This is a genomic window from Sorangiineae bacterium MSr11367, from assembly GCA_037157805.1.
Lineage (GTDB): Bacteria > Myxococcota_A > Polyangia > Polyangiales > Polyangiaceae > Pendulispora > Pendulispora rubella.
This window is the reverse complement of record CP089983.1, coordinates 1,440,871-1,498,541: the sequence shown is the minus strand read 5'-3', so window position 1 is coordinate 1,498,541 and position 57,671 is coordinate 1,440,871. Positions and strand designations below refer to the sequence as shown.

Below are 57,671 nucleotides of genomic sequence, written 5' to 3'. Positions count from 1 at the left end.
TGTTCAAGCGCTTCCCCGAAATGAAGCCCCTCGGCGAACCGGAATTCGAACCGCACCCCTTGATGCGCTCGATGAAGAAATACGAAGTCGCCATTCGCTAACTCCCTATGGCTCCGCCGGCGAGTGGACGAAGCCGTGACCGTCCCAGACGTAGGTGCCCGCGCTGGCGCAGATGTTCGCCACGTGCAACGCCTCACCCTTGCACGTACCGGCCGCCATGCACGCTCGCTTGCACCCTCCGGGTGACCAGACACGACCGAATTCACGGGAACGGCTCCGCACGACCTCGAGCCCCATGTCGGTCAGGCGAACCAACAGCCAGACGATTTCCGAATCGGGGTGGGACATCGAGCCGTGAACCTTGCGATCGAGCGCAAGCGTCAGGATCGGCTCGTTTTCCATGGTGCGCGTGACGGTCAGCGTTCGTTCCGTGTACGGCCCGACCGTGTGATGGTTGACCGTCGACCTCGTCGCGACGCAGACCGAAATACCCGCAGCGGGCTGACAGCATTGTTTGTCCACCGTGGATTCGGGCGGACGCACTCGCCGAAATGCGCACCCCGTTGCGTCCCACCGTGGCGTTGGGCCGTCCGCGTCGACCGGCGCGGCCTCCTCCGAGATCGCGCCCGCATCGCCGCTGCCCGCATCGCGGGTGCCCGAATCGGCCGTTGGTGCAGCGACGGCATCCCCAGGTACCTCTCGTTGCGGAGCGCGAACGACCTCTCCGGAGCACGCCGCCACGGCCACCGCCGTGGCGAGACAGTATGTAAAACGCGATTTACAATCCGAATCAAACTCAATTGCCATAATTACCGTATCAATACCATCTACCTGCGATTCGCACGAGGCGATGGCCTACACGTCGGCCGTCACGATCCAGGCGGCGCCGGAAAGGGTCACGCCTCGACCGGTGGCCCGCGCGGCCAATGACGCGCGGATCGAGGACAATCCCCGCTGGCGCATGTCCTCCGATTGCTCCGCCAACATGCCCGCGAACGGCCCGACACGCAGCGTTTGGTCCAGCGATTCGTCGGCATCGGCGGCCACGTACAAGGGGGCGTCGAACGGCGTCATGGCAATATTCGCAAACCCTCCCGCGCGCAAAGTGCGCTCGACGCGATGCCGGTCGCCGAAGGCAAATGGCCCCGGTGCAGACGGATCCGCGGGCGCGAGATGCGGGAGGACATCCTGCAGCGCCCGAAATGGCACACGGAACCAATCGTTCTCCATGGCCGTTCGCCAGCAAACGAACGCAACTCGCCCATCCGGCCGCAGCGCCGCGCGGAGGTGCGCGAAAGCCCTCTCAGGCTCGTCGAAGAACATAACGCCGAAGCGGGAGAACAGCACATCGAACGCCCCCGGCTCGAAGGGGTGGAGGCTGGCGTCGGCCAGCTCGAATGCCACGTTCGTGCCCTGCACGAGCTCACGGGCGCGCTGGACCAGCGGCGCCGAGACATCGACGCCCACGACGCGCCCGCCCGGGGCCACCCGCTGGGCAATCTCATGGGTCGTCGCCCCCGGGCCGCAGCCCACGTCCAGCACGATTTCCCCCGCGCGCAGGTTTGCGGCCCTGAGCGCCGCCTCGCTGAAGGCCGTGAAACTTCGGTCGAGCCATGCGTGGTGCGCGAGCCATCGAGCCCCGCGCGGTCCGTTCCAATCCTCGATTTGCCGCTGATTCATTTCGCCCATCGCTCCTCCCATCGTGCACCCAATGTAGTTCCCACCGCGGCCGCGTTCGAGGGCGCGCCTTTCGGCTGCATCGGCGGATCTTTCGCTTTTCATCCGGCGAGAGGGAGGCTCTCGATCTCGAGCACTACCGAGAGCGCGAAGGCCCGTCTACCTTCTCTCTCGAAGGGAAAATCTCATGAGCACGCCCACCATGGCCGCATCGACGCCGGAAACCATCGCGGAAATCGGACGAACATTCTACGAATCGCTCGTGGCGCGCGATTGGAGTGCATTGCGACGTTTCGTACGAGACGACGCAACGTGGACACTTCCCGGCGACAACCTCATTTCCGGATGCATCGTCGGGGGCGACGCCGTCGTCGAGCACCTACGGACGATCGCAGGCTTCGGCGTCCACTTCAAGCTGGACCACATCGTGGTCAGTCGCCAAAACGTCGCGCTGTTGCTTCACAACACGGGCCGGCGTGGCGATGTGGTGCTCGACGAGCACGTCGCCACCGTGTGCCGGCTCGAGGGCGGCAGAATCGCCGCCATCGAGACCTATCTATCCGACGTACCCGGCATGAATGCATTCTTCGTGCGGGCTGCGTGATAAGCTGAAAGCCGCGTGCAAGCACGGCGGGTCGCTCAACATTGGCTCACCCTCGATGGAGACGGCGCTCTTCAGACGCAGATCGTGCGGGCATTGCGCACAGCCATCCTGCGGGGCGAGCTTCCGCCGGGCCACCGGCTGCCGTCGACACGCACGCTCGCGCGCGAGCTCGAGGTTTCACGCACGACATCGCAACATGCGTACGAGCAGCTGCTAACCGAAGGATACCTGGAAGCGCGCCGAGGCTCGGCGACGCGGGTCGCCTCCACACTCGACCCGGTGGCCTCCACGCCCGACGAGGCCGCGCCGCCTTCGTCGCCGGCCCTCTCGGCGTACGGGCAGCGCCTTTCCGAAGGAGCCTTCGGCTATCCGTACCGAGCATTCGCCGAACAAGAGCTGGCGCGCTTCGAGTTGCTCTACGGGCTGCCTGATCATCGCGCATTTCCGCTCGACGCATGGCGAAAGGCCCTGACGGATGCCGCGCGCCACGCCACACCACGCGCCCTTTCCTACGGCGAGCCCGAGGGAACGGAGTCGCTTCGACAGGCCATCGCACGGCACATCTTGTCCGCCCGTGGGGTGCGCTGCCACCCGGATCAAATCATCGTGGTCGCAGGCGTGCAGCAAGCGCTCGCCCTCGTCGCGCGCCTGCTGCTCGATCCGGGAGATCGCGTGGTCCTCGAGGAGCCGGGGTACCTCGGCGCACGCGCCGCGTTCGCATCGGCGGGTGCACGCCTCGTTCCCGCCCCCGTCGACGAGCAGGGCATCGATGTCACCGCGGTGCCGAGGCGGACCCGGTGCAGGCTCGTGTACGTCACGCCATCGCATCAATTCCCCACGGGCCGAATCATGTCCCTCTCACGCCGCCAGATGCTTCTATCGTGGGCCGCGGGGCAGGACGCCTGCATCTTCGAGGACGACTACGACGGGGAACTCCGTTACGAAGGTCGCCCGATCGAGACCTTGTACGCGCTCGACGGCGGCCACCGGGTCATCTTCGCCGGCACCTTCTCGAAGACGCTCTTTCCGTCGCTTCGGATCGGCTACATCGTGGTACCTCCGTCGCTGGTCGACGTCGTGCGCGCCGCCAAGTGGACCAGCGATTGGTCCTGCCCCAACCTCGAGCAGGTCGCGCTGACGAGCTTCATCGAGTCGGGCGATTTCGCCCGTCACCTTCGTCGCTCGCGCCTTCGGTATGCGAGCAAGCGCCGCGCACTTCTCGAGGAGCTCACCCTGGCCCTCGGCGGGCTTTCCCATCAAGTCGATTGGCAGGTTGGCGGGGGTGCGGCCGGCCTTCACATCGTGCTTTGGCTCCCGAAAACCTCGCCCCGGGAGCTCGCCCGCATCGTGGTTCGCGCGCGCGCATTGGACGTCGGGATATATTCCATTGCGCCGTATTACCTCGGCGAGCCGCGCTCCGGGTTGCTCATCGGCTATGGCCTGCTCGACGAGGCCTCGCTCCGCGAAGCTATTCGCCGCCTCGGCCGCGCGATTCGCGCGGATGGAACGCCGCGCGCAGCAGAGCGCCGCCCACGGTGAGCGGATGATTGAGCGCGGCGCCGATCCGCCCGGAGACGGACGTCGGATCGCGCGCGATGCCCAGCTGTTTGAGCGGCGTGAGCAAATCGAAATACATCTCTTCGCAGACCAACCTGTCTTCTTCGAAAAGAAACACATTGAGCATCGGATACTCGACACGCCGGCCGGTCGCCGGCAATCCACGCCACGCGCCGAGGTGGGTGCCGCGAAAGATGACCGTATGAAAGACGGCATCGTCGGCGTATTGGATACGCCGGGTGACCAGTTGAAAGTCCGGAAATGCGGTATCGGACTCGCGGTAAAAAGCACTCACGGCGTCGGCACCGTCGTGCACCTCGGAGGTCGCCGCGATTTCATACCGGGGACGCGCAAACGTCGCGAGGGCTCGCGCGAAATCGTGGTCGACCTCGGCGGCGAGGTGATCCTCGACGATCCGCTCGCGTGCGGCGCGGAGCTGGCCTTGGTTCATCCCGCTCATCGCGCACCGAGTTGGTGTTCGACCCGAAGCGCGCGAAGTACGTGGCGCGGATACAACAGGGCGAAGCGCACGCGGCTCGCCGCCGCGCCGTATTCCACCACGCGGCCGAAACTCAAGACTTGATGGCGTGCGATGGCCCCGGCCGCGTCGAGCCAGAATAGGTCGAACCCGCGCGCGCATCCGGTTCCGTCCATCTGTCCTTGCCATTCATTGACGATGGCGCCTTCCGGATCGGCCGAAATGAGCTTCTTCGTGACCGTGAATCGGGGGAACGTTCCGAAAACCAACTGCCATATGCGCCGGATCTGGTCCGGGCCTACCCCGACCGTGGAGATGCCGTCCGCCAGAATCTCGACCTCGGCATCCTTCGTGTAGCAAGAGAGAATGGCTTCGAGGTTGCGCGTATTGAACCAACGTTCGGCATCGGCGACGATCTGCTCGGCGGAATTCATGCTCGTACCTCCATGGTGCGTGACGTTTCGACGGCGAGACGGCCCTGAACCTCCCCTGCCGCGCGCTTTCCCGATTCGACGGCACCATCGACCCCGGGCCACTCCAACGCCGTCTCACATCCCGCCCAATGGATGCGTCCGCACGAAGCGCGCAACGCATCGCCGAACGACGTGAGGGTGCCGGGCCCCGGGACGGCGCAATAGCAGCCGCCGGTCCATGGATCGTCCACCCACACCTTCTCCTCGAACCGCACGGGATGAGCGGCCTTGGGGCCGAAAAGATGCGTCAATTCGGCGAGCGCGGCGCGCTTTCGCTCCTCCGGCGGGCGCTTCGCCCAGTAGCGCCCTTGCTTTCCCAGGGAAAAGGCGACGAGCGCCGCGACGCTCCCATTCGCCGCCGTGGCGTCCATGGTCATGAGAATGATCCCTCGGTCGCTGGCGGCTTCTCCGCTCAGCCCCGCTTGGCGCCAAAAAGGTGTTTCGTATTGCACGACGAACTTGATGACCGATCCCATCGGCAATCGATCCATGAGGCGCTCGCGGTCTCTTCCGAGGGAGACGCCATATCGGATGCGCGCCGCGATGGCGGGCGGAACGCTCACCACCACGAATCGGCCGGTATGCGTCTCGCGGTCGGTGATCACCTCCACCCATCGATCGCGTTGGTGAATGGCCCGCACGGGCTCGCCGAGATGCACGGCCTCGCCAAGGGCGGAGGCCATGCGCTCGGAGACACTTTGCATACCTTCGACGATGCGCGTTTCCTGCGCACCGCCCGGGATTCCTACGGTTTCGTCGAGCGAGCCTCCCCGCCGGAGGAAATCGAGGAAGAACAAGAACGATATTTCCTCGGGTTCCGCGGCCACCACCGCCCGCACGACGTTCGAGAGTAGAAATCGCGCGCCCTGGGTGCGGATGTTCTTGTTCATCCACGCCTCGAAGGTCAGCGCGTCCCAAGCGCGCGCGTCCCGCGATGCCCAGGGTCGCTCGGGCTCGAGTTCGGCGAGGCTGCGCGCGAGGCGCCGCCGCGCGAGGAGCAGATCGATCATCGCCCAGGGCGACATCCGCGGAAATGCGAATACGCCTCCGTAGCGTACCGTGTCCTCACCGCGCGCCAGCAATTTGCTGCCGGCGTGGTGCTGCGGAAACGTGGCCAGACCGAGCTCCCGAACCAATTCGGCAATGTGTCGCTGACGGGGCCCTATCCATTGACCGCCTACATCGAGTCGAGCTCCCCCGAACGAAGGGCTCAAGGTGCGACCACCGACGCGGTCTCGCGCTTCCAACACGGTGACGGAGCGACCGCGCCGCTCGAGCTCCCGCGCGGTGACCAGCCCGGATACGCCGGCGCCCACGACGATGCAGTCCTTCATTCCATCTCCTCGAGAAGTTATGGTGAACCAAAAGTGGCCGTTTCGTTACAGCCACTTTTGACGCATCGTAAGATGCCACTTATTCGCAGGCGTCGCGTGCGGACGGTTCGCAAGCGCGGGCGCGGAGATGCCGGCACGACGACGGAGAACCACGAGCTCATTTTGCTGACGACCGTCCGTCATGGCTCGAAACGATTCAATATCGCGAGGGTCAACCAATATCCGTCATTGATAGCGCATATGCGCAATCCGTCCTATTTGACTCTTGGCCAATAGCGCGCAGCCGAACCAAGAATGGCAATTGACAAAATGAACAATAATCATGCGCGCGCCAGCGCACTCATGAAAACCGTTGCACGACGTAACGGCGTGGAGCATGACGTTGACATGATTTGGCAAGATGGGTGGGCACACGGCTGGAACGAAGCGAGAGCACACGACGTACTTCTTTCGCTCGATCTTCGGCGAATCGCAATTTCAGACGCACTGCGTAGACGCATCCGCGCATGCACGAACGCCAGACAAATCGAAACATGGTTCATTCGCGCGCTGACCGCCCGCACGGCAGCCGATGTAACGAGCGGTGAGGAGGGCCTACTGGCCGTGGGTCACCTGCTCCCACGCCCCGCGACGCACATTGGTTCCGACGGCGATCGACACACTCCGTCGAACGAGTGAGTCGACGATATTCATATTTGCGCAACTTAATGTTAGGCAGTTCGAATCATGAAGTATTCGATGTGGGCAACGCAGAGCGTAGCCCTTTTCCTGCTCGCGTCCCCACGTCCATGTCCGGCACAAGATAGCAAAGCCGCGTGCCGCGAGGCCTACGAGGAGTCGCAGGTGGCACGCAAGAATGGGGAACTGCTTTCCGCGCGCACCAAACTGCGTGTTTGCGCGGGAGAGACGTGTCCCGGCCTCGTGCGAACCGACTGCGTCGAATGGCTGGGGCAGGTCGAGCGAGCCATCCCGTCCATCCTCGTCGAGGCAAAGTCCGACGAAGGCGACGTTTTCGACGTCGCGGTGACACTCGATGGAAAGCTGGTCGCCAGCACCCTGGACGGCCGCCCCATCGAGCTCGACCCTGGTCTGCATACCGTGCGATTCGCCAAGCACGGAAAGCCCTCGCTCGAACAAAAGGTGCTCGCGCGGGAGGGCGAACGGGGCAAATCCGTCACGGCAAGTTGGCTCACGCCCGCCACGGTTCCGAGTGTATCTCGCCCGCCGAACGAAGGGAATACGAGCCGGCCCGTCCCGACGTCCGTCTTCGTGCTCGGCGGCATCGGGCTCGCCGGAATGGGCGGCTTTGCCGTCTTCGCAGCCCTCGGTGCGCAAAAGAGGAACGAACTCGAGACGGGCTGCGCCCCTTTCTGCAACGCCGACCAGGTCCGCCCCGCCAAAACGGACTATCTCGTGGCGGACATCTCCCTCGCAATCGGCGCGGGCGCGCTCCTGGGGGCGGCCATAGCGTTCTTCGCGCGGCCGGACGTGCCATTGGGCGAATCGGAGCAAAATCGAACCCAACGGGCCAAAGGAAATACGAAGGCCGGCCATTCGAAGGTGCGGGTGGGCTTCGGATTCGATCATATCGAATTGAACGGCCGCTTCTGAGGAAGCTGACCGGTCGAAGGGGGCACGCCCGGAGGAGTAGACAGGATGATTGTCGCGCGAACACGTTTTACGAAGCTCGCGATCGTAGCGCTGCTGCTGGGCATGGGCGCGGTGAGCTGCGCAGAACACGATGACGGCCCCCGGACACGACGTCGCGGTCAGGTCGAGATCTTTTCCAACTGGACCGCGGGCGGCGAAGAGGAAGCGCTCGAAGTCATCATCGACACGTACGAACGAGCGTTTCCCGATGTCACGGTCGTCAACGCGGCCGTCGCCGGCGGAACGAAAACGCGCGAGGACGAGCTGAAGAAACGAATGACCGAGAATCTACCACCGGACGTCTTCCAGGTTCATGGCGGGCGCGAGCTGATCGGCGCGTGGGTGCGACCAAAGGGCATCCTCGACGACTCGGCCAACAAAATGGAGGATGTCACCTTTCTCTTCGACCAAGAGGGGTGGAGATCGGCCTTTCCGGCGCAGCTTCTCGATATCGTCAGCTTCCATGAAAAGGTTTACTCCGTTCCCATCAATGTCCATCGCGGCAATGCGGTCTTTTACAACGTTCGCGTCTTTGCGGAGCATGGGGTCGCCGTTCCGAAGACACTCGACGACCTGAAGGACGCGGCCGCCTCATTGCGGGCGCAGAAGGTCACGCCCATTGCGCTGGGGACGAAATACCCTTGGCCCATCGTCATGATGTTCGAGGACCTTTTGCTCGCCCGAGGCGGAAGCGCGTTCTTCCGGGACTATTTCGCCGGAAAGAAGGCGGGCGACGGCCCCATCGTGCGCGCGGCCCTGGAAGATCTGAAATCCCTTTTCGCCTTCGTGAACAGCGACTCCGCGACGCTCTCCTGGGACCAGGCAGCCAACAAAGTAGGCACCGGCGAGGCCGCGATGACCTTCATGGGCGATTGGGCCAAAGGATTCTTCATCTCCGAGAAGGGCGGCAACATGAAGCCCGCGGTGGACTTCGACGCCTTTCCGGCGCCGGGTACGGACGGCAGCTTCATCGTGATCACGGACACCTTCGGCCTGCCGAAGGGCGCGACGTCCCGTGCGAACGCCGTCGAGCTCCTTCGATTGTCGGGAGGGAAAGAGCTCCAATCGGCCTTCAGCCTCAAGAAAGGATCGATTCCCGCGCGCAAGGACATCGACGTATCGCAGTTCGATCCGATGGCGCGCACCACGATTCACGATTTCTCGACCGGAGAGCTCGTTCCGAGCCTTGCCCACGGATCGGCGGCGGACGAGGAATACGCGACCTCCATTGGAGTAGCCCTCGCGACCTTTTTCATCGACCGAAACGTGGACAAAGTCCTTGGCATCCTGCGTGCGACGTACGCCCGTCTCCAATGAGTTCGATGAACCGACTCGTCGTCATCGTCGTCGCCTGCGCCATCGTCGCCTGCAGCTTTACAGCCGAGTTGGACCCTCTACAGAATGGCCAATGCGGCTCGGGCCAAAAGAGCTGCAACGAGCATTGCGTCGGCTTGGCCGATCCGCAAACGGGATGCTCACTCGACACCTGTGCGCCTTGCGCCCTCACGAATGCCACGTCACGCTGCGCACCGAACGGCTCTTGCAGCATTTCGACGTGCCGCCCCGGATTCGAGAATTGCGATGACAATGCGCTAACGGGATGCGAGACCGACATCAACTTCGACCCTGGCAACTGCGGGGCCTGTGGACAGAAGTGCGTTTTGGCCAACGCGGTTCCCGGATGCTCCAATGGTGTCTGCGTCGTCGTGGCCTGCAATTCCGATTGGGGCGATTGCGACGATAGACCGGAGAACGGCTGCGAAACGCGCACGAACGCGAACGACCTGCATTGTGGAGAATGCGGAAAGAGCTGCGGGCCGAATCAACATTGCACGGCGTCCCGTTGCGTTCTTGGCGAGGGCGGCTGAAACCATGGACGAGCCTTTCGATTCGGATCGCGAGCCGCCGATGGATGGCCGGCACCTCGTCATCGGGGAGCTCGGTCGCGGGGGAATGGCGCGCGTCCATCTGGCGGCGTTGCGAGGCCCATCCGGCTTCCACAAGCTCGTCGTGTTGAAGTCCCTTCGTCGTTACCTGTCCAGCGATCCCGAGTTTCAAGCGATGTTCCTGAACGAGGCGCGCCTGGCGGCCCGCCTCAATCATCCCAACGTCGTCCAGACGTACGAGGTCAACGAAGAGGGCGGCGTCCCCATCATCATCATGGAGTACCTCGACGGACAGCCGCTCTCGCAGATTCTATCGCGGGCGCGGAAGCGCGGTGTGCGCATGCCGGTTGCCATGCATCTCCAGGTGCTGGCCGATACCCTCGCGGGCCTTCACCACGCACATGAACTCGAGGATTTCGACGGGCAGAAGCTCGATCTCGTCCATCGCGATGTTTCGCCTCAAAATGTTTTCATCACCTTCGATGGCTGCGTAAAAATTCTCGACTTCGGCATCGCCAAAGCCATGGCGGCGCAAGGCATGGAGACGCAGGCGGGCAAACTCAAGGGCAAGATCCGGTACATGGCGCCCGAGCAAGTGTTGGGGAAGGTCGACCGGCGCGCGGACATCTTCTCGGTGGGCGTCATGTTGTGGGAAGCGTGCACCGGCGAGCCCCTCTGGAAGGGCGAATCGGACGTGCGCATCATGCACAAGCTCGTGGATGGCACCATTCCACCCCCGCATACGCAAAAAGCGAATATTTCACAAAGCCTCGAGCGCATCTGCATGAAGGCGCTGGCCCCCCACCCGGACGATCGCTATGCGACGGCCGCCGATTGCGCGAACGCGCTCGACGACGAGCTACGCCGCACCAACGCGCACATTCGACCCTGCGAAATCGGCGCGTTCGTCTCGGAGCTCTTCTCCGACGTGCGCGCCGCGCGAAAGGCAGCCATCGAGGCGCAACTGGGGAAATTGGCGACACTCTCGTCGGGGCATTACCGACTTCTCCAACCGATACCGCTGTCGCCCTCCGGTGGTTCGACACCGATGATGCATGTCGAGTCCACCTCCGTGACGAGGCCACCGAAGCGCCGCGCCTTGATCGGATTTGCGTTGCTTGGAGCGGCGGCGGCCGCCACCCTCGCGGCTCCGCGCCTCGTGCACCTCGCGCAGCATTTGGAGCCCGTGGAGGCGCATGCCCGCGCTGCGCCGAGTGCGACGAATGTGCCCGATTCTCCCGCCCCTGCGCCCCCCATCGAAGTCACCATCGAGCTCGCGTCACCGACCCCGGGGGTCGCACTCTTTCTCGACAATGAGCGGCTGCCGACGAATCCATTCGTCCGCAAGGTGACGGCGGACGGTGCCGTCCACGAGTTTCGCGCGCGGGCCCGCGGCTATCATCCGGATGCCGTGCAAATCACCTTCGACGCCAATGCCAAAGTGACGCTGGCGTTGGAGAAAATGCCGCTATCCACCCCCGTGCGACCTCCATCGGCGCCCCCACCGGCCGCGGCCCCGAACTCTGCGGCATCGGCATCCAAACCTCCGAGCTGCGGGGCGCCATATTATGTCGACGATCGCGGGATCAAACGCATACGCCCCGAGTGCCTATGAGCGTGCCTCGGGTACGATTCGCACCACCACCGCCCCATCGACGGTATCGACCTCCACACGGGCGACGAGCGCACGGGCGGTAACGTCGTTGCCCCATGACTCGGGGCAGGTCGTGGTATCGATGGCCCGAAGAAACAAGGTCTCCAATTCTTCGGGCTCGTGGCACGTGAGCAGGCGCTCCCGCAATTCTCGCGAAACGGGAATGTGTCGCACCTTGAGCGCGAGCAGAATATTGTGCACTTGAGCGTCGGTCCACCCCTCGACGTACCCTTGTGCGCGACGAAGCTCCGATGCCGTTTCTTCTTTCCAGTCCATTCGAGCGATCCTATGGCCGATCGAACGCAGCCCATTGTTCGAAAATCCGAAATCATTCGATTTCGAATGAAGCCTCGCTCCGTCCCCAGCCATTACCTTCGAGAGGCGAGGGATCGTCATGATGCAACGCATAAATCGATATCCCGTCGAGGCGCTCGCCGTCCTCGCACGCGGGATCGACGAGGCACTCTTCCGTGCGATCGCGCAGGTGGCGCTCTTGGACGACGCGCGCTCCCGGTGCGACTTGCCCGACGACGCCTTTTTGGCCCGTTCGAGCCGCTTTTTCCGCGACGAGATGCAATGGCTCGCCGCCCGCAAGCGGTACCTATCGTGCCGTCTGGAGGCGGCTTCGAGCTGGCGGGAGAGAAGGACGATCCATCGATTGTGCCGCGAACTCGAACAATTGAACGTGGTATTGACCTTGGGTGAACGGCTCGTCGATGCCCTGACGGAGCGGACCTCCAAGAATTGGTGCGTGGTCCGCGCACGCCCGGGCCAAGACCTCGAGTGAGGGCGGCGACAATTCATTCATTCAGGAGCGAGTTCGGTCACTTCGTTTCACGGAGGCGCGTTCGACCAGCCATAGCACTTCGAAGCACGTTGCAACCGGCACCCCGACCCGAGGAGGTTTTCATGATTCGATGTGATATCAAGTGTGTTTCCTTCGTTCTCTGCAGCGCAGCCTTCATCGCTTGCGGCGGCGGGCGCGATGGCGCTGTCCAGGAAGAAGAAAGCACGGGTTGGTCCCAAGCCCCCATCATCCGCGGGAGCGCCGACAATCACGACGAAGTCGTTTCCCTGTACGATCCCGAAGGTGGCGGTCTTTGTACGGGAACCATCGTCGCAACCAAACAAACGACGGGTTACGTGCTTACGGCGGCGCATTGTTGCAAGCCGGGCTCGCTCCCCACGCTCGTCGGGATTGGCGCGGCCCTTCGAACGGCGACGCAATATCCAATCACCGCCATCAAAGCGCACGCTTCGTACGAAGGAACGGGAACCCCTTACGACTTCTGCATGGTCTCCTTCACGGATCCCGACGGGAACATGAAGGTCATCCCCCCGCTACCTCCCGAGCTCGATACGATCCAGGTCGGCGCTGCGTTGGATGCCATCGGATTCGGCCGCACCGACACGAACCCGCGCGTGCCGTTGACCGATCCCAAGCGACTGCACGTGACGTACAGCACGGTCGATTTCTCCAGCAACCATCTGCTCGCGCAGTTCGACGCGCGCGAGGGCGGAACCTGCCAGGGTGACAGCGGTGGCCCCGATCTGGTCACCGTGGGCGGGAAAACGTACGTCTATGGCGTTCATTCGACGGTCAGCGGAATCACCTGCAATGGCACCGCGGAGAGCGGCGTCGTTTCCAAGGTGCATTCGTGGATTCGGGCCTACATCGACGGCGCGCCCTGACGTCGCTCGTCCGGACGCACGAGGCCATGCGTGCACCCTGAAAGGCCGTGAATTCAGAATCGGCCTTTCAAGGTGAGACCCGCCACGCTTGGCCCCAGCGTGGGGACGACGGACATCTCGACGGGTTCGAGTGGCCCCGGTGCACGCGGGCCCTGCTCGCCGAGATGGGCACGCGGGGGTGGCGGGGTCCGCGGGTCGAAGGCATGGAGCACGAGCCCACCCACGAGCGCCGCCCCGCCCACGGAGAATGCGCCAATGGCCGCCATCCGCCACCGGTCGCGTCCCTCCAGCGCGTCGCGGTAGTCCCCTTCGTCGCTTGGCCCGCGGAGGCGCGTTTTCTGCGCTTCCTGCACGTCGAGTGCCTCCTGTTGCTGCTTCAGCGCGAGGACGACGAAGGCGCCACTCGCCGCGATCAAGGCGCCGCCCCCGATCATCAACCAGCGCGCCAAGATACGCTGCCCCGTCGGGTGCAGCTCCACGGACAGCGTTCGTGCTTCGTTGCGGCGGAAGGAGATCTCCCGCGAGAACGTTTGGTAGCCATTCTTGGTGACGGTCACTTCATGCCGCCCCGAGACGACCTGGAATGGCTCGGACCGAGGCGCTATGCCCACCGTCTGCCCATCGATGGCAATCACACCCCCTTTCGGCGCCCAAATCGTGAGCCGCGCTGGGCGCTCTCGCAGCTCCAGCGGCACGGGCACGAGGACGTGGTCGACCGCGAGGACTTCGCGATCCTCCTCGAAGTACCCGTCGAGGGTCACGTGAACGCGATGCTTGCCCGGGGTCACCTCCGCGGCATAGGGCGACGTCCAAGCCCGCTTGCCGTCGATGGATACCTGCGCGCCACTCGGCTGTGTCGTGATCATGAGCCGCGCCGGTTCCTCGTTCCCCCGTGAGGGGCCCGCTTTCGGGCCTGCACGCCACGGCGGCTCGTCCATGCGTGCGACGAGCGGCTCGAGCTCGGAGAGTGCCTGCACGGCGTCGGCGCGCCGGCCGCCATTGGCGACGTGCTCGATGTACCCGTGGAAATTCGCAATGGCCTTTTGAAGATGATCCGGATTGCGATCGATGAAATATTGCCGGCGGTGCGCCTGCGCCAAGGAATAGACGATGGCGGGAGTCGGCATCACACGATTCGCCTCGGCAAAGGCCTGAATGGCCGCGGCGAATTGCCCCGAGGCATACGCTTGTGCGCCCGAGCTGAAGAGCGTCTTGGCCCGCTCGTCCTCGGAAGGCTTCACCCCTTCGCCCGCACGGGCAAGGTCACCGGAAACGAGCATCGCCAGCAAGAGCGATGCGGCCACGCGCGCCTTCATCGCTCCCTCCGCGGCGTGTCGGAAAGCGAGGGCGTCCCTTTCAGCAACGTCGCGCTATTTCCAATCGAATAAACGATGTCATCGACTCCATCGCCATCGATGTCGCCGGCGGCAATGCTTCCGCGAAAGCTACGCGACGAACGGGCCGTGATCGGCCGCAATGCGAGCGCGGAGGACGAGACCAACAGCGAGCGCGCCGGAGCGAATGCTTTGTTCGTCGTATCGGTGGTCAGCAAGAAAACGTCCGCCTCGGCGTCCCGATCGTCCGAGGGTCGGGTCAGAACGACGATGTCCCGCTTGTCCCTCTCCGTCGAATTCGGGTCCGCATGGAGCCATGCACCATCGACGATGTCTTGATCCGGCACGGAGATGGTCACGGGCTCCTTCAGCGTCCCAGTTCGGTCGTTGAAGTAGACATCGAGCTTCACACGCGTGCGTCCGTCCCCCTCCTTTCCGTCTTGGAACAGCGCGACCAGGTCCTTGTGGCCATCGCCGTCGATGTCGACGGCTTGCACCTTCCACGGCAGCCCTGGATCGAACATTTCCCCGAGCGGGCGAATGGATTCGACGATCCACGTGCCCTCGCGGAACTTCGCGACGACGAGGGCTCCCTTCGCCGGCTCGGGACCCGCGGCCGGAGGGACGGCGAGCACGAGCTCGTCGAGCGGCGGCACGGAATCCGGGTCGAGGTCCAGCGCGGCCAGCGAGGCCTTGTCCCACTGCAGCCGCGCGGGGTACGTCAATAGTTGCTTCGGCAATGGATCGTGCGTCGTCGCCCCCGGAACGACCTGCGCATCGCGGGTCAGAAGGAGTTGCCAGAGGCCGTAGGCTGGCGGCTTTCCCGCGGACCGCCCCAGCGCCGCGATGCTCGGATGGTCCGGGTCATGGAACTTCCCCACGGCCAGCGCCAGCGATTCGACCCCGCCATCCTGCCCGCCGTTCTTCCTTTCGATGAGACGATCGAGCTCGAGCGGAGAAAGCATCCTTCGTGATCCCGACCCTTGGAGCAGCGAAAGGTACCGCGCATCGGGGTCACTCGCCCGTCCCACCACGACGATGTCCGCGAGCCCGTCGGCGGTGCCGGGCTGAGAAGGTTCCGCCATGGCAAAATAGCCGGAGGCCATTCGCTCGATGCTCGAAAAATGCCCGGTGCGCACGAACTCGTCATCCTTTTCGGTGCGCGCATCTTCGGGGTGCCCCAGGTCGTACAGGATCCGAAGTTCCGAACCGTTCCCGCCCGAAACGGAACATGCGGCATCCGGGCGCAGGTCGCCGTCGAAATCGCCGACGATCATCCCCGTGATGTTGCTCACGGCGTGTTCGGAGCGACTCATCACCATGGGCTTTCCCGTCCCGTGGTAGAACACGAGCGCTCCGTTCGAGCGGGCCACCACATCGGGCGAGCCATCGTGATCGAAATCGTCGATTTTTGCCTCCTGCCACGTGTGCCGCGAACGTTTCTCGACCAAGCTCGGCCCCGTCCCGGCGTCGATTCGAAATAGGATTTTGTCGGGCAAAACGAAATCGCAAAACGGGTCCGACTCGAGGCCAAAGTTCGTCAGTTGCCCCGCGGCCAATGGAAGGGTGGATCCCAGCCCCGCGAGCAAGTCCGCGCTCAAGTTCGACGTATGTCCGTCGGGGACGCCGGCGGAGGGAAGGCCGGGAGACGAGTGAAATGTTCCCTTGCCCGTGCCATAGGCCACGACGACGCTGGACGTCGATTCGCCCTCCGCGCGGGCTTCGCGTTGAATGTGTATCAGAATGTCGAGCTTGCCGTCCCCGTCGAGGTCCTCGACGAGAATCCCTTTCGGACCAACGGCGTAGCCGCTCGGTACGCGCACGGCCGGATCGGGTGCGGGGGCCGCGGAACCGGGGCATGGCGCCGCCGGCGGAATCATCTTTTTGGGGAAGAAGACATCGACCCCCGTGTTCCCCTCGAACGCGTAAAGGAGCTCGGGAAGTCCGTCCCCATCCACGTCACGGACTTGCACGTCGCCGGCCAATCGCGCCGGAGATTCGCGGAGCCGTTGAACCGGCGTGACCACGTGCCCCTGCAACAACGCGATATGATGCCCAACGGCCCCGAACCCCGGCCTGAATGCATACAGCTCGTCGCCGGTCGAGGGAGCCCCGGCAACGGTCGTGTGGGTATCCGCAAACACCACGTGGAGGCCCTCGGCGTGCTCGAACATGACGCTCGGATACTGCACGGCCTCCAAGGTGTGCGATACCGCATCCGCGAGCCACACCGAGATCTGGCCCGCGGAAAAGAGCAAAGCGTCGCCTCCTTGACCGAGCAGCGATGTGACGACCGGCCTGACGGAGTCGAGGCTTGGATTCCAATTCGGAATCCTCGAGAGCGGCTTGAACAGCGCTTCGTTTGGACTGAACGCGCGCCGGTCGTTCCATGCAAAAACTTGAGTGAGCGACGATGACGTTGCCACCAGTTCTTTTCGTCCGTCTCCATCGACATCGGCTACATCGAGGTAGTCTCTGAAGGCCATTTGAAGCGGCATCGCCTCGAACGCGCCAGATGGGGCACGGCATAGGTGCGGACCTTTGCCGCGGGCCCCGTCCCGCCACCTCCGTTCGGCCTTGGGTGCACAGAAGTAGCCACCCGGGCAATCGTTGCGCTCCGTTGCGTTCGTGTCCCACTGCGTGCACACGAAACGACACTGATCGCAGACCGTGCCGGGAATCGTAGCGGATCCGTCGCAATCCTCCCCTGCCTCGGCAATATCATTCCCACACCGGCCTGCACTGGGTAGGGCGCGACAAGAAAATACGCACGCCATGGTCGCAACCAGGCCCCCTCCGAATCGTAGAATGTTCATTCGCCTTCCTGTCGCATGCTTCTCGCCGCCCTCACTGCTCGTGGATGTCCGTTGGAATTTCGCCTCGTTGGCGCGGGGGCCGGGCGGGGATCTTGGCGCCCTCCACCGGCCGGACAGGCCATTTGGTGAGCGCGATCAAGACGCTCACGTTGCTGCTGGTATCGACGATGATATCGGACGGCTTGTACCCATCGGCCTTGACCGTGAGTCGCGTCGTTCCCAGCGTGCGCGGAAGTCGGAACGGGCCTGGCGCATTCCCAAGATTGTCCCGCTCTTGCCAGACCGTCGCGTGCAGCGGGGTGGCGTGCACGATGACGGAGACCTCCTTCGCAGGCACATCGGCCGGCGCAGATGCAGGAGGAGGAAGCGCAGCCACGTACGACGACGGCGATGGCCACGCGACCTCCCGCTTCGCCTGACCTATCAGCCCGGCTCCCATCAGCAGAAGGACGATGGTCAGGAGTGCCCCCGCACCTCCAAAGGCTGCCCTGGTGAGTCGAATGGCCGAGCGCCTCGCCGGCGGCATGTCGACCACCGCGTGACCGACGGTCATCGTTTCCGCCATCTCGAGCGTCGCGACCTCACGACCTCGCGGTGTGGGCGGAGCATGGCGCTTCTGCGAAATGGGAAGATCGGGCGCGAGGGCGCCTGCCGTGCTCACGCGAAATCCTGCGACCTTGGCGGCGGTGGCCAGCAACTCGAGCGCGTCACCCGCCGAGTCGGGCCGAGAGGCGGGGTCCTTTTCCAACATTTGCAATACGGGAGCATCGAGCGCCGGAGGAACCGCGCGGCAGACCGACGACATGGGCGGTGGAGTCTCGTTCGTCTGTTTCAAAAGGAGGTCCACCACGTCGCTGCCGAAAAACGGCAGTTTGCCCGTCAAAAGCTCGTGGGTGAGCACACCGAACGAATAGATGTCCGTGCGATGATCCACGGCCTTCCCCCGGCTTTGCTCCGGCGACATATAGCACGGTGTGCCGATGGGGATGCCGGTTCGCGTCTTGTCCCCCAGCACACCCTCTGTGTTCCTCAACTTGGCCACGCCGAAATCCAGCAGCTTCGGTAAAGGGCGGCCGTCCTCGTCGAACGAGAGGAAGACGTTGTCCGGCTTCAGATCGCGATGAATGATCCCCGCCGCATGGGCGGCGTCGAGCGCACGCGCCACACCGCGCAAAATTGGAATCGCTTCTTCGGGGGTGAGACGCCCCTTCTCGATTCTCAAATATTTTTCCAGCGTCGTTCCCTCCAAAAGCTCCATGACGAGGTACGGCCGGCCGTCGTCCAAGGCCCCGAAGGAAAAGATATCCACGATGTTGCGGTGGCGGATCTGATTGACGGCTCGGGCCTCGGCAATGAACCGAGTGACCACTCGGGGATTGGCGGAACTCTGACGATTCAACACTTTGATGGCCGCCGCTTTTCCGATGAGCGGATGGATCGCTCGATAAACGGTGCCGAATCCCCCTTCGCCGATCTTCTCCTCGATCCGATACTCTCCCACGGCGAGACCGGGCTCGATGGCGCGCTCGACCCCCGTGAAGGCAGCATCCGGCAAGAGAATGCCGCCATCCTGCGCACATAAACTCACGCCATCCGGGTAATGCCCCCGACAATTCGGACACGTTGCCATGCGATTCTCGGTTTCTGGCTCTACATGGCCGAGCTTCTCCCCTCGCATCACCCCATATGCACGTCGACGAGCTGAATCGATTTCGTGTTCACGCAATCGCCACGAAGCACTGGCGTCGGCCAATCGCTTGGCGGGGCGTCACCGATAGGTGGAACTCACGGTCTTGGAGCGCTTCGCTTGCCTGCGAAGGTGACCAAGTTGCGCACGGCGCTCAAGAGCTCCTCGTGATTGACGGGCTTGGCCAGATGGTAGTTGAACCCTGCTTCGAGTGCGCGACGGCGATCTTCGTTGTACGCGTAGGCGGTCAACGCAAGCGCGGGCGTCATTCCGCCTTCTTCCATGGTTCGCGTCCTCACGCTGCGAAGAAACTGGTATCCGTCCTCGCCGGGCATGGCGATATCACTGACGATGACATGTGGATCCGACGTGCCGAGCAAACGGCGCCCTTCTTCGGCGGACCCCGCGGCCACGACGGACGCACCGCGATTTCGAAGGAGCAAACACAAGATATCCCGCGCGTCGGCATCGTCGTCGACGACCAGCACGCAGACGCCATCGAGATGCACGTTTTCCCGATGACCTTCCCTGGCCGCACCGGAGGAGGCGGGCACCTTGCGCGGGGCTTTGTCTTCCTGCGGAACGACGGCGCGAATGGGCATCTTCACGAGGAAGGTCGTCCCCTTCCCAAGCCCCTCGCTCGTGACCGACACACTGCCGCCATGGAGCTCGACGATGTGCTTTGCGATGGCGAGCCCGAGCCCGACGCCACCGGTCTTGCGTGTTGCGCCCGTATCCGCCTGGCGAAACGGCTCGAAGACATAGGGCAAGAACGCGGGCTCGATTCCCCTTCCCTGATCGCTCACGGCGAGTTCGATCGTCGAGCCCTCCTGCTGCAAGGTCACCGTGATGACGGTGTTGCGGCCGGAGAATTTGACGGAGTTCGAGAGAAGATTCCATATGGTCTGCTGGAGGCGCAAGGCGTCCCCGACCACGATCATCTTCCGATCGGCACCGACCACCACCAGCGAAATTTCCTTGGCATCGGCCGCCGGCCGCACGACCTCCAGCGCATCGCGAACGATCTCTTGAAGCTCCACCGGGGCGACATCGAGGCGCATCTTGCCGGTAACGATGCGCGAAATATCGAGCAAGTCGTCGACGATACGCATCTGCGCATTGGCATTGCGTTGTATGGTTTCTGCGGCCTTGGTGACCTCGGACAGGTTGTCCGACTGCATCAGGAGCGTTGCCCACCCGAAAATGGCATTGAGGGGTGTGCGCAGTTCATGTGAAAGGGTCGCGAGGAATTGATCTTTGATGCGATTCACCTCTTGTGACTTCGCGAACTCGGCGCGCTCTCGTTCCGCCCGATGGCGCTCCTCCTCGGCCTTCCGACGCTCCGTCAAATCGCGTGTCACCTTCGCAAAGCCAACGAGCTTTCCCGAGTCGTCGAACAATGCGGTGATGATGACGTTCGCCCAAAACCGGGCACCGTCTTTTCGAACGCGCCAGCCTTCGTCTTCGAAGCGACCATCGCGTGCAGCGCCCTCGAGCTCGAGCTCACACTTGCCCGCGTCGATGTCCTCTTGCGGGTAAAATCGGGAGAAGTGTTGTCCTACGATCTCGTGCGCCGCGTAACCCTTGATTCTCTGGGCGCCCGCATTCCACGTTTGGACCTTCCCTCCGGGATCCAACACGAAAATGGCGTAGTCTTTCACACTCTCGACCAGGAGCCGGAACATGTCGGAGTGTTTGGCCCGTTCGATCTCGGCCTCCAGCACCCGCGCACGCTGCTGCAGGTCGGCCACCGCACGCAGCCGTGCGTGCGTCCTGCTCTCTCGGGGGCTTGGAAACGCGTGGGTATGCACTTCGCAAACGCGCGCATACAGCTCGGGATCCGAGCCGGAAAAGCTGTCCATGATATACGCACAGAAGAGGGAGAACGAATGCCGATTGGCCAGTTCGGTCCAGAGCTCCTCGAGCCGAATGGCGGCTTCACCCTGGCCTTCGCGGCAGAGTAGATCCACCATCTCGCCATAGGCACGAAGGCGTCCCCTCGGGAATCGTTCGCGAAGCTCGCCAATCTCCCGGTCGAGAACCGTGGCGAAACGTGCACCATCCGGCATTCCGTCGACCATGAACGAGGCGAGCGTCTCTTCGGCATCCAGCAGCTTCAAGCGACCAGCCGCCATCGCGTCCGCGACATCGATCGAATCGGCCTGAAGGACCGCTCGAAACTGCTCGCAATGAGCGGCGGTGGCAATCACGATGACCGGTTCGCGCTCGGAGATACCGTCACGTAGAAACGTTGCGACCGACTTGGTGAGCAGATCCTCATCGTCGTAAAACAGGACGAAGTGACTGCCGTGCGTGGGACGCGCGAGCAACTGTTGATGCAGATCGCCCGTACTCGTGCTCATGCGCGGGAGCCTACCTCGAAGTCTGCAGGCACGCTCGTTAAGTCATGAAGCGTAAAGTTAGCGCGCTCGTGACAATTTGCCACGAGCGACCGAAGTCGCAGAGACAGCGTGAGGTTGCGGCCATGAGCGGCTGGCGAGCAGCTGCCAGCTGCTGACAGCCGCCGATCGGCCTCCGCGATGCGCGATGGTCATGTGCGCGGTGGACGGGCGGCGCTGACCTCGTTCATGCCGAAGAGCAGCTTGTCGACCTTGCACTCGACGCTGTCGAGCGCTCGAACGATGAGCATGCGGGCCACATCCGTGCGCGAAACTTCGAGGCCGGAGTCGCGAAGTTGCTGCGCACATTGGTCGACACGCGCGGTCAATTTTGCCGAGAGGCGAAGGGAAAAGGGCTTTTTTTCTTTCATGGGTCTCCTAGCTGCAACCAGTTTTGGGAACCAGACACCTCAAGGGTCTACGTGCTGCGCGCGCGTTGGCTGGCCGCATACGCGGCGATACGCAGATGGTGCACGAAGCCAACGGGCTCGAGCCCGCGGCCGGATCGGAATGGGGAAAAGCGCAACGCCGATTGGTCGATGTCGATAGGCTGCTCCAGTCGCAATTCGGCAATGGGCTCCCAGCGGCGCCGCCACACCGGTAAATCGAGCTTGCGTACTTCCAGAGTGTACACGGCCTGCCGAGAGGCCACCGCCCATGCAAGGTGGTCCTCTCGTGACACGTTGCGATCGTTCCGCAAGCGCGGGGAGCGCGCCCGGATCTTCACGCGCCCCGCGAAGTCGCCTTCGAAGGGCGATACGCCGTGAAAGTGATTCCAGAGATAGCTCTTTACGTTGGTGGCCAATGGCGCAAAGGGCAACGTGAGCGGAAAGCGGATGGTCGCCAAGAGCAAGTCCTGATCATCGCCCCTTGGCTCGGTGGTCACCCGTGGTTCGCGCACGAAGCGTACCGCCATACCCAGTGCATCGCGCCACGGTTTTTCTCCCCGCCACCACGCACTCGACAAGCGAACGATGGCGGAGCCACCGAGGCGCTCCGCGATCCGGCGAAGCTCGGGACTGTCCGTGCACGGGCTCACGCTGGCTCGGTACATCCGGCCATCGGGATGAAACATGCGCGCATGGCGAATACGGCTGATGGTGGCCGTTAGCGGCGCGAGCAGCATTCCCCCCACGTCGCCGGCACGTTCGGCCCATCGAATCTTACGAGAAAAGGTCATGCCCGTACGGCAGCACACGATATGCCAACCTTCGCATTGCCCGTGCTCGGTTCGAGGCTTGTGCTCCGTCGACGGTCGATGACATCATCGCCACCATGGCCTCCCCTAACCCGCCGCACAAAGCCGACAGCCACGACTTGATCCGCGTCCAGGGTGCGCGAGAGAACAACTTGAAGGACATCAGCGTGGAGATCCCCAAGCGGCGGCTGACCGTGTTCACCGGCGTCTCGGGGTCGGGCAAGTCGTCGCTGGTGTTCGGCACCATTGCGGCGGAATCGCAGCGGCTGATCAACGAGACCTACAGCACCTTCGTCCAAGGATTCATGCCGACCTTGGGCCGGCCCGAGGTCGACGTGCTCGAAGGGCTGACCACCGCGATCAGCGTCGACCAGGAGCGCATGGGCGGCAACCCGCGCTCCACGGTCGGCACGGCGACCGACGCCAGTGCGATGCTGCGGGTGCTGTGGAGCCGCCTTGGCAAACCACATATCGGCTCGTCCAATGCTTTCTCCTTCAACGTCCCATCGGTCCGCGCGGCGGGGTCGATCACCGTCGAAAAGGCGGGAGGAAAGACCGAGAAGGTCATCTTCAACCGCGCCGGTGGCATGTGCCCGCGATGCGAGGGCATGGGATCGGTGAGCGATATCGACCTTTCGCAACTGTACGATGACAAGAAGTCGCTCAACGAGGGGGCGCTCACGATTCCCGGCTACAGCATGGAGGGCTGGTATGGCCGCATCTTCCGCGGCTGTGGCTTCTTCGACCCCGACAAGCCGATTCGCAAGTTCACCAAGAAAGAGCTCCACGATCTGCTGCACAAGGAGCCGACCAAGATCAAGGTCGACGGCATCAACCTGACGTACGCAGGCCTGATCCCGCAGATCCAGAAATCGTTCCTGTCCAAGGACGTCGACGCGCTGCAGCCGCACATCCGCGCATTCGTGGAGCGAGCGATCACCTTCGCCACGTGCCCCGAGTGCAAAGGCACCCGGCTCAACGAGGCGGCCCGGTCGTCGAAGATCAAGGGGATCAACATTGCCGACGCCTGTGCGATGCAGATCAACGAGCTGGCCGAGTGGGTGCGCGGTCTGAAGGAGCCCTCCGTCGCGCCCCTGGTGGCGACGCTGCGGCACACGCTCGACTCGTTCGTGGAGATCGGGCTTGGTTACCTCAGCCTCGATCGACCGTCGGGCACCCTGTCGGGCGGTGAAGCCCAGCGCACGAAGATGATCGGCCACCTCGGCTCGTCACTCACCGACGTGACCTACGTGTTCGACGAGCCGACGATCGGGCTGCACCCCCACGACATCCAGCGGATGAACGATCTGCTGCTACGGCTGCGCGACAAGGGCAATACCGTCCTCGTCGTCGAGCACAAGCCGGAGACCATCGCGATTGCCGACCACGTCATCGACCTCGGCCCCGGCGCAGGCACCGCCGGTGGCGAAGTGGTCTTCCAGGGAACCCTCGAGGGGCTGCGGGCCAGCGGCACACTCACCGGGCGGCACCTGAGCGATCGCGCCTCGTTGAAGCCGTCGGTGCGCAAGCCGTCGGGGGTGATGAAGGTGCGCGGCGCCAAGACGCACAACTTGAAGGGCGTCGACGTCGACATCCCGCTCGGTGTGCTGGTGGTGGTGACCGGCGTGGCGGGATCGGGCAAGAGCTCCCTCATCCACGGTTCGGTGTCCGACCGCGACGGTGTGGTGTCGGTCGACCAGACGCCGATTCGTGGCTCGCGGAGGAGCAACCCGGCCACGTACACCGATCTGCTGGAGCCAATCCGCAAAGCATTCGCCAAGGCCAACGGCGTCAAGCCGGCCTTGTTCAGCGCCAACTCCGAGGGCGCCTGTCCAACGTGCAACGGTGCCGGCGTGATCTACACGGACCTGGCGATGATGGCCGGTGTCACCACGGTGTGCGAAGATTGCCAGGGCCGGCGGTTCCAGGCGGCGGTGCTCGAATACCGACTTGGAAAGCTGAACATCGCCGAGGTGCTGGATCTTTCGGTCCAAGATGCGGTCGGCTTCTTCGGCAATGGCAAGGCGCATACGCCGGCTGCGCATGCCATTCTGCAGCGCATGGCCGACGTGGGGCTCGGCTACCTGCGGCTCGGCCAACCGCTCACCACGCTGTCGGGCGGCGAGCGGCAGCGTCTCAAGCTCGCCACGCACATGGGGGCCGACGGCGGTGTTTACGTGCTCGACGAGCCGACCACCGGCCTGCACTTGGCCGATCTCGAGCAGCTGCTCGGGCTCTTGGATCGGCTGGTCGACTCCGGGAAGTCGGTCATCGTGATCGAGCACCACCAGGCGGTGATGGCGCACGCCGATTGGATCATCGACCTCGGCCCAGGCGCAGGCCACGACGGCGGACGCGTCGTGTTCGAGGGCCCTCCCGCCGACCTGGTGGCGGCGAAGTCGACGCTGACCGGCGAGCACCTGGCGGCCTTCGTGGGCAGCTCCGCCCGTGCCCATCGCCGCGCCGAACGCGACACCCGGACGGATCGAGAAGGAAAGCGCGCATTGCGCTAAAGGCTGAGCAACCGCACGCCCATGTGGCACTTTTGCTGTGTCGCGCGGCGAAGAGCGTCGGCGGATACCTTGAGATGTCGGGCGTTTCGCCGGCGTTTCTGCGGGAGCGTGCGCGACCACGGATTGGCTTGCTTTGTGCTGAGGTCTTCGACCGGTGCTTCGACGAATGAGCTGTGTCGCAGAAGTGAAAATTTGGACCGCGTGAGCAAACTTTCGAAAACCGTTCTTCCGTGAAAGATGGTCGCAATGCAAAAGGCGGGTGAAGTGTCCTCGACGCGGAGGGGCGGCGTTGCACAGAAGAGCGAGCAGCAACTGCAGGACGCGCCCAACGGTCGACGCTCCGAGGGAAAGTTCGCGGGCATCCGAGTGCTCGTGATCGACGACGAACGCGATAGCCGTCTCGTCATGGAAATGTTCTTTCGCCTCCGCGGTGCAACGGTCCGCACGGCGCCATCCGCCAGCGAAGGAAGGCGCATGCTGGAGATTTTCAAACCGCACTTGATCGTGAGCGATATCGCCATGCCGGGCGAGGACGGGAATCAATTCCTCCAAAGCATCCGAGCATTGCCGATCGATCGCGGAGGCCGTACGCCGGCCATTGCCATGACCGCGTTCGCGTACCCGGAAGACCGGCGAAGGGCTCTCGAATCCGGATTCAACGTTCACCTGGCAAAGCCCGCAAACTTCGAAGAACTCTTCCAAGCCGTGCACGACCTGACCGCCACCGCCGAATCCTAGCTCGCATTAAACGCCGAAGGCCCCTGCTCGAGGAAGCGGGGACCTTCGTGGTAACACTGGGTGGGCGTTCGATCAGTCGATGGTGAATTTGAAGTACGTCTTGGGGAACGGCTCGTTCCGCAGGGTGAAGTGCCACCACTCTTCGACGAGGCCCTTGAACCCGTACTTGTCCATCATGCTTCGAAGCAACATGCGCGTCGCGCGCTGAGGGCCCGTGAGAGCCGGATTCTCGGGGTGAGCAAGCAGATCGAAGCAGTCGAACCCGGTACCGAAGTCGAGGCTATTGTCCTTGAACCTCTGGTCGGCGGGAAGCGTGCATTCGCGGAGAGCATCTCCGCTCTTGTAGACTTCTTGCTCGCCAGCCGGCAACGCGACGATGGTCACGTCCAGCGTGCTCCCGCGCGTGTGTCCGGACTTTTCGGCAATGTAGCCATCGCGGAACAAGTTCGCCTTGTCCACGGTGGGGTAAAACTCTTGCCGCATCTTCGTGTCGTTGAGATCCTTCGCCCATTCGACGAAGTGATCCACCGCACCCTGCGGGCGATAACAATCGTAAACCTTGAGCGAAAGGCCCAAGGGCCGCAGCTCGGTCTGCACCTTCGCCAATGCGGTTGCGGCCGGCCGGGTGAGGAGGCATTTGGCGGCGTTGTAGCCGCGCACCGGCGTGCCCAAGAAGTTGTGATCGGTGATGTATCGCATCTCCACGATGATCGTGGGGTCGACTTCGGCGATGGATACGAATGCCCAGGAAGGAAAAATGCTGGCGTCTTGGATTTGGCTATCCATCGCGCCGTCGGTGGGCCCCGCGTTTTCGCTTTCCTCGTCACTCCCGCAAGCAGGCAAAAAGGCCGCGGCGGCAAGACCCGTCAAGACGATCGAAGCAAGATGGAGACGAAAGCTGCGGCGCGTCCTTTCCATGGACACCCTCCTTGTGATGTTTCGAGTAATACTTTGGCTTTAATTATCAGGCTGGACCGATTCGCGCGAATGAAATACGCATCAGCGCATTGGCGTGATTCGAAGTTCGGTGTGTTCTTTCGGGCAGTGTAGGGCAATCGTGCTCTTGGGAGCCGTTGCGCCGCGTCATCTCCACCACGCCGAGCGCTTCAAAAGTGCCCGATGATCGTCACGCCGCCCGGCGTTAGTCGCGCCGTCGTTTCCGAAGCCGACTTTTCGGACTTGTGAAGCGTCAAATAGAGGGCAAGGCCACCGGCGAGCAGCGCCGATGCGGCAATCACGTCGGTCGCAATGGATAACGTGCGCGTTTTGCTGCGCGCATCGTCGACCTCCGAGCGGGTAATCCCGTGTCGATCGAGGGTGTCTTTCTCGTCGGAGCGCGCTTTGAGCGCGAGATAACCCGTCACACCAGCTCCAATCGCGAGTGCGCCGGTCGCGCCCCACGCGATGTACGCGGGTAAGTTAGCACTTTCTTTGCCGGAGTCCGATGCGTGCGGCGGCTCGATCAACTCCAGACGCACCTGGGAACTCTCGCTTCCCACGAAGACAATGGACTTGGTCGCAGGGAACATTCCCGCCTTCGTGGCGGAGACTTTGTGACGGCCTGGATTGACGAGAATCTTGTCGGCCAGCGGTGCCTGCCCAATGGCGACGTCATCGATGGTGATGGCCGCACCGGGCACATTGGTCGTGATGGTCACCGTCGCGATGTTGGGCTTGAGATCGGCAATCTGCGCGGTCACCGCGGTGCGCCGCTCCTCGGCGATTTCGTCGCCGCCCTCCAACAGATAGCGCTGAAAATTGCGAAGCGCCTCGGCGTAGTCGTGTGTTGCCTCGTAGCATAGTCCAATGTTGTAGAGGAGGCGGTAGCTAGGTGCGAGCTCGTAGGCGCGTTCGAACTCGGCGCGCGCCGCCGGGGCGTTGCCCTCTTCATAGAGCTTCATCCCGCGGTTGTATCGGACGCGCGCCTCCTCCATCTTCGTCCCTTGCCAATTGCGCGGAGCTTGTTGACCGGGAGGCTCCTGGGCGAAGCCCACACCCGGGGCGGCAGTCATGACCAGGGCGACGGCGAAGGCAATCCGGCGTGAATACGTTTTCATGACGATATCGACCTTCCTCGTTACTTGAGACAAGACGCCGTGGCGCCCCCTGGAAATGTCCGCTGGGTGCGATCCCAGGTCATGCTGCTGAATTTCCACTCGAGACCGGTCGCAGCCGACGTGGACTTCTCGAGGCAGACCACCGACGTCTCTGTGGGCGAGTCGCCCGAGCTCATGTCGAAGTCGAGAAGCGAGTAGACGCCCTGGAGATTGACGTTCTGCCCGCTTGCCAGGCGCTGCTTGACTTGGGGAGTGTCCGTTTGCCCCACGTAGAATGGATCGCCGGAGGTGAGTCGCGAGATCCCCTCGGCAATCGACTTGCCGGTGAGGGTGGGATTCTTCTGCGCGGCCGCGAACATCGCGTAAATCATCGTGTAAATGCCGTCGTACTCGACGGCGTAGTTGTTGAGGCCCGAGGCCACCGGGTCTTCCTTGGGGTTCTTGTAGATGGCCTGGTAATTGATGATGAAGTTCGAATACGTCGTCGCATTGGGGGGCGACTGATCGACGGCCACGATGCGCTGCCGGAGATCCTCACGCCGCACGGAATCGGTAATCGTGTTGAGGTACGCCGTTGCCCGCTCGATGCTCGGCGGCGAAATGATGTAGAAAGGCCGGTACCTCGTTTCCGTCCAGAGGCGTTCCACGGCAGGTCCGATCCCCTTCGGGCGCGGTTCCACCGCCTCCCAGAGATCTTGCCCTTTGTTCGTGGCCACGATGATATTCGGCTTGAACTGGGCGATGTCGTTGGCGGTGGGTGCGAGATCGACGTTCTGATCGTCGTTCGACGACGTGTGGTTGAAGCGCTGGAAATTCCCCTGCGCCTTGTTCTGCGCGGCATCCTTGCCGTTGTTGAATCGAATCTCGTTCAGAACGGTGTCACCCGACGAGCTGAACACGACGCCCGTGCTGGTGAGGAGCGCCACCTTGATGTCTCCCTGCGGGGGATTCGTTCCTGCGCGAAGTTTGGCCTCGACGATGGGCACGAGCGCAGCTTGTGCGGGGGCCTGGACCGTCGTGGGAGAACTACTGCGCCAAACGAGGCCATTGTCATCGAGGGTCGAGATGAGCGGCGAGAAGGAGAGATTCGGCATCAAAAACACGCCCGCGGGGCGGGTCAGCTCCGGCTCCACGACATTCACGACGCTGGTGCTGTACGAATTGGAGATGATCGCCTGAATCCCGAGATCATCGATGATGTGCTTGTACGAGCGCCGCAGACGGTCGTATTCACCTTCGCCTTCGGCCTGTGACTCGTCACACTCGAGGCCGATGACCGGACGCGGAACGTTGTTCGGGCCGCCCGGCAGCCCCACGAGGGAACGATTCAACTCGTTGACCCCCATTTCGATGATGTTATACGAGATTTTCTGGGCTTCCGCCTCGGAGCCCGACTTCAATCCGGTGAATGCAAACAGCACCGCGTTGTCGCGCATCTTCGCATCGTGCGGAATGAGCGTATTGCATTCGGCGGTGAACACGGGAACGCACGGGCCGCCCGGTTTTTTGCAGATGGACGGGGCGCCATTGTTCGACGCCGTGCATTTCTCGTTGGACGTACAGCCCGCGATATCGCTGTCGACACACACATTGTCCGTGACGGAACAAATGGACCGTGCGAACGCCGCACCGCGCTTGGTGCAATCCGCGTCGGTCGTGCATTGCTGTTTATCGTCGTGGAGCAAGACCGTGCAGCCAGACGAGCTCGCTGCTGCTACGAGAGCAAAAAGAACCAGCGAAACGAACGTGTGTGTCCGCAATTTCATGTTTCAGTTCCCATATGCATCATGTCCAACGAAAACGAAGTAGAGACGCGAATAGAGAAGTAGAAATACACACCGGCCTGGCGAGTTACGAGTACTTTATGACCGCATGTGCGAGCGCGCATTTCGCGCCATACGAAAACTCGATAACTATCGTTTCCAGGGATCTTCTTTGTCGAGCGCTTTTTGCTGATTCGGTAACGCCGTCGCAGCGGGTCGCGATGTCGGCGCGGGTGCGGTGGGCGCCGCGGTCGGCGGAGGCGCCGCGGAAGGAGCAGCAGGCACGCTGGGCGATGCGGTCGTGGGCGAGGCAGCCCGTGTTTTTGCGGCAGGCCGCCATTGCGGGGAGGAGCGACGCTCCCTTTCCAGGCTCACCTCGACATGAACGCTCGCCGCACGAAACGACACGGACAACGTCTTGGACGCGAAGCCATCCGCTTCGACGCGGACGGAGTGATCGCGGCCATCCTGAGGGAAAGTGCCATGCAATTTCCCCTGTACGCTCCCCGGCACGCGCGGCAACAAGGTGTCGTCGAGGAAAACTTGCGCCTGGCTCGGCGAGACGTCGAACGTGACCTCGGTCTCGGCTTTCGGCTCTGCCTTTTGCTCCGGCTTCTGCACGGAGTCCACGGCGGCCGCGCTCGGCGGAGACGTCGTGGCCGACTGCGGGGGCGCTGCCGGGGAGCGCGCGACGAAGGCCGCGACCACCACGCCAATGGCGATGACGATACCCGCCCCCGCGATACCCCAGTTGGTTCGAGCGGCGGGTACATGGGCCGTGAGCGTCGACGCCGACTTGGCGTGTTCCATTTCGACGATGCCGCTGGCCGTCTCGAGGCGCGGGATCTGTGTCAGCTGCGTGAACCTGGGGTTCGTCTGCGATGCGGTCGCGAACAATTGGGCTTCGATCGCAGCCCTCACCTCTTTGCGGCGCGCGGCAAAGAGATGACTCACGAGGGCCGCCACGTCCGTGTAGGTGGCCCCGCCCAGGGATGTGAGCAACGCTTGCAGATCCGCGTGCAATTCGGCCGCCGTGGCATAGCGATCTTGCACGTGCGGGGCCATGGCCTTGCGGCAAATGCGAACCAGCTCCTCGGGGGTGCCAGGGAGCGGTGTAGGCAACGGGATTTCGCGCCCCGCAAGGCGCTGGAGCACTTCCATCTCCGTGACGCCCGACCAAAGACGCTTGCCGCTAATGAGGCGCCATAGAATGGCCCCCACGGAGAAGATGTCGGCGCGGCGATCGATCCGGTCGGGAACCACGATCTGCTCGGGCGCCATATAGGCGATTTTGCCCTTGATGGTGCCGGCTTCCGTGCGACTTTTGGAGTCGTTCGCCTTGGCGATTCCAAAATCGAGCAGTTTGATCGCGCCGTCGTAGGTCACGAAAATGTTCTGCGGCGACACATCGCGGTGGATGACGTTCAGCGGCGTGCCGTCGAAGTCATTGTGCTCGTGCGCGAAATGCAGCCCTGCGCAGGCATCGGCGACGATGCGCAACATGATCGGAAGCGGGCGCTTGTTCTCGGGGATGCGGCGCAGCAACTCGTCCAAGCTGTGCCCCTCGAGATACTCCATCGCGAAGAAGTACCGCTTGCCGTCGAATCCGACCTCGTTGGTTTGCGCAATGTTCGGATGATTCAGCCGCGCCGAGAGCTTGGCTTCATCGAGGAACATCGTGCAGTAATCCGGGTCGCCCGCCAACTCGTCGCGGAGGAACTTCAGCACTTGCAACTTATGAAAGCCGCCGGGACCCTCGATGACGGCCAGCACGACGTCCGCCATTCCACCGCGCCCAAGCTCGAAAATAAGCCGATACCGCGATGCGTTGGGCGATGGAGAGGTGGGACCGGTCGGCGCAACGGGCACCAGCGACGCCGGGCCGTTCGGCGCCGAGTCCCTAGCCATCTCCCCAGCTTGCTTCAACATATCTCCCAAGCCGCCAAGATGTTAGCACATCCCTCCGGCCCGCAAACATGTTGCGTTTTCCTGAAAGTGAATGAGAAGCATCCGTTCGCAGTGGGGATTTCCGCGAATGGCGCGACAAAAAGCGCTGCAGAATGATCGAAATGCGCTCGGTCGGGTCCCGACACATTGGTAGGAGGTTTACCTCCCATACCAGGTTGACGACGGGTCGGTCGTCTCGCGAAATCGCTCTTCCAATCACCGACCTGCACGAAAGGCAAGTGTCTTTCGTCGTTCGATATCGAGATTGGCAGCGCGATCCAATACGACAATTCGCGCCATCCTTTCCGGCAATCTCGAATCGGTCGGCGACGCCGGGGCCACGGAACGCTCGTTTGCGCAACACGGGAAGGCAGCGATGTCGCACGAACGAAACGGGCTGGACGCAGCGTCGCGGAAGGCCCGTCAGTGTCCGCAGAGGAAACCCAAGGTGAGGTAAGAGCCACCTTGTTGGCATTTGCCGGAAATGCATCGACCGGCACCACACGAGATGCCGTTGGAGCAGGGTTCTCCGACGGAAAGCAGTGGGGCGCACTTGCTCGTGTCGGGATTGCAGTACGCATCCAAATCGCACTTAATCGCGTTGGTCACACGGTCACAATGGCTCCCAACGGCGGCGCGCGCCACGCACCGGCCGGCGTTGCACGAGGCCGAATTCTCGCAGTCGCCATCGCGAACACACGTCCCACCGACGTTGGACAAGGCGACGCACGTTTTGCTCGCCCCATCACATCGCAAGCCTTGTGCGCGATCGCAGAGGTACGCCCTTGCAGGCTTGATGTCGTCGTTGAGTTCCCGACGGCGGCCCTCCATATACCCCACGCACGGGGTGGCCCCCAACGCTCCAACCAACTGAATCTCGCAAACTTGCTTGCGGGAGTCGGAGGAGAAGGCGCAGGCCACGTGCCCCTCGGTGGACGGAGCACACGCCGCGTCGGTGTTGCACTCTTCGCCGGGCTGCTTGCTTCCGCGCACCTCCAGAATCGCGCAGGAGGGGGTGTCCGCGAGATCCTCGGCGCAAAAATTCGAATGCGCGGTGGCCGCGCGGAGATCTGCAAGGCACGTATCTCCCGCGCGACCGTCGAAGCGCCCCGCATAGTTGCTCTCGACTTGGCCACGGCACGTGGCCTCGTTGGCCTGGGCTCCCACGGTTTGACAGCAAGGGCCGACCAACGCGCAGTATTGCAGCGCAAACTCGGCCACGGAGGCCGTTTCCGATGTCGATGCCGGACAACCTGCCGCAAACGGTAGAATGAGCGCCACGAGTGTCGCTGGGATTCGCCTGGCGCCTTTCGATCGCCGCGTTACGGAGCGTGAAACTTGGTTCACGGCACCTCTGCCAGCCTCGTCGCACGGAGGAGCGGACGTTCCGGGCGTGGGGGAGGATTCCGTAAGGCGATTCGAGCGATGATTCGAGGTTTCGAGTTCCATGGGCGCGCCGCTATCGCACGACTCGTACCAGCGGGGTATCGTGGCGCCTTTCGATCCATGAAATCCACGCGTAGCCATACCCCTCGCGAAGCCCCCGATGCTCGGCGTGAAGGCTTCGTTCGCGTACGGGGGGCGCGCGAACACAACCTCCAGAACGTCGACGTCGCGATCCCGCGTGACGTCCTCGTGGTCTTCACGGGCGTGTCGGGATCGGGCAAGTCGTCCCTCGCCTTCGGTACCCTCTATGCCGAAGCCCAAAGGCGCTACCTCGAGTCGGTCTCGCCCTATGCGCGGAGGCTTTTCCACCAGATGCCCGTGCCCGACGTGGACGAGATCGACGGGCTGCCGCCGGCCGTGGCGCTGCAGCAGCAACGGGGCACCCCCACCACGCGCTCGTCGGTGGGCAGCGTCACCACCCTCTCGAATTTGCTCCGCATGCTCTATTCGCGCGCGGGAACGTACCCGGCGCGCCAGCCGATGCTGTACGCCGAATCCTTTTCCCCGAACACGCCGGAGGGCGCATGCCCCAAGTGCCACGGGCTCGGGCGCGTGTACGAAGTCACCGAGCGCTCGATGGTGCCCGACGACTCGCTCACCATCCGTGAACGCGCCATCGCCGCCTGGCCGCCCGCATGGCACGGCCAGAACCTGCGCGACATCCTGGTCACCCTGGGGTACGACGTCGACCGCCCGTGGCGCGAGCTACCGAAGAAGGATCGCGACTGGATCCTCTTTACCGAGGAGCAGCCCACCGTACCGGTCTATGCGGGCCGCACCCCCGCCGAGACGCGCCGCGCGCTGAAACGCAAGGAGGAACCGAGCTACCAGGGCACGTTCTCGAGCGCCCAGCGGTTCGTGCTCCACACCTTCGCCAATACGCAGAGCGCACTCGTCAAGAAGAGGGTGTCGCAATACCTGGTGAGTGGTGACTGCTCGCGATGCCATGGCAAGCGTCTGCGCGCCGAGTCCCTCTCGGTCACGTTCGCCGGCTACGACATCGCCGAGATGTCGCGATTGCCCCTCCGCCGGCTCTTCGCGCTTTTGCAGCCGTATGCCGACGGAACGGCACGGTCCCTCGAGGCACTGCGGCGCGACCACCCCGAGAAGGGCATCGTCGCACAGCGGATCACCGAGGACGCCGTATCGCGATTGGAGATCCTCCTCGATCTGGGGCTCGGGTATCTCACCCTCGACCGCGGAACGCCGACGCTCTCGCCGGGGGAGCTGCAGCGCCTGCGCCTTGCGACGCAGGTGCGTTCCAACCTCTTTGGCGTCGTCTACGTGCTCGACGAACCGTCGGCCGGCCTGCATCCCGCCGACACCGAAGCGCTCCTGCGCGCGCTCGATCGGCTGAAGACGTCGGGCAATTCGCTATTCGTCATCGAGCACGAGGTCGACGTCATCCGGCACGCCGATTGGATCGTCGACGTGGGACCGGCCGCCGGGAGCAAGGGCGGGCACGTGCTGTACAGCGGCCCGCTACCGGGATTGGCCACCGTGGAGCACTCCGAGACCGCGAAGGCCATCTTTCCGAAGCACGGGCCGACGCGGCGGACGCCTCGCACGCCGCAAGGCTGGCTACGGCTTTCCGGCGTCACGCGCAACAACATCCGAGGGCTCGATGTGAGCTTTCCCCTCGGCGTCTTCACGTCCGTGACCGGCGTTTCCGGTTCCGGCAAGTCGAGCCTCGTCAGCCAGGTGCTCGTCGAGCTGGTGACGGGTGCACTTGGCCAAAAAGTGGAAATCGAAGTTGCCGAGGGCGAGGCCGCGCTCGAGCATCCGGTCCCGTCGGCCGTCGAAGGACGCATCGAATCGGGCATGGACTGGGTGAAGCGCCTCGTGGTGGTCGACCAGAAGGCCATCGGGCGCACGCCGCGCTCGAACCTCGCCACCTACACGGGCCTTTTCGATCACGTGCGCCGGATCTTCGCCGCCACACCCGCCGCCCGGGCGCGCCGCTACGACGCGGGTCGCTTCTCGTTCAATGTCAACAAGGGCCGCTGCCCCAATTGCCAGGGCGAGGGCTTCGTGATGGTCGAGCTCTTGTTTTTGGCCAGCGTCTACAGCGCCTGCCCCGTCTGCAATGGCACACGCTACAACGCCAAAACGCTAGAAGTGAAATGGCAGGGAAAGAGCATCGCCGACGTCCTGGCCCTGACCGTGGACGAGGCGGCTGCCCTGTTCGAAAACGAGGAGGCCGTCCGCCGCCCCCTCACGACCCTGCAAGAAGTCGGTCTCGGTTACCTGCGCCTCGGCCAGCCGGCCACGGAACTGTCAGGTGGCGAGGCGCAACGGATCAAACTCGCCACCGAGCTGCAGCGCCCGCAGCGCGGGCACAACCTCTACGTACTCGACGAACCGACGACGGGGCTCCATCCCACCGACGTCGACCGGCTCCTACGGCAACTCGACGGCCTCGTGGAGTCGGGCAACACCGTGATCGTGGTGGAGCACGATATGAAAGTCGTCGCGTCGAGCGATTGGGTGATGGACATCGGACCGGGCGCCGGCGAAGAGGGCGGCACGGTGGTCGTTGCCGCACCACCGGCCCAAGTGGCCGCAGCCCACCCGACGCAGAGCTGCACGGCAGCGTATCTGGCGCAATACCTGCGCAAGGCGTAGATCGCGGCGGGCAAATCTGCCCCGCAGCACAAGTCTGCCTCAGGTCGTCGGACGCGGAATGGGGAGCGTTCGATCGTCGGCGAACGATTCCGGCGTGCGACATCACGGCCCGGGACTTGCGAGTTCCCAGATCGCGTTGGCAACGTGAACGGTCGTGAAGCTCATTGCGGGCGCCGACGCAGAAATAGAAAGGAGCGTCTACGGTCATGAAATATGGAATTGCGTGGTTGCTCGGAGTCCCCCCCGTGCTGATTGGTTTATGGTTCTTGATGAATCATTGCTAGTTTCGCGACGCACATCAAACTGAATGCGCCGGCGATCGGCTTGACGTGCAACGGGATCGAAGACGCCGCACGTGCTGCATGGCGGTGCCCGCCGGCATGAATGACGGAGGAATCGTTTTGAAATCGCTAGAGGCTATGATTGCCAGGGTGGAGAGCGCTTCGGGTCCACCCTTCGCGGACATCCGAGTTCACGTCGCGATCGCACGAACGCTGCTGGACGAGGTGGAGCGCCAGATCCCTCCGTCCGCGCAAACTCGAATCGCCACGGAACAATTCGTCGAGGAGCTCGCCCGACTGGGCTGCCGCATTCTGGAGGCCGCCACCGAGCTTGCCCGCAAGCTCGATGGGCCATCGGAAACGAGTCAGGCCGAAGGGACTGGCGGCGCGAGAGGTGCGTAGGGAAGGCGCATGAGCGTCCATCCCGGCGCACCACGGAAACGGAAGCCATCGAGAGAACTCAGTCGTCGTCTGCCTTCGCGCGGCGACGGCCCTCTTCTTCGGCCTCGCGCAACTCCGCTCCCTCGTCTTCCTTCTCGAGCGCACGCTCCGCGTCCTCCGCGGCCTTGGCGACCTTGCCCGAGCGCACGTAGTCCTCGGTGGCCCGATTGTACTTCCGCGCGGCGGTGCGGTTGCCCTCACCTTCGTTCGCTTGTCGTGAACCTTCGTTCGTGTCCCGTGGATTCGATTGCGATTGCGATCCACTCTGCTTTTGAGACTGATTCTGTCCTTGTGATTGATTCGACACGGCATCCTCCTTCCACTCATATTTCGCTGCATTCGCCGTGCCCAGCGCGTTGATTCGTTTCAATTCCACTTTCGCATGCGCATGCAGTAGACTTCGCCGCGCACGGATAAATTTCTCTCCAGAAAGAGGCGAATGGGCGCCGTTGGCCTCGTTGGGCCGACGTCGTCGACGTCACCATGGGAAGACCGAAGGAAGTCACGGATGAACGGATCGTCGCCATGGCGCGACGTTGTTTTCTGGAGCGTGGGGCGGGCGTGTCGGCGGCGGAGATCGCGCGCGAGCTCGGGGTAAGCCACACGACGATCTTCAACCGATTCGGCACGAAGGAGGGGCTCATGCTCGCCGCCCTCGGGCCTCCGCGGGTGGTTCCCTGGGTGGCGACGCTCGACGCCGGGCCGGACGAGCGCCCGATCCGCGAACAACTCGTCGAACACGCCAAGGTGGTATCCGCCTATTTCGAAGACCTCCATGCAGGCCTGTCCGTGTTGCAGGCCGCCGGCATCGCCCCCACCAAGGCCTATCGCGGTCGGAGTGGGGAGCCCGCCCCGGTGCAGGCATTCCGCGCGCTCACCGCCTGGCTCCGACGCGCGCAGCGAGGTGGGCGCCTCGCAAAGTGCGATGTCGAGGCGCTGGCCTCGACGCTCCTCGGCGTGCTGCACGCCACGGCATTCGCCTCCCGCCTCAGCGGACAACCGATCCCGCCCTCCGGCGGCGAACGCCTCATCGATCGAATCATCGACTTGTTGTGGAACGGTATCGGTGGCGTCGAGCGGTGAAGGACCGAATCTAATTTCGAATCTCGAAGTATCCTCGATGAGGATTGCAAGCTCGAATAAGCAAGCAATGGGCAGCGGGTCTGGCACTCCCTGGTTCCAGAGGCCTTGCACTGTCCGACAATGTGAATTGAGAAGTGCCGAAGCACAGTAGCGTCCAAACCACATCGCGGCCCCCCGCGCGCAGTTGCACCGCACGAACGGAGAATTGCATGCGCACATCCACCGTCATCCTTTTTGGGATGGTTCGATCGAAAGGTGTCGTTTAGGTATGAATGGCGAACGGCGACACCCGGGGGACGGTTGGAGCTCGATGACGTCCCTGCGCCATTGTATTCTCGGAGAAAAGATCCACGAAAACGACAGTGTGCTGATCTATCGTGGGCGCCGCGCGTCCGACGGGCGCCCCATCGCCGCCAAGGTCCTGCGAAGCGCGTACCCCACCGCGCGGGACATTGCCAAGTTACGGCACGAGTATACGATTCTAAGTACGCTATCGCTCGACAACGTCGTCCGCGTTCACGACCTCGAGCAGGACGACGGCCGCTTCGCGATCATCATGGACGACGTGCCGGGCGACTCGCTCGCGCACCTCCTGCGGGCGCGACGTCTTTCGTTCGAGCAGTCGCTAGGCGTCGCGTGCTCCCTGGCCGGTGCACTGGCCGCAATTCACGGGCAAGGAATCCTGCACAAGGACGTCAAGCCGTCCAACGTGCTCGTCGATCCGAGCACCTTTCCGAGCGCCATTCGCGTCACCCTGATTGACTTTGGTATCGCCACCCGGCTCTCGCAGGAGGCCCGCGGCGCCGAGCCACCCGGCACGCTCGAGGGCACGCTCGCGTACATGGCCCCCGAACAAACGGGACGCATGAACCGCGGCGTCGATGCGCGCGCCGATCTGTATTCGCTCGGCGTGACGATCTACGAGCTCTTCGCCTTCGCGCTGCCCTTCGTCTCGGCCGATCCAATGGAGCTCGTACACAGCCACATCGCGCGGCTCCCACGCGCCCTGCACGAGGCGGCGCCCGAGGTGCCGCGTGCGGTCTCCGACATCGTGATGCGCCTCCTGCGCAAGGTGCCCGAGGAGCGCTACCAGAGCGCGGCCGGTGTGAAGGCGGATCTGGACGCGTGCCTCGCGCAGTGGCGCACCACCGGGACCATTGCACCGTTCGCCCTCGCGGCCCACGATCAGAGCGGCGATCTACGCATTCCGCAAAAGCTGTATGGCCGCGATGGCGAGGCCGCCGCGTTGCTGGTGGCCTTCGATCGGGTGGTCGCCGGGCGCCCGGAACTGCTCCTCGTGGCGGGGTATTCGGGGGTTGGCAAGTCCGCGCTGGTCAACGAGATCCACAAGCCGATTGCGCGCCGTCGTGGCTATTTCGTATCGGGCAAATTCGATCAATTCGATCGCAGCGTCCCTTATGCGCCCATCACGCATGCGTTCCGCGAGCTCGTGCGCCAAGTGCTCACGGAGCGTGACGAGGCGCTCGCGGTATGGCGCCAGAGGCTCTCGAGTGCCCTCGGCAGCAACGGCCAGGTCATCGTCGACCGCATCCCCGAGCTCGAGCTGGTGATCGGCGCGCAGCCGGCGGTCCCCGAACTCGCCGCGGCCGAGTCGCAGAATCGTTTCGTGTTGGTGTTCCAGAATTTCGTCCGGGTCTTCTGCTCGGGCGACCGTCCGCTGGTCGTCTTCCTCGACGACCTTCAGTGGGCCGATCCGGCGTCGCTGCAATTGATTCGGCATCTCTTGACCGATCCCGAGGGCGGGCATTTGCTCCTCATCGGCGCCTACCGCGACAACGAAGTGGGCCCGGCGCACCTCCTCGAGCTCACCCTCGCCGAGCTGCGGACGGACGGCGCGGCGAGCAATCGAACGAGCAGCATCGCGCTCGCACCGCTGGAGCTCGGGCACGTGGCCGAGTTGCTCGCCGATACCCTGCGGTGCACCCGCGAAGACAGCACACCGCTCGCGCGCGCCGCGCTCGACAAGACCCAGGGCAATCCGTTCTTTCTGACCCAGTTCATTCGCTCGCTCCACGAACGTGGTCTCGTGGCCTTCGATACCAACGCGCGCACGTGGACGTGGGATCTCGGCGCCATCGATCGCATGATGGTGACGGACAACGTCGTCGACCTCATCGTCGAGAAGCTGCGCCGGCTGGGCCCCGAGACGCAGCGTGTGCTCACCTACGCGGCGTGCATCGGCCACAGCTTCTCGCTCGCGCTCCTCGCCGAGCTCGACGAGCGTCCGCCGGCCGACGTCGCCGCGGATCTCTGGGATGCACTGCGCGAAGGGCTCGTGTTGCCGCAGGACGCCGAATACCGCTTTTTCGACGGGCCGGCCCCCGCCCCCGCGCGTGCCGAAACCGCCGACGGCACCCTCGACGTGCGCTATCGCTTTTTGCACGACCGCGTGCAACAAGCGGCCGACTCGCTCGTTGGAGACGAAACCCGCCGCGCGCATCATTTGAAGCTCGGACGCCTGCTGCGCGGCAAGCTCGAACGGCAACGTGCCGACGAAGCGCTCTTCGAGGTCGTGCGCCACCTCAATTTCGCGGCCGGCGACATCACGTCCGAGGACGAACGCATCGACTTGGGGCGTTTGAACCTGACGGCGGCGCGCCGGGCCAAGGCCGCGACCGCGTACGCCGCGGCGGCCGCCTTCGCGGCGTCGGGCATGGCGATGCTCACCGAGTCGAGTTGGAAGAGCGATTACGATTTGGCCTTCGCGCTGTACACCGAACGCGCCGAATGCGAATACCTCATTGGCCAATTCGATGTCGCGGAGCCGCTGTTCGATCGGCTCCTCGCGCGCGCGAACAACAAGCTCGAGCGCGCCCGCGTGCACAACCTGCGCATCGTGCTCTACACGACCCTGGGCAAGTTCGCGGACGCCATCGACGTGGGACGGGCGGGCCTCGCGGTCTTCGGCATCGACATGCCCTTGATTGGCCCCGCGCTCGACGCCGCACTCGGCACCGAGCTGACCGACGTCGAGACCAACCTGGGGACGCGCCGCATCGGCGATTTGGTGGACGCACCGCTCCTCACCGATCCGGATCGCCAGGCGGTGCTGCGGCTCTTGATGAGCCTGATCTCGGCGGCATATTTGACGCATCCCACGTTGCTCGGATGGGTCATCGTCAAGCAGGTCAATATCTCACTTCGGTATGGGCACTCCGACGTCTCGTCGTGCGGCTACATGATGCACGGGCTCGTTTTGGCGGGCGTCATGGGCCGCTACGAGCAGGCGCAGGAGTTCGGACGGCTCGCCCTCGCGCTGAACGAACGATTCAAGAACGCCGACCTGACATGCAAATTGAATTTCATGTACGGCGTGTTCCTGTTTTTCCGACAATCACTGCGAACGTCGCTGGAATACTCGCAGCGCGCATACGCTGCGGGGCTCGAGTCGGGTGATTTTCCGTATTTGTCCTATACGTGTTACAGCCTGCTCATGGGCAAGCTCGGACTCGGCGTGCCGCTCGAAGAGCTGGTGCCGGAGACCGACCGCTTCCTCACGCTCATGGGCCGCACGAAGGATGCGATGGCCACCGCGTTCCTGCGCGTCGGCCGGCAGATGCTCGCCAACCTGCGCCATGAGACCCACGGCCCCGCGCCCGACGCGCTCGACGACGCTTCGTTCCGCGAAGAGGGGTTTGCCGCGCGGATGGTCGAATCCGGATTTCTGCTCGTCGTACTCTGGTATTACATCGTCAAGCTGCAATTGCGGTTCATCTACGAGGATTACGCCGGCGCCCTCGAGATGGCCGAGCTCGCGGAGGCGAACAAGGCAAGCAGCACGGGCCACTTCTTCAAGACCGAGCTGCCGTTCTACGCGTGCTTGACCGCCGCGGCGCTGCTGACGGACACGCACACCGAGGACGCGCCGCGCTACCGTGCACTGCTCGAGACCAACGCCGCCGAGCTTGCGACCTTCGCCGAGAACGCCCCCGAGAACTATGGCCACAAAGACCGCCTCGTCGCCGCCGAGTGTGCGCGCCTCGAGGGGGAACACGGAAAGGCCGCCCAGCTGTACGACGAGGCGATCGCCCTCGCGCAGCGCAATGGGTTCGCGCGCGATCACGCCCTGGCCAACGAGCTCGCGTCCAAGTTCTACGCGGCGCGCGGGCGTACCACGCTGGCGCGCGCGTACATGACCGAGGCGCACTTCGGCTATACCCGCTGGGGCGCGACGGCGAAGGTCGAGGATCTCGAGCGACGCTATCTGCATCTGCTGTTGCGATCCGACGTGGCCGCCGAGTCGGCCGGCGTGAGCAGCAGGCACACCACGAGCAGCAGCCGCTCGACCACGGGCGATGTGCCTGGCTCGGGGCGGCTCGACGTGGCGACCGTGGTTCGCGCGGCGCATGCCATCTCCGGCGAGCTCGTTCTCGATCGCGTGCTCGATCGCCTGCTGCGCATCGTGCTCGCCAACGCGGGCGCGCAGCGCGGCTCGTTGCTGCTGCAGCGCGACGGCAAGCTGCTGGTCGAGGCGGTGGCCACGGTGAACCCCGACGTCGTGCGCGTGGGCCTGGCCTCGGAAATCGGCACAGCGAGCGATCTGGCCACCACCGTCGTGCACTACGTGGCGCGCACGCGCGAATCCGTCGTGCTCGACGACGCCAGCACCGACCCACGGTTCACCGACGATCCTTACATCGCCTCGGCCCGCCCGCGTTCGCTGCTCTGCGTTCCGATGGCGCATCAGGGTCGGCTCACGGGTTTGCTCTACCTCGAGAACCGCCTGGTCACCGGCGCCTTCGACCGAGCGCGCGTCGACCTCCTCCAGGTGCTCTCGGCGCAGGCGGCCACCGCTGTCGAGAACGCGCTCCTCTACGCCGCCACGCAAGCGGCTACCGCGCGCCTCGCGCAGGCCAACGAGACGCTGGAGCAGCAGGTCGCGCAGCGCACCGAGGAACTGCGCAAGACCGTGGCGGATCTCTGGAGCGAGATGGACCTCGCGCGCAAGATCCAAACGGTGCTGCTTCCAAGCGAGCCCGCGCTCTCCGGCTACGACGTGGCGGCGGTGATGGTCCCCGCGTCCGACGTGGGCGGCGACTACTACGACGTATTCCGCGCCAGTGGCACCGAGTGGGTCGTCGTGGGCGATGTCTCCGGTCACGGCATCACGGCGGGGCTCATCATGATGATGGCCCAAACCGCGGTGCGGGCGCTGGCACAGAACCTCGGCACGGGTGGCGCACCGCCTGCGCCATCGGAGGTCCTCGCCGCGGTCAACGCCGCCATATGCCGCAACCTGCGCAAGATCGGAGATGGGCAGTACATGACGGTGACCGCGTTCCGTTTCGACGGCGGGACGGACGGCGCCGTGTGGTACGCCGGCCTGCACCAGGATCTCCTCGTGTACCGCGCCGCGAAGGGCACGGTCGAGGTCATCGAGACTACCGGTGTATGGCTCGGCGTGCTCGACGACATCCGCACCTTGCTCCCCGACGCGCGCCTCGTACTCGAGCCGGGCGATGCCTTGCTGCTCTTCACCGACGGCCTCACCGAAGCGAGACGCGACGGAGGACTGCGCGGGGTCACCCGCGTCGTCGAGCACTTGGCCGCCGCCGCGCCGGTGACGCAAAGCGCGCGCGATCTCGTGCAGAGCGTGATGGATGGTCTCGAAGGGTGGGAGATCTCGGACGACGTGACGGTGGTGGCCATCCGGCGCACCGGCACTGCGCATGGTGGTAACGGCGCGTGAGCGAAACGTGCATCGAGCTCGATCTTCTGCCCTCGCCGGGGTGCTGGGCCAAAATCCGCGAGCTGCGCCAGCGGGTGAAGCGCTTGATGGCGAGCTACGACGAGGACGTGCAGGACGCGGCGGTGATGACCGCGTCGGAGCTCCTCGAAAACGCGCTCAAATACGGGGTCCCGGTCGAGGGCACTTCCGCCGCGCGCTTCGAATTGCGCCTGGACGGCGGCGCCTTGACCATCGCCACGACCAATGTCGTCGACTCCGACGCGGACGGCACGGCGCTTCGCGAGCGCATCGAGCGCATCATGCGCGAGCCCGACAAGGAGGCGCTCTACGTGCAACGCCTCCAGGACTTCGTGGACGCCTCGGCCGTGGCAGGTGGCTTGGGGCTTTACCGTGTGGCGTTCGAAGGTGCGTTCGATCTGCAGTGCGCGACGGGGAACAAAATGGTGGTAGTCACGGCAAGGCGGGCAGTGCCATGAAAGAGGTCGAGACATTCGAACGCGATGGATTGGTGGTGACGCTCGCCGTGAACGACGAGGACATGACCATCACCTGGCGCGGCACCAGCGACGATCGGAACCCGCAGGTGTTCCTCACGCCACTTTTGAACCGCCTGGCCACACGCGCGACCGGCAAGCGCGTGACGGTCGACTTCCGGCCCTTCGAGTACATGAACTCGTCGACGGTGGGGCCGATCATTGCCTTCATCAAGGCGCTGGACGGCCGTTGCACCCAAGCCACGCTCCTCTACGACACGTCCCTCTCTTGGCAGCGGGTGAACTTCCGCTGCATGCGCACCATCGCGCGAACGTTGAAAAACATCCACGTCGAGGGAACCTGAACGTTCTGTCCGGAGCGCGCGAGCCAATGACCAAGGCGTGACCCACGCCCGAGCGCTCCTCGGCTACTCGAAGGCCCATGAACGTCTACTCCTTGGAGCGCCCACTCGCCTGGAGCCGTGCGTACAATCCGTTCTATTCCGGACGCAGCGGAATTCGAATCCGCAGCACGCCTTCCGGTCAGGTGCGCCTGCGACACGAAGGCGAAGGCTCCCGGACCATCGTATTCGTCTGCGATACACCTGTATTCATCGAACACTACGATCGCCTGTTCGAGCTACTTTCCCCTCGATTCAAAGTTCTCTGTCTCGAGCTACCCGGTATGGGCTTCTCGAAGCCGGTGCGGAATTTCGACTACAGCCTTCGCAGCCAAGCGCAAGCCGTGTGGGAAGTGTTGGAGGCAGAGGACGTCGAAGAATGTATCCTTTCTTTCTCCTGCGTCGGTGCGTACTTGGCACTCATCGTAGCATCGATGGCGCCGAGCATCGTTCGTGGGGTCGTGAGCATTCAAGCCCCGAGCTGGGAGCAGGAACGTGCCTGGGCTCGCCGTATCGATTTTCGAGGACGCGGTTTGGTTGCGACACCGGTATTGGGCCAGCTGCTCCTGCGGGCCGGCAAGCGGAAGATCGCAGAGCGATGGTTTCACTCCACGCTCGGTAAGGCCGCCAATAAACAGCAGTTCGTCGACACGGCGATCGGTGCATTGGACGCGGGCTCACCTTGGGCTCTGGCGTCGATGGTGCAAGCGTATTTCTCGCATGCTACCCCGACGTTTCCCACGGTGCAGCAAAAGTCATTGGTCATCTGGGGCGGTGGGGACGGCAGCCACCGGAAAAGCGATCCCGAGTCCGCGATCCCCTACTTTCGCGAAGCCCGCTTGATGCGCTTCGAGCAGGCGGGCCACTGCCCCGATCTGGAGGAGCCGCAGCGCTTCGCCGAAGCGCTAGCGTTGTTCTCGGCGGAACTCTAATCAACCTCTTCCCGAAGGGACGCACTGTCGTGCTGCCCTTTTTCCGTGCGAACACGCATTGACACGCGCGCCTACACATCGAACCACAGGCACGGTTCTCCGCTGGCCGCGGCCTCGGAACCGGCGCCTAATGAGTCATGAAGCACCGCCAGCGAGTTTCGAGGGAAATCCGGAAACATGGGCGCTTGGCAAAGCTTCTGTTCAAGGAGCGGCAAACCTTGATCGATCAATGGCTTCAGCGGGTTCTCGACGATCCGGACATTCCCACGGCCAACAAGCTCGCGCGCCCCGCGCTCGAGGATAGCATCCCCACGCTCATCGATCGCATCATCGAGAAGTTCGAGACGCACCATCTGGCGGGAGAATCCGAGATCAGTGGTCGCCACACCGTAGATACGAAGGAGCTCGGGACCACGCACGCGCGCCACCGTTTCGATGTCAACTACACTGCGGAAGAGACCACCCGCGAATTGTCGGTTTTTCGTGAGGTTCTTCTCGAGTTCTGCGACGCAAACTCCATCGTCCTCGCCCTCGACGAATCGAAGTTGCTGCATCTCGCCATCGACGAAATGATGGCGGCGAATGCCCATGAGGTCGAGCAGGCTGTCTTCAGTCGAAGCGAACAGGTCATGGCCATCGTCGCACACGATCTTCGCAACCCGGTTCACATCGTCGACGGATACGCGCAGCTCTTGAAGACACACTCGCCAGTGGATGCCGTCGCGGTCGGAGAGGCGATCGAGCGAAGTACCAGGCAGATGGCGCGCCTCATCGAAGACTTGCTGGCCATGTCCGAGCTCGAACCGGGGCATATGTCGATCACCCAGCAGTGGGCCGATGCACGCGATCTCGTAAAGGTGGTACTCGAGCAGTTCCGGCATGCGGCGAATCGAAAGCGCATCGTCATGATGAGCGATCTGCCGGAAGACGAGGTGCCCATTGAGTGCGATCCCGTTCGTATCGAGCAAGCCATCGGAAACGTCGTCTCGAACGCCCTCAAGTTTACTCCGCCAGGCGGCCGTGTCTGGGTGGCGCTCGAGCGTACGGATACCCATGTCATCTTCCGCGTGCTCGATACCGGTCCAGGGATTCCTCCCGAGCAACGAGATGAAGTTTTCCGTCCGTTTTGGCAAGGTGACAAAATGGATCGCCATGGTGTCGGCCTCGGACTGGCCATCGTTCGGGGAATCGTGGAGGCGCACGGGGGAAGCGTCGCCGTCGACGGCACGGCGGGGGGCGGCGCGACGATATCCATCCTGCTGCCCAGCGGGGCGCACGCTCGGTCGAGCAAATCGTTTGCTATCACGCGGCGGAGCGTGTGACTCGATGGTCGGCGCCGCGCGCAGCGCGTTGGATGATGGCGATGACGGCTTTTTCCTCGGCCTTCGCGCGAAGCACTTGGCCGAGCCAGCCATCGGTGAACGCTTCGAAGACTGCGGGGTGGACGTAGCACTTGCGACACACCGCGGGGGTATTGCCGAGGTGCGTCGCCACCACTTTGACGACCTCGGTGATGGCCTTCTTGGTCGGCTTCGTCGTCACCGTAGCAGCGAGCTCGCCAAGAGCACGCGCGGCCAACACCGTCCCCGCCCAGGTGCGGAAATCTTTCGCCGTGAAGCCATTGCCGGCGATGCTGCGGATGTACTCGTTGATATCCGCGGACTCGATGGTGTGACGCTCGCCCGCTTCGTCCACGTATTGGAAGAGCTCTTGCCCCGGCAGCTCGCTACACTGTGCGACGATGCGCGCGAGCCGGCGATCTTCCACGTCGATGACATGCTCTTTTCCGCTCTTTCCGCGAAAGTGAAACGAAAGCCGCCCTCCGTCGATGTCAACGTGACGTCCGCGCAATGTCGTCAACCCGAACGAGCCATTGGTCCGAGCATATTCCTCGCTGCCCACCCTGATTCGCGTGATCTCCAAAAGACGAACCACCGTCGCGAGGACTTTTTCGCGATGCAGCCCGCGCTGGGCAAGGTGCATGTCGACGGTCTTCTGGATCTTGGGCAGGGCGCGCGCAAAGGCGACGAGCTTGTCGTATTTGCTTTCATCGCGCACCTCGCGCCAGCGCGGATGATAGATATACTGCTTACGACCTTTGGCGTCGCGCCCCGTGGCTTGAATATGCGCATTCGCAATTCTGGCGATCCACACTTTGCTCCAGGCCGGTGGAATCACCAGGCCGCGGATACGCCGAAGCATCTCGGGATCGCGCACCGCGGAACCGTCGGGGGCCACGTAGCGCGCCCCTTTGCCACAGCGAACGCGCCGTATGCCGGGTGATGAGTCGCTCACGTACCGCAAACCAGCGGCCTTGGCGGCGTCCAATGCCTCGAGGACGACCCCGGATACGCGCGAGGGTGTGTTCGACACGAAAGACCCGAATGCATTGGGCGTACCGACTCGAGGTCGTCGCAGAACCATGCGCCCCAAAGGGCAGAAGTGCCACAACGCCGCCCAAATGACCGTGAGCCCCGCTATAGCCATTTCAATATTCCATTTTTTGGATTGTGAGCGGTGCGTCACCCTTCTCGGGAGCATTTGCCGACGACACGTGAAGGGTCCCTCGACGGCGGCTGAGCAAACGCACACCCGTGTGGCATTTTTGCTGTACCGTGCGGCGATCAGCCAGCCGCGGCCTTTCGGATACCGCTCGTTTTCCGCGGTATTTCTGCTCGACCGTGCACACGGCGAATTGGCTCGCTTCGTGCTCAAGGTCGTCGGCGAATGAGCTCTCCTTCAGGGGGGCTCCGTCCACGGGGGGCCCGTTCTCGAACATGGAGGCTGGCCAGGTGAGAAAACAGAGAAGACAGCACCTCGCAGGAAAGTCGGAGCTCGCGCATCAACATGGGAAAGGGGGTCGGCCGTGAACACCCTCCAAAATCTTCCCATTCTTCTCCGATACGAAGAGAACGGTCATGTGAGCGCGCAGTGTCCACTGTTGCCCGAGTGCGAGTGCACCGCGGCGACGCGTGCGCTGGCTCTCAACACGATACAGCGTCTCATCAAGCAGGCCCTCGCAACCCCACCTGCCCTGGCTACGCCGAAGGGCAGCAAGTACGAAGTCGTCCATCTCGCGGTGAGCGCGGCGAGCGACTCTGCGAAACGCGTCCAAAGCCGGCGACCCAAGCCCGAGAGTCCAAGGATCGAGGTGCTGTAGGCCGACCGCCGCCTTACGCCTTCGCTTCGTGACCCGAGCGACTCTTGCGGACTTTGTGCAATCGGTGGGCGAGTCGTTCGAACTCGCCTTGGAGGTTCTGAAGGTCTTCATCGCTCATGTCCTCCAGCGCCAAAAGCGCGTTGCGCGCATGAGAATTGGAGCGAATCAGCTCATCGAGCTTCAGGTGAATGGATTTCGCGTCACGATTTTGCGTATTCTGAATAAGAAAGACCATCAAGAACGTGATGATGGTGGTGCCCGTATTGATGACGAGCTGCCAGGTATCCGAAAAGCGAAAAACTGGACCAATTGCCGCCCAAATGCAAATAGTGAGAAGGGCGATGAAGAAGACCTTCGAATGGCCAGCAGCTTCAGCGGTCGCGTGAGCAAACTTTCGAAATCGTTCTTCCATGAAAGATGGACGCAATGCAAAAGGTGGACGAGGTGCCCTCGATACGGGGAAGGCGGCGCCCAACGGCAAAGTTCGCGGGCATCCGAGTCCTCGTCGTCGACGACGAACGCGATAGCCGCCTGGTCATGGAGATGTTCTTCCGCCTCCGCGGCGCGAGCGTGCGCACGGCGCCGTCTGCAAGCGAAGGAAGGCGCATGCTGGAGATGTTCAAACCGCACCTGATCGTGAGCGACATCGCCATGCCCGACGAAGACGGAAACCAACTGCTCCAAAGCATCCGAGCGTTGCCCGTCGAACGCGGAGGGCGCACGCCGGCCATTGCGGTGACCGCTTTCGCGTATCCCGAAGATCGGCGAAGGGCCCTCGAATCCGGATTCGACGTTCATCTGTCCAAACCGGCGAATTTCGAAGAGCTCTTCCAAGCCGTGCATGACTTGACCGCCAACGTGGATTCATAGCCGGTCAATGACTCACCTGCACACGCTGCGTGACGTAGGTGGCGAGCGAGGTGGTGCCGCGGATTGCGTGCTCGGGCGCGGGGATTTCGGCGCGCATCGCGGCGTCCGTCATCGCGGAGAACGACTCGGCCGCCGGCTCCGAGAAGCCCATGCTTCGCAAGACCGCCACGCGGTCGGCGCGCGGGATTTCGACGGCCCTTATGACCGTCTTCAGCGCCGCACCGAAGGCGGCCGCGACATCGTTCGGCGAGTAGCGCTCGGGCCCTTCGACGTGCACCAGCCGGCTCGACCCTAGGGGCTCCGTCATGAGCCGCGCGGCCACCTCCCCGAGATTGGAGGGAGCCACCATGGGGAACACCATGTCGGTCGGATAGAAGCTCGGAAGCTCGCGCTTCGCCATCACCGTCTCCAGCGACGCCTCCCAATTGCTCATGTAGTACGCGCCCCGCAAGATGCTGCTCGGGATCGGCTGCGCCGCAAGCGCTTGCTCCATTTCGTAGAGCACGCCCAAGTCACCTATGCGATCGCCGGGCTGCGCAGCGTACGTCGATTGGGCCACGATCTTCTCGAGCCCCGAGCCTTCGAGCGCGGACAGGATGCTCGACAGCGTCGCGCGCTCCTCGCGGGCGGTGTCCGTCGAGGGAGGCGCCGGCGGGTTGAGGAGATATAGCCGCTTGCCACCCTGGAAGACGCGGCGCAGCGCGCCCGTGTCGTGAACGTCGACGACAACGGCACGCGCACCGCGACGCCGCCACGCATCCGCTTTTCCTTCGTCGCGCGTGACGATCTCGACGCGCTCTCCGCGTTCGAGCAGTGCCTGCGTCAAGCTTGACCCAATATGTCCCGTTGCTCCGAGGATGATGTGCATCTCGGTATGCATCCGCAAGAAATGTGCGCAGGGGCACGCCCGAACTGACAAAGATCTCTATTTTGGAATAAGGTTTGCCCATGCGAACCATTCGTAGGCTGGCTTCCTTCGCGCTGATGGCCCTCCTCGTAAGCGTAAGCGTAGAGGCCAACGATGACACGACCGAGAGCATCGGCGGGTTATCGTTGGATCGTGCGACGATCCCCGATCTGACGCGGGGGATGCGCGCGGGCGAGCTCACATCGACGGAGCTCACATCGGTCTATCTGCGCCGCATCGCACGCGTGGATGGCAAGGTCAACTCGGTGCTGGCGGTCAATCCGCAAGCGCTCGCCGAGGCGGCCGCCAGCGATGCGCGCTACCGCGCGGGAACGCCGCTGGGGCCGATGGATGGCATCCCGGTGCTGCTCAAGGACAACGTCGACACCGCGGCGATGCCTGCGACGGCCGGATCGCGGGCGATGCTCCAGGGGGCGGCCGCCGGCGATGCGTTCCTCGTGCAGCGGCTGCGTGCGGCGGGGGCGGTGATTCTCGGCAAGGCGAACCTGTCCGAGTGGGCGAACTTCCGATCCATCAAGCCGACCTCGGGATGGTCCGGTGTGGGTGGGCAGACGAACAATCCGCACGTGCTCGATCGCAACCCGTGCGGGTCGTCGGCGGGCTCCGCGGCCGCGGTGGCGGCCTCGCTCACGCAAGTGGCCATCGGCAGCGAGACCGATGGCTCGGTGGTTTGTCCCGCAGGCATGAACGGTGTCGTGGGGCACAAGCCGAGCTTGGGGCTCGTGAGCCGTACGGGCGTAATCCCCATTTCGAGCGAGCAAGATACGACGGGCCCCATCGCGCGGCACGTCGTCGACGTGGCCATTGCGCTCTCCGTGCTCCAGGCGCGCGATCCTGCGGATGCAGCCACGGCGAATGTCCCGCCGAACCAGCCGACCGATTATGCGCGCGCGCTGGATCCGCGTGCGCTTCGCGGAGCACGCATCGGCATGTGGAACTTGCCCGAGCTCGGCCCCGACGTGGAGCGGATCGTGCGGACCACCGCCGCGACGTTGCGCACCCAGGGGGCGACGGTCATCGAAGTCGTGCCTCCGTATCAAGCGGAGCTCGCGGCCGACGAGCTCCCTGCCCTGCTCACGGAGTTCAAACGGGACATCAACGCCTACCTTGCCACGCGGCGAGGTGGCCCGCGTACGCTGGCCGACTTGATCGCGTACAACAAGAGCGATCCCGCCGAGCGGACCTGCTTCGGCGATCAAGAGCTCTTCGAGCAGGCCGATGCGGCACCGCCGCCAACCGATCCCGGTTATCGGGCACGCCGCGCGCGTCTCGCGGATCTATCGCGAAGGTCCATCGACGAGACATTGGCGCAGTTCCGACTCGACGCGATCCTCGCCCCGACGAATCCGCCGGCGTGGACGACGGATTGCGCACGTGGCGACAACGACATTATCCCGTCGTCGACCCCCGCCGCCATTGCCGGCTATCCGCACACCACGGTGCCCGCAGGCTTCGTGGGGCCGCTCCCCGTGGGCGTCTCCATCTTTGCCAATCGGTGGGCCGACGCGCGGGTGCTTTCCCTGGCCGCCGCAGTGGAACGCGTCACGCGTGCACGCCGCGCACCGCACTATCTGCCAACGTGGTCGCTCGGCTCGAGCGAGCCGCTCCTCCGCGCGAGATTCCAAACTCACAAAGAATAAAAGCGAACGTAGAGCACGACCGCCGTGGCAACGCCGACCGTCGCTGCCACGGAGATCTACTGATCCCGGGCCGTCACGAGCACATGCCGAAGGTAACGAGAAACCAAAAGGCAGGAACGAGCAACGACACCATCGCCGCGGATGCGAACAGCGAGAGCCAAGGTCGGGTCGTCGATACGGTCCACGAACGAATCCACCGGCGTGTGAGCGCGCTCAGAATCGCCGATAAAATGAAATAGACCCAGACACATCCTACGAAAATCGAATGCTGCAGGATGTCAGGGTTCGACATCCATGGGCTGTCGCAACTCGGCTCCATCAGGATCGTAAATGAGATACACGCCAGGACCAAGCCGAGAAGTCCGAGCACCACTCGGTGGACCATGTCAGGAGCACCAAGGGTTACCCCCGGGCTCGCGTCCATCTCGTTCGATGGCGATGAGCTCATGACGCGTATCGAGATGCGACCGATGACTTCGATTCGAGCATGACGACCTCCGGGGCTTCGACGAGTGGAACCGTCTTGTACGCGAGCGAGGGGTATCACATTCCCTCCTCTCGGAAAGTGGGAACGCGACGTTCCCTCCCACTCGTCTGTCTATCCCTCGAGGTTCACGCCCGTGTGCTCAATTCTGCGAAGAGAACGACGTAGTTCTTCCCGTAGGCTTTCGCGCAGCGAGGACAGGTGGTGTACCAGAAGTAAATCTTCTCCGCGGAGGCGCCCTCGGACGAGACGTACGTCTGCATGTCCTGCACCCAGATCGGCGCATCTCGATAAGGCCCTTCGTAGACTTTCGTCAGGTAGGTCCCGGAAAGGAATGCCATATCCGCCCCCGCGATGGGGCGCGTTGCTTCGATGTAGAGATTGGCGCCCCATCGGGAGCGTTCCTCGCACAGAATGATGCCCCGTTCGGGCGCGGCATCCGCGGCCTCGACGAGACGCGTCCCACGTTTTGCCTTCTGCCGCATGTCGAGCGGCACATGAAAAAAGCTGCGCACGGATTCACGCAAAAATGGCCTTTCGTTCCACGTAATTTCGTCCTTGTCCCACTCGGCAGGGTCGAAGGGTGCACAGCACCCTGGGGAGACGACGTGTTCGCTCCCATTCGATGCATTCGAAGTCGTCGTTGGTTGAACCATGAAAACCTCCTAGGCCGACGTCGTCGCGAGCACCTAGCGCGTGCTCAGGGCTCCCTCGGATTCTCGCAAACGAAGGAGCGTGCACAGAGCCCGCAATGCATCCGTCGTGGTGAAAATCCCACATACCTCGACGCCCGACAACACCACCGCGCAGCCGTACTTGTTCTCGGCCATCTCCCCCGCCACCTCCTCGACGCGCGCTTCCGGGCGGACGCAATAAGTATCCTCCGACATGGCGTCCTCGACGCGCGTATGTCGAACGATGACACCTGGAAACGATTCGATCATATAGAGATCGCGCTGCGAAAGAACGCCCGCGAGCCTGCCATATTCGAGTACGGGGAGATGCCGTATATCGTAAAGTCGCATCATGTCATGAGCCGTCTGTAGGGATTGATCACGGCCGATCGAATGGGGTGACACCGTCATGTAGGCCGCCACCGCATAAGGCGATGTGGTGGACCCATGCGGCTTTTGCTTTCGTCGAACGGCCATGGATATTTTGGCCGTCCTGCGCCGACGACTCGTCTGACTTCCTATCATGATGCCTCACGGAGCAAGAATGCATCCTCGCATTCGTATCGATGTTTCGTCATTGTCTCGTTCGACTGCGGACGTTCATCGGCTGTCGGTGGCGTCTGCACCCCTTTGGATGCCATCGCACAGGTCGGAAATCTCGCGACCGACGAGAAGAACGAGGTCGTCGGCGGTCACCATGCCCACGACACCACCCGATTCGTCGACGATGGGCATCCGCCGGACGCCATGTTCGCGCATGCGCCTGAGAGCCGTTTCGATGCCATCCGTCACGGCGACGACGAAGGGATCGTAGGTCACGATGTCCGAAACGAGGGTCCGCCAGGGATCACGTCCCTCGGCCACGACCCGCACGGCGAGGTCGCGATCGGTGACGATACCAACCGGATGCGTGCCGCGCGTGACGACGACGCACCCTACGTGGGCATCGCGAAGTTTGGCAGCGGCCATCGCCACCGAGTCGTGTTCAGAAACGGTGATCATCGGGCGAAGAAATCGGGCGAGGCTCATGGTCACTTCAGCGAAGTGCGAAAGCAGTGCCACCTCGTGTATTTCGCGGAAAAGACCATCAGCGCAACCATGGGGACGTGCACCGTTTGCGCGGAGGCGCAGTTTCCGCACCGAATCGATGCATGGCTCGAACGAGCTACCGCGCCGGACGCCCTACCCGGGCATCTTTTGCGCTCAGGTGATATTCATGCAAACGGTATTGAATCATGCGTACGCTGACATCGAGGAGCTCGGGCGCCTTGGACGTCGAGCCGTAGGTGGAGAATGTTCGTCACGGCGCACCGATTGCGTCGAGCGCGGTCCGGACCCGCCGCCCGAGCCCCGCGATCGACAGATTCGAAAGCACCCGGGATGACGTCGTCTACACTTTGACGGCGCGGGTCATGAGAAAATCCTGCCGGACGTGGTTGTCTTCGAAGTACACGCTCGAGAGCTCCTCGAATTCGCGGCGGAACTCGGCGAGACGTTGCTTGTCCGAGGCTTCCAGCGCGCGAACGAGCTTGTTCACGGGACCGATGTGTCGCTCCATGAACTCACGGTGATGCTGCGGACTGAGAATCTGCATCCGCATCGTGCCGCGGTCGAAGCAGATATCCTTTACCGCGGAACCTAGCCGTTCGCGCACCACGGTCGGATCGCCCCATTGCAACGGTGACGCGACACCTGCCGGAGGAGGCGGGGCGTAGCCCGCGACCAGGGCGAACATTTTGCCGGTGAACACGTCCGGAGGCCACGTCGAGAAGGCAATGACGCCGCCGGGACGGAGCACGCGCAGCATTTCTCGAAGGGCGACATTCGGCCTCGGTGCAAACATGTGCCCGAATTGGCTTACGACGATCTCGAAGCGCCCGTCATCGAACGGCAGCGCCTCGACGTCGCCCTCGTGCCAATCGATGTCCACCCGCATCGTCCGCGCATTCTCTTTGGCGTGCTGGAGGAGTTCAGGCGTGAGATCGAGCCCTGTCACGCGTGCGCCGACGCGCGCCGCGGTGAGCGCCACGACCCCGGTTCCGCAGCCGACGTCGAGCACGCTGGTCCCGTCGGCGATTCCGGCGAACCGCACGAGCTGCGGTGCGACCGAGCCTGAAATCGTCTCCGTGGCCGCAAACGTCGACCAGGCCAATTTTGCGTCCTCTTTGAACTGTGCAATCGGGCCCATGGCATCCTCGCTTTCGTCGTCGTTCAATCCGGACTCGTGCGGTATCTACGTTACTTCGCCGTCGGCACCGCGGAGGGTTGCTCGACCCGAAGGAAATGCGGGCGGTGCTCACCTCGGGGTCGATATCGCCTGTCGATGGTAGAAACTGGAGCGCACGCGGTCCAGTCGCGTGCACCCCGCATACCGCACTACTCAGCCGGTCGCCTCGCTGACCATGTTGGGCCAGCCGAGAAGGATTGTTGGGCTCACCTCGTCTCGGTTCACTCGCCTGTTCGGGTCAAAGTGGTTAGCCTTGATCGGTCCGTGTCATGTACGCGCGGGGCGGGTGGCAAATGGGGAATCAACGGACATCAGAATCGGAGGATGTCGGCCGAATTTTGGTGGTCGAGGACGAGCGGATCATCGCGGCCGACGTCGCAGCGACGCTTGCGGAGCTCGGGTACAACGTGGTCGGCAATGCGGCAACGGGCGAGGAAGCGATCCGGAAGGCGCGCAGCCTTTCGCCGGACCTCATCCTCATGGACATCCGATTGATCGGGCCCCTCGATGGCATCGAAGCGGCCGAGGCAATCCGGTGCGAACAAAACATTCCGATCGTGTATTTGACGTCGCATTCGGATACCGAGACGCTCCGGCGTGCCAAGAGCACCGAACCCTTGGCGTACCTGGTAAAACCATTTCGGATTCCCGAATTGCGCTGCGCGATCGAGATCGCCCTGCACCGACACGAGATCGATGCGCGCCTTCGCGCGCGCGAACAGTGGTTCGTCAAGGCCCTGCGATCCGTCGGGGAGAGCATCGTTCCGATCGACGCCGACGAGAACCTCGTCGACGAGGCGGTCTACGGCACTTCCCTCACCGAAGGTCCCAGGGCGACGGCGCTCGCCCATGCGCTCGGGGAGATCTTGCGGCGTGCGCTTGGGACGAGCGGGCCGCCGAGTTTGCGAAACCTCGGGTCACCGCCTCACATGTCGAGCGAGGAGGCGAATCGAGCCGACGCCGAACTCGAGGGGCGAGTCCTCGAACGCACCGCCGAACTCGAGGCGGCCAATGCGGAACTCGAAGCATTCAGCTACTCCGTGGCCCACGATCTGCGTGGCCCCCTCACGGGCATCGAAGGCATAAGCCAGGCACTCCTCGAGGAGCACGCGGCCAATCTGGGCCCGGAGGGCGTGGACCGCCTCCTGCGCGTTCGCCGCGCTACGCAGCGCATGAGTCAAATCATCGATGATCTGCTGCGGCTCGGGCGCGCGGCCAAGAGCGATTTCGTAAAGCGGCCGACGAATCTATCGAAGCTCGCGCAAATCGTGACCATCGAGCTCGAGATGGCGCATACCGATCGCAAGGTCGATTTCGTCATCCAGGACGGGGTGTTCGTCGATGCCGACGAATCGTTGCTTCGAGTGGTCCTCGAGAACCTCATTGGCAATGCCTGGAAATTTACCTCGAAGGTCGAGCGGCCCCGGATCGAGTTTGGACAATTCGTCGACACCGCCGTCCCGGTCTGCTTCGTGCGTGACAACGGTGCAGGGTTCGACATGAGCCGCGCGAATTCACTCTTCAAAGCATTCCAGCGCCTCCACTCCACGAGAGATTTCGAGGGAACGGGCATCGGCCTCGCCATCGTGCGGCGCATCGTCCACCGCCACGGCGGCCGTATCTGGGCGAACAGCGCCCCCGACAAGGGGGCGACCTTTTACTTCACCATCTAGCCTCACGATGAACGTGCGCGTGGCAAGACGACGCCGTACTCGTGCAGCCGATATTGAATGGTACGTACACTGATATCGAGAATGTCGGCGGCGCGCGCCGTCGACCCATTGGCCGCTTCGAGCGTCGACAGGATCGCGTATTTCTCGATCTCGGCCATCGTCGCACCTGGAATGCGCACGGGACCTTGGGCGATCGGCGTCCCGTCGAAGGGCAGATCATCTTCCTCGATGCGGTTTCCCTCGGCCAGAACCACGGCCCGCTCGACGGCATTTTCCAGCTCGCGCACGTTGCCTGACCACCGGTGCCCCACGAGCTTGGCGCGTGCCGCTTCGGCAAAACCGTCCACCCGCTTGTGATTTTCTCGGGCAAACTTTCTCAGAAAGTGATCGGCGAGCATCGCCACGTCATTTCCGCGAAGACGTAGCGGCGGCATTTCGACGTGAACGACGTGAAGTCGATAATAGAGGTCTTCTCGGAAACGCCCCTCGCGCACTTCGGCCGCGAGATCTTTGTTCGTCGCGGCGAGGAGGCGCACGTCGACATGAACGGGCTCGTTTCCCCCGACGCGTTCGAACGTCCGCTCCTGTAGAACGCGGAGGAGTTTGACCTGGGTGGGCTGTGGAATCTCGCCAATTTCGTCGAGAAAGAGGGTGCCGTTGTGCGCCTGCTCGAAGCGCCCGGTTCGACGCTTGTCGGCCCCGGTGAAGGAGCCCCGCTCGTGACCGAACAACTCGCTCTCGAGCAACGACTCCGCGAGGGCGGCGCAATGAAGCGCGACGAACGGAGCCTTCGCGCGCGGGCTCAGGGTGTGGATCGCCCTGGCCAGCTCACCCTTTCCCGTGCCGCTCTCGCCCGTGATGAGCACTGTCGCGCGGGATGGAGCCACCTGGCGCGCCATACGGTAAACCTTGTTCATGGCCGGGCTCGTGCCGAGCAACCCCTCGAGTCCCTCTTGATCGCGCTGACGCAATTGCCGGCGGAGATTTTCCGCCTCGGCCGCGAGCTCGCGGCGCTCCAGCGAGCGCTCGATCGTCACCAGCAGCGCACCGAAGTCGATCGGCTTCGAGAGATAATCCGCGGCGCCCGCGCGCATGGCCAGCACCGCCGAGCTCACGTCACCTAGGGCCGTGACCATGATGACCGGAATGGCCGGCGCCTGCTCCTT

Annotated in this window: 49 protein-coding genes (2 of these 49 only partly in view); 23 read left to right on the top strand and 26 right to left on the bottom strand. The window is 63.5% G+C overall.

Annotated features, from left to right (window positions below; all coding sequences use genetic code 11):
- Nucleotides 1–101, top strand: partial view of a cytochrome P450 gene (locus tag LVJ94_06235; protein ID WXB06831.1) — the 3' portion only. The gene continues 1,129 nt to the left of window position 1, outside the view; 101 of the gene's 1,230 nt are visible here — the last part of the coding sequence; the start codon falls outside the window, past its left edge; the stop codon is at nucleotides 99–101.
- Nucleotides 102–105: 4 nt separating this feature from the next.
- On the opposite strand, the gene LVJ94_06230 is transcribed toward LVJ94_06235, so the two are convergent.
- Entirely contained in the window at nucleotides 106–741 is a 636-nt protein-coding gene (locus LVJ94_06230) for a hypothetical protein (GenBank protein ID WXB06830.1), read from the bottom strand.
- Between the two features lie 114 nt (nucleotides 742–855).
- Nucleotides 856–1,689: a methyltransferase domain-containing protein gene (locus LVJ94_06225; protein WXB06829.1), complete on the bottom strand. Its 834-nt coding sequence runs from the start codon at nucleotides 1,687–1,689 to the stop codon at nucleotides 856–858.
- A gap of 175 nt (nucleotides 1,690–1,864) precedes the next feature.
- Here LVJ94_06225 and LVJ94_06220 point away from each other — a divergent pair, with 175 nt between their 5' ends.
- Both LVJ94_06220 and LVJ94_06215 read left to right on the top strand, forming a co-directional pair.
- Nucleotides 1,865–2,281: a nuclear transport factor 2 family protein gene (locus tag LVJ94_06220; GenBank protein ID WXB06828.1), complete on the top strand. Its 417-nt coding sequence runs from the start codon at nucleotides 1,865–1,867 to the stop codon at nucleotides 2,279–2,281.
- A 15-nt stretch (nucleotides 2,282–2,296) separates the two neighbouring features.
- Nucleotides 2,297–3,820 (top strand): PLP-dependent aminotransferase family protein, encoded by a 1,524-nt coding sequence (locus LVJ94_06215; protein ID WXB06827.1) that lies wholly within the window; start codon nucleotides 2,297–2,299, stop codon nucleotides 3,818–3,820.
- On the opposite strand, the gene LVJ94_06210 is transcribed toward LVJ94_06215, so the two are convergent.
- The 3 genes from LVJ94_06210 to LVJ94_06200 are packed head-to-tail and all read right to left on the bottom strand — an operon-like array spanning nucleotide 3,750 to nucleotide 6,123.
- On the bottom strand, nucleotides 3,750–4,298 hold the full coding sequence (locus tag LVJ94_06210) for an ester cyclase (protein ID WXB06826.1): 549 nt from the start codon (nucleotides 4,296–4,298) through the stop codon (nucleotides 3,750–3,752). The genes LVJ94_06215 and LVJ94_06210 overlap by 71 nt on opposite strands.
- On the bottom strand, nucleotides 4,295–4,750 hold the full coding sequence (locus LVJ94_06205) for a nuclear transport factor 2 family protein (GenBank protein ID WXB06825.1): 456 nt from the start codon (nucleotides 4,748–4,750) through the stop codon (nucleotides 4,295–4,297). Before LVJ94_06205 ends, LVJ94_06210 begins: the two co-directional genes overlap by 4 nt.
- Complete coding sequence (locus LVJ94_06200) at nucleotides 4,747–6,123, bottom strand: FAD-dependent oxidoreductase (GenBank protein ID WXB06824.1); 1,377 nt, start codon at nucleotides 6,121–6,123, stop codon at nucleotides 4,747–4,749. The genes LVJ94_06205 and LVJ94_06200 overlap by 4 nt, the downstream gene beginning before the upstream one ends.
- 843 nt (nucleotides 6,124–6,966) lie before the next feature.
- Here LVJ94_06200 and LVJ94_06195 point away from each other — a divergent pair.
- Genes LVJ94_06195 through LVJ94_06180 form a run of 4 tightly spaced genes read left to right on the top strand, consistent with a single transcriptional unit; the run spans nucleotide 6,967 to nucleotide 11,274 of the window.
- A complete protein-coding gene (locus LVJ94_06195) occupies nucleotides 6,967–7,734 on the top strand; it encodes a hypothetical protein (GenBank protein ID WXB06823.1) in 768 nt (255 codons plus the stop codon).
- A gap of 45 nt (nucleotides 7,735–7,779) precedes the next feature.
- Nucleotides 7,780–9,090, top strand: coding sequence for an ABC transporter substrate-binding protein (locus LVJ94_06190; protein ID WXB06822.1), 1,311 nt, complete (start codon nucleotides 7,780–7,782; stop codon nucleotides 9,088–9,090).
- Between the two features lie 5 nt (nucleotides 9,091–9,095).
- Complete coding sequence (locus LVJ94_06185) at nucleotides 9,096–9,641, top strand: hypothetical protein (GenBank protein WXB06821.1); 546 nt, start codon at nucleotides 9,096–9,098, stop codon at nucleotides 9,639–9,641.
- Between the two features lie 4 nt (nucleotides 9,642–9,645).
- Nucleotides 9,646–11,274 carry a serine/threonine protein kinase gene (locus LVJ94_06180; GenBank protein ID WXB06820.1) on the top strand — a complete coding sequence of 543 codons (1,629 nt, stop codon included), beginning with the start codon at nucleotides 9,646–9,648 and terminating at the stop codon, nucleotides 11,272–11,274.
- Here the strand turns inward: LVJ94_06180 and LVJ94_06175 are convergent.
- A complete protein-coding gene (locus LVJ94_06175) occupies nucleotides 11,269–11,589 on the bottom strand; it encodes a hypothetical protein (GenBank protein ID WXB06819.1) in 321 nt (106 codons plus the stop codon). The genes LVJ94_06180 and LVJ94_06175 overlap by 6 nt on opposite strands.
- Before the next feature lie 118 nt (nucleotides 11,590–11,707).
- Here LVJ94_06175 and LVJ94_06170 point away from each other — a divergent pair, with 118 nt between their 5' ends.
- On the top strand, nucleotides 11,708–12,100 hold the full coding sequence (locus tag LVJ94_06170; protein ID WXB06818.1) for a hypothetical protein: 393 nt from the start codon (nucleotides 11,708–11,710) through the stop codon (nucleotides 12,098–12,100).
- A gap of 122 nt (nucleotides 12,101–12,222) precedes the next feature.
- The gene (locus tag LVJ94_06165) at nucleotides 12,223–13,005 is read left to right on the top strand and encodes a trypsin-like serine protease (protein ID WXB06817.1); all 783 of its coding nucleotides are present in this window, start codon (nucleotides 12,223–12,225) and stop codon (nucleotides 13,003–13,005) included.
- A gap of 53 nt (nucleotides 13,006–13,058) precedes the next feature.
- Here LVJ94_06165 and LVJ94_06160 read toward each other — a convergent pair whose 3' ends face one another.
- The 6 genes from LVJ94_06160 to LVJ94_06135 form a co-directional block, all read right to left on the bottom strand.
- Complete coding sequence (locus tag LVJ94_06160; protein ID WXB06816.1) at nucleotides 13,059–14,321, bottom strand: PEGA domain-containing protein; 1,263 nt, start codon at nucleotides 14,319–14,321, stop codon at nucleotides 13,059–13,061.
- Entirely contained in the window at nucleotides 14,318–16,825 is a 2,508-nt protein-coding gene (locus LVJ94_06155) for a VCBS repeat-containing protein (GenBank protein WXB06815.1), read from the bottom strand. The genes LVJ94_06160 and LVJ94_06155 overlap by 4 nt, the downstream gene beginning before the upstream one ends.
- A 361-nt stretch (nucleotides 16,826–17,186) precedes the next feature.
- Nucleotides 17,187–18,743, bottom strand: coding sequence for a serine/threonine protein kinase (locus LVJ94_06150; GenBank protein ID WXB06814.1), 1,557 nt, complete (start codon nucleotides 18,741–18,743; stop codon nucleotides 17,187–17,189).
- Nucleotides 18,744–18,940: 197 nt separating this feature from the next.
- Entirely contained in the window at nucleotides 18,941–21,205 is a 2,265-nt protein-coding gene (locus tag LVJ94_06145) for an ATP-binding protein (GenBank protein WXB06813.1), read from the bottom strand.
- A 188-nt stretch (nucleotides 21,206–21,393) separates the two neighbouring features.
- Nucleotides 21,394–21,612 carry a hypothetical protein gene (locus LVJ94_06140; protein ID WXB06812.1) on the bottom strand — a complete coding sequence of 73 codons (219 nt, stop codon included), beginning with the start codon at nucleotides 21,610–21,612 and terminating at the stop codon, nucleotides 21,394–21,396.
- Nucleotides 21,613–21,659: 47 nt separating this feature from the next.
- Nucleotides 21,660–22,421, bottom strand: coding sequence for a hypothetical protein (locus tag LVJ94_06135; GenBank protein WXB06811.1), 762 nt, complete (start codon nucleotides 22,419–22,421; stop codon nucleotides 21,660–21,662).
- Between the two features lie 95 nt (nucleotides 22,422–22,516).
- On the opposite strand from LVJ94_06135, the gene LVJ94_06130 reads away from it, so the two are divergent.
- Complete coding sequence (locus tag LVJ94_06130; GenBank protein WXB06810.1) at nucleotides 22,517–24,952, top strand: excinuclease ABC subunit UvrA; 2,436 nt, start codon at nucleotides 22,517–22,519, stop codon at nucleotides 24,950–24,952.
- A gap of 246 nt (nucleotides 24,953–25,198) precedes the next feature.
- Entirely contained in the window at nucleotides 25,199–25,690 is a 492-nt protein-coding gene (locus tag LVJ94_06125) for a response regulator (GenBank protein ID WXB06809.1), read from the top strand.
- A 72-nt stretch (nucleotides 25,691–25,762) separates the two neighbouring features.
- Here the strand turns inward: LVJ94_06125 and LVJ94_06120 are convergent, their stop codons facing one another.
- From LVJ94_06120 to LVJ94_06100, 5 genes are all read right to left on the bottom strand, one after another.
- Nucleotides 25,763–26,608 carry a M15 family metallopeptidase gene (locus LVJ94_06120; GenBank protein WXB06808.1) on the bottom strand — a complete coding sequence of 282 codons (846 nt, stop codon included), beginning with the start codon at nucleotides 26,606–26,608 and terminating at the stop codon, nucleotides 25,763–25,765.
- A 188-nt stretch (nucleotides 26,609–26,796) separates the two neighbouring features.
- Complete coding sequence (locus LVJ94_06115) at nucleotides 26,797–27,747, bottom strand: PEGA domain-containing protein (GenBank protein ID WXB06807.1); 951 nt, start codon at nucleotides 27,745–27,747, stop codon at nucleotides 26,797–26,799.
- A 20-nt stretch (nucleotides 27,748–27,767) separates the two neighbouring features.
- Nucleotides 27,768–29,513 (bottom strand): hypothetical protein, encoded by a 1,746-nt coding sequence (locus tag LVJ94_06110; protein ID WXB06806.1) that lies wholly within the window; start codon nucleotides 29,511–29,513, stop codon nucleotides 27,768–27,770.
- A gap of 147 nt (nucleotides 29,514–29,660) precedes the next feature.
- Nucleotides 29,661–31,418, bottom strand: coding sequence for a serine/threonine protein kinase (locus LVJ94_06105; protein ID WXB06805.1), 1,758 nt, complete (start codon nucleotides 31,416–31,418; stop codon nucleotides 29,661–29,663).
- A gap of 462 nt (nucleotides 31,419–31,880) precedes the next feature.
- Nucleotides 31,881–32,678 (bottom strand): hypothetical protein, encoded by a 798-nt coding sequence (locus tag LVJ94_06100; protein WXB06804.1) that lies wholly within the window; start codon nucleotides 32,676–32,678, stop codon nucleotides 31,881–31,883.
- 285 nt (nucleotides 32,679–32,963) lie between these two features.
- Here LVJ94_06100 and LVJ94_06095 point away from each other — a divergent pair, with 285 nt between their 5' ends.
- Both LVJ94_06095 and LVJ94_06090 read left to right on the top strand, forming a co-directional pair.
- Complete coding sequence (locus LVJ94_06095) at nucleotides 32,964–35,528, top strand: excinuclease ABC subunit UvrA (GenBank protein ID WXB06803.1); 2,565 nt, start codon at nucleotides 32,964–32,966, stop codon at nucleotides 35,526–35,528.
- A 431-nt stretch (nucleotides 35,529–35,959) separates the two neighbouring features.
- Nucleotides 35,960–36,211 carry a hypothetical protein gene (locus LVJ94_06090; GenBank protein WXB06802.1) on the top strand — a complete coding sequence of 84 codons (252 nt, stop codon included), beginning with the start codon at nucleotides 35,960–35,962 and terminating at the stop codon, nucleotides 36,209–36,211.
- 58 nt (nucleotides 36,212–36,269) lie between these two features.
- On the opposite strand, the gene LVJ94_06085 is transcribed toward LVJ94_06090, so the two are convergent.
- On the bottom strand, nucleotides 36,270–36,557 hold the full coding sequence (locus LVJ94_06085) for a hypothetical protein (protein ID WXB06801.1): 288 nt from the start codon (nucleotides 36,555–36,557) through the stop codon (nucleotides 36,270–36,272).
- A gap of 218 nt (nucleotides 36,558–36,775) precedes the next feature.
- Between LVJ94_06085 and LVJ94_06080 the strand changes: the two genes are divergently transcribed.
- From LVJ94_06080 to LVJ94_06055, 6 genes are all read left to right on the top strand, one after another.
- Nucleotides 36,776–37,333, top strand: coding sequence for a TetR/AcrR family transcriptional regulator (locus LVJ94_06080; protein ID WXB06800.1), 558 nt, complete (start codon nucleotides 36,776–36,778; stop codon nucleotides 37,331–37,333).
- A gap of 364 nt (nucleotides 37,334–37,697) precedes the next feature.
- Entirely contained in the window at nucleotides 37,698–43,043 is a 5,346-nt protein-coding gene (locus LVJ94_06075; GenBank protein WXB06799.1) for a trifunctional serine/threonine-protein kinase/ATP-binding protein/SpoIIE family protein phosphatase, read from the top strand.
- Nucleotides 43,040–43,519 carry a hypothetical protein gene (locus LVJ94_06070; protein ID WXB06798.1) on the top strand — a complete coding sequence of 160 codons (480 nt, stop codon included), beginning with the start codon at nucleotides 43,040–43,042 and terminating at the stop codon, nucleotides 43,517–43,519. Before LVJ94_06075 ends, LVJ94_06070 begins: the two co-directional genes overlap by 4 nt.
- Complete coding sequence (locus tag LVJ94_06065) at nucleotides 43,516–43,881, top strand: hypothetical protein (GenBank protein WXB06797.1); 366 nt, start codon at nucleotides 43,516–43,518, stop codon at nucleotides 43,879–43,881. Before LVJ94_06070 ends, LVJ94_06065 begins: the two co-directional genes overlap by 4 nt.
- A gap of 77 nt (nucleotides 43,882–43,958) precedes the next feature.
- Nucleotides 43,959–44,849: an alpha/beta hydrolase gene (locus tag LVJ94_06060; protein ID WXB06796.1), complete on the top strand. Its 891-nt coding sequence runs from the start codon at nucleotides 43,959–43,961 to the stop codon at nucleotides 44,847–44,849.
- A gap of 908 nt (nucleotides 44,850–45,757) precedes the next feature.
- Nucleotides 45,758–46,171 (top strand): ATP-binding protein, encoded by a 414-nt coding sequence (locus LVJ94_06055; protein ID WXB10688.1) that lies wholly within the window; start codon nucleotides 45,758–45,760, stop codon nucleotides 46,169–46,171.
- Here the strand turns inward: LVJ94_06055 and LVJ94_06050 are convergent.
- Nucleotides 46,152–47,222, bottom strand: coding sequence for a DNA topoisomerase IB (locus LVJ94_06050; protein ID WXB06795.1), 1,071 nt, complete (start codon nucleotides 47,220–47,222; stop codon nucleotides 46,152–46,154). The genes LVJ94_06055 and LVJ94_06050 overlap by 20 nt on opposite strands.
- A 493-nt stretch (nucleotides 47,223–47,715) precedes the next feature.
- Between LVJ94_06050 and LVJ94_06045 the strand changes: the two genes are divergently transcribed.
- Nucleotides 47,716–48,009 (top strand): hypothetical protein, encoded by a 294-nt coding sequence (locus LVJ94_06045; GenBank protein WXB06794.1) that lies wholly within the window; start codon nucleotides 47,716–47,718, stop codon nucleotides 48,007–48,009.
- A 13-nt stretch (nucleotides 48,010–48,022) separates the two neighbouring features.
- Here the strand turns inward: LVJ94_06045 and LVJ94_06040 are convergent, their stop codons facing one another.
- On the bottom strand, nucleotides 48,023–48,421 hold the full coding sequence (locus tag LVJ94_06040) for a low affinity iron permease family protein (GenBank protein ID WXB06793.1): 399 nt from the start codon (nucleotides 48,419–48,421) through the stop codon (nucleotides 48,023–48,025).
- 14 nt (nucleotides 48,422–48,435) lie between these two features.
- On the opposite strand from LVJ94_06040, the gene LVJ94_06035 reads away from it, so the two are divergent.
- Nucleotides 48,436–48,879 carry a response regulator gene (locus LVJ94_06035; protein ID WXB06792.1) on the top strand — a complete coding sequence of 148 codons (444 nt, stop codon included), beginning with the start codon at nucleotides 48,436–48,438 and terminating at the stop codon, nucleotides 48,877–48,879.
- 4 nt (nucleotides 48,880–48,883) lie between these two features.
- Here the strand turns inward: LVJ94_06035 and LVJ94_06030 are convergent, their stop codons facing one another.
- On the bottom strand, nucleotides 48,884–49,705 hold the full coding sequence (locus tag LVJ94_06030) for an NmrA family transcriptional regulator (GenBank protein ID WXB06791.1): 822 nt from the start codon (nucleotides 49,703–49,705) through the stop codon (nucleotides 48,884–48,886).
- Between the two features lie 122 nt (nucleotides 49,706–49,827).
- Here LVJ94_06030 and LVJ94_06025 point away from each other — a divergent pair, with 122 nt between their 5' ends.
- On the top strand, nucleotides 49,828–51,447 hold the full coding sequence (locus LVJ94_06025) for an amidase (GenBank protein ID WXB06790.1): 1,620 nt from the start codon (nucleotides 49,828–49,830) through the stop codon (nucleotides 51,445–51,447).
- A 612-nt stretch (nucleotides 51,448–52,059) separates the two neighbouring features.
- On the opposite strand, the gene LVJ94_06020 is transcribed toward LVJ94_06025, so the two are convergent.
- From LVJ94_06020 to LVJ94_06005, 4 genes are all read right to left on the bottom strand, one after another.
- Nucleotides 52,060–52,587, bottom strand: coding sequence for a hypothetical protein (locus tag LVJ94_06020; protein WXB06789.1), 528 nt, complete (start codon nucleotides 52,585–52,587; stop codon nucleotides 52,060–52,062).
- Between the two features lie 33 nt (nucleotides 52,588–52,620).
- The gene (locus LVJ94_06015) at nucleotides 52,621–53,016 is read right to left on the bottom strand and encodes a CBS domain-containing protein (protein WXB10687.1); all 396 of its coding nucleotides are present in this window, start codon (nucleotides 53,014–53,016) and stop codon (nucleotides 52,621–52,623) included.
- Between the two features lie 189 nt (nucleotides 53,017–53,205).
- Nucleotides 53,206–53,607: a CBS domain-containing protein gene (locus tag LVJ94_06010; protein WXB06788.1), complete on the bottom strand. Its 402-nt coding sequence runs from the start codon at nucleotides 53,605–53,607 to the stop codon at nucleotides 53,206–53,208.
- Nucleotides 53,608–53,995: 388 nt separating this feature from the next.
- The gene (locus tag LVJ94_06005; protein WXB06787.1) at nucleotides 53,996–54,793 is read right to left on the bottom strand and encodes a class I SAM-dependent methyltransferase; all 798 of its coding nucleotides are present in this window, start codon (nucleotides 54,791–54,793) and stop codon (nucleotides 53,996–53,998) included.
- Nucleotides 54,794–55,125: 332 nt separating this feature from the next.
- On the opposite strand from LVJ94_06005, the gene LVJ94_06000 reads away from it, so the two are divergent.
- On the top strand, nucleotides 55,126–56,505 hold the full coding sequence (locus LVJ94_06000; protein WXB06786.1) for a response regulator: 1,380 nt from the start codon (nucleotides 55,126–55,128) through the stop codon (nucleotides 56,503–56,505).
- Between the two features lie 2 nt (nucleotides 56,506–56,507).
- Here LVJ94_06000 and LVJ94_05995 read toward each other — a convergent pair whose 3' ends face one another.
- Nucleotides 56,508–57,671: the 3' portion of a sigma-54 dependent transcriptional regulator gene (locus LVJ94_05995; GenBank protein WXB06785.1), read on the bottom strand. It continues 207 nt past the right edge of the window; only the last 1,164 of its 1,371 coding nucleotides appear in the window; its start codon lies off the right edge, out of view; its stop codon occupies nucleotides 56,508–56,510.

Bases quoted from the DNA above. Each gene is read 5' to 3' on its own strand.
- LVJ94_06225 (WXB06829.1), bottom strand. From the start codon at position 1,689: ATGGGCGAAATGAATCAGCGGCAAATCGAGGATTGGAACGGACCGCGC.
- LVJ94_06220 (WXB06828.1), top strand. From the start codon at position 1,865: ATGAGCACGCCCACCATGGCCGCATCGACGCCGGAAACCATCGCGGAA.
- LVJ94_06210 (WXB06826.1), bottom strand. From the start codon at position 4,298: ATGAGCGGGATGAACCAAGGCCAGCTCCGCGCCGCACGCGAGCGGATC.
- LVJ94_06205 (WXB06825.1), bottom strand. From the start codon at position 4,750: ATGAATTCCGCCGAGCAGATCGTCGCCGATGCCGAACGTTGGTTCAAT.
- LVJ94_06200 (WXB06824.1), bottom strand. From the start codon at position 6,123: ATGAAGGACTGCATCGTCGTGGGCGCCGGCGTATCCGGGCTGGTCACC.
- LVJ94_06190 (WXB06822.1), top strand. From the start codon at position 7,780: ATGATTGTCGCGCGAACACGTTTTACGAAGCTCGCGATCGTAGCGCTG.
- LVJ94_06185 (WXB06821.1), top strand. From the start codon at position 9,096: ATGAACCGACTCGTCGTCATCGTCGTCGCCTGCGCCATCGTCGCCTGC.
- LVJ94_06180 (WXB06820.1), top strand. From the start codon at position 9,646: ATGGACGAGCCTTTCGATTCGGATCGCGAGCCGCCGATGGATGGCCGG.
- LVJ94_06175 (WXB06819.1), bottom strand. From the start codon at position 11,589: ATGGACTGGAAAGAAGAAACGGCATCGGAGCTTCGTCGCGCACAAGGG.
- LVJ94_06170 (WXB06818.1), top strand. From the start codon at position 11,708: ATGATGCAACGCATAAATCGATATCCCGTCGAGGCGCTCGCCGTCCTC.
- LVJ94_06165 (WXB06817.1), top strand. From the start codon at position 12,223: ATGATTCGATGTGATATCAAGTGTGTTTCCTTCGTTCTCTGCAGCGCA.
- LVJ94_06160 (WXB06816.1), bottom strand. From the start codon at position 14,321: ATGAAGGCGCGCGTGGCCGCATCGCTCTTGCTGGCGATGCTCGTTTCC.
- LVJ94_06155 (WXB06815.1), bottom strand. From the start codon at position 16,825: ATGGCCTTCAGAGACTACCTCGATGTAGCCGATGTCGATGGAGACGGA.
- LVJ94_06145 (WXB06813.1), bottom strand. From the start codon at position 21,205: ATGAGCACGAGTACGGGCGATCTGCATCAACAGTTGCTCGCGCGTCCC.
- LVJ94_06140 (WXB06812.1), bottom strand. From the start codon at position 21,612: ATGAAAGAAAAAAAGCCCTTTTCCCTTCGCCTCTCGGCAAAATTGACC.
- LVJ94_06135 (WXB06811.1), bottom strand. From the start codon at position 22,421: ATGACCTTTTCTCGTAAGATTCGATGGGCCGAACGTGCCGGCGACGTG.
- LVJ94_06130 (WXB06810.1), top strand. From the start codon at position 22,517: ATGGCCTCCCCTAACCCGCCGCACAAAGCCGACAGCCACGACTTGATC.
- LVJ94_06125 (WXB06809.1), top strand. From the start codon at position 25,199: ATGCAAAAGGCGGGTGAAGTGTCCTCGACGCGGAGGGGCGGCGTTGCA.
- LVJ94_06120 (WXB06808.1), bottom strand. From the start codon at position 26,608: ATGGAAAGGACGCGCCGCAGCTTTCGTCTCCATCTTGCTTCGATCGTC.
- LVJ94_06115 (WXB06807.1), bottom strand. From the start codon at position 27,747: ATGAAAACGTATTCACGCCGGATTGCCTTCGCCGTCGCCCTGGTCATG.
- LVJ94_06110 (WXB06806.1), bottom strand. From the start codon at position 29,513: ATGAAATTGCGGACACACACGTTCGTTTCGCTGGTTCTTTTTGCTCTC.
- LVJ94_06105 (WXB06805.1), bottom strand. From the start codon at position 31,418: ATGGCTAGGGACTCGGCGCCGAACGGCCCGGCGTCGCTGGTGCCCGTT.
- LVJ94_06095 (WXB06803.1), top strand. From the start codon at position 32,964: ATGAAATCCACGCGTAGCCATACCCCTCGCGAAGCCCCCGATGCTCGG.
- LVJ94_06080 (WXB06800.1), top strand. From the start codon at position 36,776: ATGGCGCGACGTTGTTTTCTGGAGCGTGGGGCGGGCGTGTCGGCGGCG.
- LVJ94_06065 (WXB06797.1), top strand. From the start codon at position 43,516: ATGAAAGAGGTCGAGACATTCGAACGCGATGGATTGGTGGTGACGCTC.
- LVJ94_06060 (WXB06796.1), top strand. From the start codon at position 43,959: ATGAACGTCTACTCCTTGGAGCGCCCACTCGCCTGGAGCCGTGCGTAC.
- LVJ94_06055 (WXB10688.1), top strand. From the start codon at position 45,758: ATGAGCGATCTGCCGGAAGACGAGGTGCCCATTGAGTGCGATCCCGTT.
- LVJ94_06040 (WXB06793.1), bottom strand. From the start codon at position 48,421: ATGGAAGAACGATTTCGAAAGTTTGCTCACGCGACCGCTGAAGCTGCT.
- LVJ94_06035 (WXB06792.1), top strand. From the start codon at position 48,436: ATGCAAAAGGTGGACGAGGTGCCCTCGATACGGGGAAGGCGGCGCCCA.
- LVJ94_06025 (WXB06790.1), top strand. From the start codon at position 49,828: ATGCGAACCATTCGTAGGCTGGCTTCCTTCGCGCTGATGGCCCTCCTC.
- LVJ94_06020 (WXB06789.1), bottom strand. From the start codon at position 52,587: ATGGTTCAACCAACGACGACTTCGAATGCATCGAATGGGAGCGAACAC.
- LVJ94_06015 (WXB10687.1), bottom strand. From the start codon at position 53,016: ATGACGGTGTCACCCCATTCGATCGGCCGTGATCAATCCCTACAGACG.
- LVJ94_06010 (WXB06788.1), bottom strand. From the start codon at position 53,607: ATGATCACCGTTTCTGAACACGACTCGGTGGCGATGGCCGCTGCCAAA.
- LVJ94_06005 (WXB06787.1), bottom strand. From the start codon at position 54,793: ATGGGCCCGATTGCACAGTTCAAAGAGGACGCAAAATTGGCCTGGTCG.
- LVJ94_06000 (WXB06786.1), top strand. From the start codon at position 55,126: ATGGGGAATCAACGGACATCAGAATCGGAGGATGTCGGCCGAATTTTG.